47 protein-coding genes and 1 tRNA gene (2 of these 48 cut by a window edge) are annotated in these 56741 nt (G+C 71.1%); 31 read left to right on the top strand and 17 right to left on the bottom strand.

Annotation, left to right across the window (positions count from 1 at the left end; all coding sequences use genetic code 11):
• Positions 1 to 615, bottom strand: partial view of a metallophosphoesterase gene (locus tag ABFX81_RS07835; RefSeq protein WP_086845468.1) — the 5' portion only. The gene continues 312 nt to the left of window position 1, outside the view; only the first 615 of its 927 coding nucleotides appear in the window; its start codon is at positions 613 to 615; its stop codon lies off the left edge, out of view.
• 135 nt (positions 616 to 750) lie between these two features.
• On the opposite strand from ABFX81_RS07835, the gene ABFX81_RS07830 reads away from it, so the two are divergent.
• Both ABFX81_RS07830 and ABFX81_RS07825 read left to right on the top strand, forming a co-directional pair.
• Entirely contained in the window at positions 751 to 1215 is a 465-nt protein-coding gene (locus tag ABFX81_RS07830) for a GatB/YqeY domain-containing protein (RefSeq protein ID WP_086845470.1), read from the top strand.
• Between the two features lie 222 nt (positions 1216 to 1437).
• A complete protein-coding gene (locus tag ABFX81_RS07825; protein WP_086845472.1) occupies positions 1438 to 1665 on the top strand; it encodes a LuxR C-terminal-related transcriptional regulator in 228 nt (75 codons plus the stop codon).
• Positions 1666 to 2013: 348 nt separating this feature from the next.
• Here the strand turns inward: ABFX81_RS07825 and ABFX81_RS07820 are convergent, their stop codons facing one another.
• The 4 genes from ABFX81_RS07820 to ABFX81_RS07805 form a co-directional block, all read right to left on the bottom strand.
• Positions 2014 to 2409, bottom strand: a complete 396-nt coding sequence (locus ABFX81_RS07820; RefSeq protein WP_086845475.1) for a hypothetical protein — start codon at positions 2407 to 2409, stop codon at positions 2014 to 2016.
• Positions 2410 to 2454: 45 nt separating this feature from the next.
• Positions 2455 to 3072, bottom strand: coding sequence for a PASTA domain-containing protein (locus ABFX81_RS07815; RefSeq protein WP_346137819.1), 618 nt, complete (start codon positions 3070 to 3072; stop codon positions 2455 to 2457).
• 95 nt (positions 3073 to 3167) lie between these two features.
• Positions 3168 to 3581, bottom strand: coding sequence for a transposase (locus tag ABFX81_RS07810; protein ID WP_086845480.1), 414 nt, complete (start codon positions 3579 to 3581; stop codon positions 3168 to 3170).
• Between the two features lie 142 nt (positions 3582 to 3723).
• Positions 3724 to 6027 (bottom strand): transglycosylase domain-containing protein, encoded by a 2304-nt coding sequence (locus ABFX81_RS07805; protein ID WP_086845482.1) that lies wholly within the window; start codon positions 6025 to 6027, stop codon positions 3724 to 3726.
• A 408-nt stretch (positions 6028 to 6435) separates the two neighbouring features.
• On the opposite strand from ABFX81_RS07805, the gene wblA reads away from it, so the two are divergent.
• Positions 6436 to 6774, top strand: a complete 339-nt coding sequence (gene wblA / locus ABFX81_RS07800; RefSeq protein WP_346137818.1) for a transcriptional regulator WblA — start codon at positions 6436 to 6438, stop codon at positions 6772 to 6774.
• Positions 6775 to 6967: 193 nt separating this feature from the next.
• Here the strand turns inward: wblA and bagB are convergent, their stop codons facing one another.
• Together bagB and bagA are read right to left on the bottom strand one after the other, a co-directional pair.
• Positions 6968 to 8365, bottom strand: coding sequence for an ATPase BagB (bagB, locus tag ABFX81_RS07795; protein ID WP_346137817.1), 1398 nt, complete (start codon positions 8363 to 8365; stop codon positions 6968 to 6970).
• Positions 8366 to 8435: 70 nt separating this feature from the next.
• Positions 8436 to 9413: an ATPase BagA gene (bagA, locus tag ABFX81_RS07790; RefSeq protein ID WP_086848405.1), complete on the bottom strand. Its 978-nt coding sequence runs from the start codon at positions 9411 to 9413 to the stop codon at positions 8436 to 8438.
• A 130-nt stretch (positions 9414 to 9543) separates the two neighbouring features.
• Here bagA and sp36 point away from each other — a divergent pair, with 130 nt between their 5' ends.
• From sp36 to ABFX81_RS07770, 4 genes are all read left to right on the top strand, one after another.
• A complete protein-coding gene (gene sp36, locus ABFX81_RS07785; RefSeq protein ID WP_003991873.1) occupies positions 9544 to 9702 on the top strand; it encodes a Sp36 family protein in 159 nt (52 codons plus the stop codon).
• Positions 9702 to 10163 carry a RidA family protein gene (locus ABFX81_RS07780; protein WP_059414928.1) on the top strand — a complete coding sequence of 154 codons (462 nt, stop codon included), beginning with the start codon at positions 9702 to 9704 and terminating at the stop codon, positions 10161 to 10163. Before sp36 ends, ABFX81_RS07780 begins: the two co-directional genes overlap by 1 nt.
• Positions 10164 to 10244: 81 nt before the next feature.
• Entirely contained in the window at positions 10245 to 11123 is an 879-nt protein-coding gene (locus ABFX81_RS07775; RefSeq protein WP_086848403.1) for an NUDIX hydrolase, read from the top strand.
• Complete coding sequence (locus ABFX81_RS07770) at positions 11120 to 11950, top strand: MBL fold metallo-hydrolase (RefSeq protein WP_086848401.1); 831 nt, start codon at positions 11120 to 11122, stop codon at positions 11948 to 11950. The genes ABFX81_RS07775 and ABFX81_RS07770 overlap by 4 nt, the downstream gene beginning before the upstream one ends.
• A gap of 6 nt (positions 11951 to 11956) precedes the next feature.
• Here ABFX81_RS07770 and ABFX81_RS07765 read toward each other — a convergent pair whose 3' ends face one another.
• A complete protein-coding gene (locus tag ABFX81_RS07765; RefSeq protein WP_086848399.1) occupies positions 11957 to 12775 on the bottom strand; it encodes a nucleotidyltransferase domain-containing protein in 819 nt (272 codons plus the stop codon).
• Between the two features lie 120 nt (positions 12776 to 12895).
• Positions 12896 to 13570 (bottom strand): Crp/Fnr family transcriptional regulator, encoded by a 675-nt coding sequence (locus ABFX81_RS07760; protein WP_010031945.1) that lies wholly within the window; start codon positions 13568 to 13570, stop codon positions 12896 to 12898.
• 408 nt (positions 13571 to 13978) lie between these two features.
• Between ABFX81_RS07760 and nth the strand changes: the two genes are divergently transcribed.
• The 3 genes from nth to ABFX81_RS07745 all read left to right on the top strand — a co-directional run bounded on the left by nth (position 13979) and on the right by ABFX81_RS07745 (position 17040).
• Positions 13979 to 15034: an endonuclease III gene (nth, locus tag ABFX81_RS07755; protein ID WP_346137816.1), complete on the top strand. Its 1056-nt coding sequence runs from the start codon at positions 13979 to 13981 to the stop codon at positions 15032 to 15034.
• Between the two features lie 97 nt (positions 15035 to 15131).
• Positions 15132 to 15827, top strand: a complete 696-nt coding sequence (locus tag ABFX81_RS07750; RefSeq protein ID WP_086603735.1) for an NUDIX hydrolase — start codon at positions 15132 to 15134, stop codon at positions 15825 to 15827.
• Between the two features lie 13 nt (positions 15828 to 15840).
• Positions 15841 to 17040, top strand: coding sequence for a MarP family serine protease (locus ABFX81_RS07745; RefSeq protein WP_086848407.1), 1200 nt, complete (start codon positions 15841 to 15843; stop codon positions 17038 to 17040).
• 47 nt (positions 17041 to 17087) lie between these two features.
• Here the strand turns inward: ABFX81_RS07745 and ABFX81_RS07740 are convergent, their stop codons facing one another.
• From ABFX81_RS07740 to ABFX81_RS07715, 6 genes are all read right to left on the bottom strand, one after another.
• Positions 17088 to 17270 (bottom strand): hypothetical protein, encoded by a 183-nt coding sequence (locus ABFX81_RS07740; RefSeq protein ID WP_086848392.1) that lies wholly within the window; start codon positions 17268 to 17270, stop codon positions 17088 to 17090.
• A 127-nt stretch (positions 17271 to 17397) separates the two neighbouring features.
• Positions 17398 to 18336, bottom strand: a complete 939-nt coding sequence (locus ABFX81_RS07735; RefSeq protein WP_086848390.1) for an alpha/beta fold hydrolase — start codon at positions 18334 to 18336, stop codon at positions 17398 to 17400.
• Positions 18333 to 18821 carry a phage holin family protein gene (locus ABFX81_RS07730; RefSeq protein ID WP_020271817.1) on the bottom strand — a complete coding sequence of 163 codons (489 nt, stop codon included), beginning with the start codon at positions 18819 to 18821 and terminating at the stop codon, positions 18333 to 18335. Before ABFX81_RS07730 ends, ABFX81_RS07735 begins: the two co-directional genes overlap by 4 nt.
• Positions 18822 to 18940: 119 nt before the next feature.
• Positions 18941 to 20377 (bottom strand): Na+/H+ antiporter NhaA, encoded by a 1437-nt coding sequence (nhaA, locus tag ABFX81_RS07725; protein ID WP_086848388.1) that lies wholly within the window; start codon positions 20375 to 20377, stop codon positions 18941 to 18943.
• A gap of 238 nt (positions 20378 to 20615) precedes the next feature.
• Positions 20616 to 22571, bottom strand: a complete 1956-nt coding sequence (gene acs / locus ABFX81_RS07720; protein WP_086848386.1) for an acetate--CoA ligase — start codon at positions 22569 to 22571, stop codon at positions 20616 to 20618.
• Positions 22572 to 22927: 356 nt separating this feature from the next.
• Entirely contained in the window at positions 22928 to 25297 is a 2370-nt protein-coding gene (locus ABFX81_RS07715) for a SulP family inorganic anion transporter (RefSeq protein WP_086848384.1), read from the bottom strand.
• Between the two features lie 293 nt (positions 25298 to 25590).
• On the opposite strand from ABFX81_RS07715, the gene ABFX81_RS07710 reads away from it, so the two are divergent.
• A complete protein-coding gene (locus ABFX81_RS07710) occupies positions 25591 to 26853 on the top strand; it encodes a polysaccharide deacetylase family protein (RefSeq protein WP_086848382.1) in 1263 nt (420 codons plus the stop codon).
• 64 nt (positions 26854 to 26917) lie between these two features.
• Positions 26918 to 27742: a Fic family protein gene (locus ABFX81_RS07705; RefSeq protein ID WP_086848380.1), complete on the top strand. Its 825-nt coding sequence runs from the start codon at positions 26918 to 26920 to the stop codon at positions 27740 to 27742.
• Between the two features lie 336 nt (positions 27743 to 28078).
• Here ABFX81_RS07705 and ABFX81_RS07700 read toward each other — a convergent pair whose 3' ends face one another.
• Positions 28079 to 28912, bottom strand: a complete 834-nt coding sequence (locus ABFX81_RS07700; protein WP_086848378.1) for an HAD-IB family hydrolase — start codon at positions 28910 to 28912, stop codon at positions 28079 to 28081.
• A 577-nt stretch (positions 28913 to 29489) separates the two neighbouring features.
• Here ABFX81_RS07700 and ssd point away from each other — a divergent pair.
• The 7 genes from ssd to ABFX81_RS07665 all read left to right on the top strand — a co-directional run bounded on the left by ssd (position 29490) and on the right by ABFX81_RS07665 (position 34519).
• Positions 29490 to 30602 (top strand): septum site-determining protein Ssd, encoded by a 1113-nt coding sequence (gene ssd, locus ABFX81_RS07695; RefSeq protein WP_346137815.1) that lies wholly within the window; start codon positions 29490 to 29492, stop codon positions 30600 to 30602.
• Positions 30599 to 31813 carry a TadA family conjugal transfer-associated ATPase gene (locus ABFX81_RS07690; RefSeq protein WP_346137814.1) on the top strand — a complete coding sequence of 405 codons (1215 nt, stop codon included), beginning with the start codon at positions 30599 to 30601 and terminating at the stop codon, positions 31811 to 31813. Before ssd ends, ABFX81_RS07690 begins: the two co-directional genes overlap by 4 nt.
• On the top strand, positions 31810 to 32682 hold the full coding sequence (locus ABFX81_RS07685) for a type II secretion system F family protein (protein ID WP_346137813.1): 873 nt from the start codon (positions 31810 to 31812) through the stop codon (positions 32680 to 32682). Before ABFX81_RS07690 ends, ABFX81_RS07685 begins: the two co-directional genes overlap by 4 nt.
• The gene (locus ABFX81_RS07680) at positions 32679 to 33467 is read left to right on the top strand and encodes a type II secretion system F family protein (protein ID WP_086852593.1); all 789 of its coding nucleotides are present in this window, start codon (positions 32679 to 32681) and stop codon (positions 33465 to 33467) included. The genes ABFX81_RS07685 and ABFX81_RS07680 overlap by 4 nt, the downstream gene beginning before the upstream one ends.
• Before the next feature lie 74 nt (positions 33468 to 33541).
• Positions 33542 to 33751 (top strand): DUF4244 domain-containing protein, encoded by a 210-nt coding sequence (locus ABFX81_RS07675; RefSeq protein ID WP_078945397.1) that lies wholly within the window; start codon positions 33542 to 33544, stop codon positions 33749 to 33751.
• Positions 33738 to 34103 (top strand): TadE family type IV pilus minor pilin, encoded by a 366-nt coding sequence (locus ABFX81_RS07670; RefSeq protein WP_346137812.1) that lies wholly within the window; start codon positions 33738 to 33740, stop codon positions 34101 to 34103. The genes ABFX81_RS07675 and ABFX81_RS07670 overlap by 14 nt, the downstream gene beginning before the upstream one ends.
• Before the next feature lie 59 nt (positions 34104 to 34162).
• Positions 34163 to 34519, top strand: a complete 357-nt coding sequence (locus tag ABFX81_RS07665) for an Rv3654c family TadE-like protein (RefSeq protein ID WP_346137811.1) — start codon at positions 34163 to 34165, stop codon at positions 34517 to 34519.
• A gap of 215 nt (positions 34520 to 34734) precedes the next feature.
• On the opposite strand, the gene ABFX81_RS07660 is transcribed toward ABFX81_RS07665, so the two are convergent.
• A complete protein-coding gene (locus ABFX81_RS07660; protein WP_346137810.1) occupies positions 34735 to 37251 on the bottom strand; it encodes a DEAD/DEAH box helicase in 2517 nt (838 codons plus the stop codon).
• Between the two features lie 79 nt (positions 37252 to 37330).
• Here ABFX81_RS07660 and bldG point away from each other — a divergent pair, with 79 nt between their 5' ends.
• From bldG to ABFX81_RS07600, 12 genes are all read left to right on the top strand, one after another.
• The gene (gene bldG / locus ABFX81_RS07655) at positions 37331 to 37672 is read left to right on the top strand and encodes an anti-sigma factor antagonist BldG (RefSeq protein ID WP_003991900.1); all 342 of its coding nucleotides are present in this window, start codon (positions 37331 to 37333) and stop codon (positions 37670 to 37672) included.
• Positions 37673 to 37808: 136 nt separating this feature from the next.
• Positions 37809 to 38246: an ATP-binding protein gene (locus ABFX81_RS07650; protein ID WP_086846908.1), complete on the top strand. Its 438-nt coding sequence runs from the start codon at positions 37809 to 37811 to the stop codon at positions 38244 to 38246.
• A gap of 273 nt (positions 38247 to 38519) precedes the next feature.
• Positions 38520 to 40925, top strand: coding sequence for a sodium-translocating pyrophosphatase (locus ABFX81_RS07645; RefSeq protein ID WP_086846905.1), 2406 nt, complete (start codon positions 38520 to 38522; stop codon positions 40923 to 40925).
• 194 nt (positions 40926 to 41119) lie between these two features.
• Positions 41120 to 41701, top strand: coding sequence for a small secreted protein (locus tag ABFX81_RS07640; protein WP_086846903.1), 582 nt, complete (start codon positions 41120 to 41122; stop codon positions 41699 to 41701).
• 174 nt (positions 41702 to 41875) lie between these two features.
• Positions 41876 to 43414 carry a DUF7059 domain-containing protein gene (locus ABFX81_RS07635; protein ID WP_346137809.1) on the top strand — a complete coding sequence of 513 codons (1539 nt, stop codon included), beginning with the start codon at positions 41876 to 41878 and terminating at the stop codon, positions 43412 to 43414.
• 371 nt (positions 43415 to 43785) lie between these two features.
• A complete protein-coding gene (locus tag ABFX81_RS07630; protein ID WP_086846901.1) occupies positions 43786 to 43983 on the top strand; it encodes a hypothetical protein in 198 nt (65 codons plus the stop codon).
• Between the two features lie 246 nt (positions 43984 to 44229).
• Positions 44230 to 47061 carry a type I DNA topoisomerase gene (gene topA / locus ABFX81_RS07625; protein ID WP_086846899.1) on the top strand — a complete coding sequence of 944 codons (2832 nt, stop codon included), beginning with the start codon at positions 44230 to 44232 and terminating at the stop codon, positions 47059 to 47061.
• 353 nt (positions 47062 to 47414) lie between these two features.
• Positions 47415 to 50684 (top strand): dTMP kinase, encoded by a 3270-nt coding sequence (gene tmk / locus ABFX81_RS07620; protein WP_086846897.1) that lies wholly within the window; start codon positions 47415 to 47417, stop codon positions 50682 to 50684.
• Positions 50685 to 50902: 218 nt separating this feature from the next.
• The gene (locus tag ABFX81_RS07615) at positions 50903 to 52108 is read left to right on the top strand and encodes a DNA polymerase III subunit delta' (RefSeq protein WP_086851097.1); all 1206 of its coding nucleotides are present in this window, start codon (positions 50903 to 50905) and stop codon (positions 52106 to 52108) included.
• Positions 52109 to 52236: 128 nt separating this feature from the next.
• On the top strand, positions 52237 to 53871 hold the full coding sequence (locus ABFX81_RS07610) for an alpha/beta hydrolase (RefSeq protein ID WP_346137808.1): 1635 nt from the start codon (positions 52237 to 52239) through the stop codon (positions 53869 to 53871).
• 107 nt (positions 53872 to 53978) lie between these two features.
• Positions 53979 to 54052 (top strand) — tRNA-Thr (locus tag ABFX81_RS07605).
• A 701-nt stretch (positions 54053 to 54753) separates the two neighbouring features.
• On the top strand, positions 54754 to 56741 hold the 5' portion of the coding sequence (locus tag ABFX81_RS07600; protein WP_086851099.1) for a GDSL-type esterase/lipase family protein. Its footprint extends 1954 nt past the window's final position; 1988 of the gene's 3942 nt are visible here — the first part of the coding sequence; the start codon lies at positions 54754 to 54756; its stop codon lies off the right edge, out of view.

Here is a 56741-nt window from a genome sequence, read left to right as displayed (position 1 = left end):
GTCCGACGGGCCGCCGGCCACCTGCTCGTAGCGGTCCCGCTTGATGTGCGGGTCGTCCAGGCCCGTCAGCTCCAGCGAGACACCCTCGATCTTGAGCGTGCCGCGCGTGTTCGTCAGGTTCAGCCAGCCCGCCGCGTCGAAGGCGTCCCGCAGGTCCTCCCACGGGTTGTGCACCACGCCGACGGCCGGCGGGTTGCCGTTCAGGCCGTGGCGGCCCTGCACCTTTTCCAGCAGGTAGCGGGCGGGGTTGCGGAACACGGGGCCGTAGTAGTCGTTGGAGCCGAACACGTACGCGCCCGGGAACTCCATCAGAGGGCCGAGCGAGTCGAGGACCTCCGGGACACCCTCCGGGTCGGAGAGGTTGTCGCCCGTGTTGATCACGAAGTCGGGGCGCAGGCCCGCCAGGGAGCGCAGCCAGCGCTGCTTCTTGCGCTGACCGCTGACCATGTGGATGTCGGAGACCTGCAACACGCGCAGGGGGCGCATTCCCGAGGGCAGGACCGGGACCGTGACCCGGCGGAGGCGGAAGGAGCGGGCCTCGAAGCCCGCCGCGTACAACAGACCGGCGGCACCAGCCGCCGTGATTCCCAGGGGGACTCCGTATCGCGCGTGCATACGGCCATCGTGTCAGACCGCGCCGGTCGCCTGCGTCCGGCGGTGCGCGAAATGCCCCGGCGGTGCCGGGCCTTGCCTCACCGCCTCCTTAAATGAAGGGGCGCCTTTCCCGTCGCACCTGCGACAATCAACCCCATGACCACGCTCAAGTCGAAGCTGCAGGACGACCTCAACGCCGCGATCAAGGAGCGCGACGAGCTCCGCTCCTCGACGCTCCGGCTGACGCTCGCCGCGATCACCAAGGAGGAGGTCGCGGGGAAGCAGAAGCGGGAGCTCTCCGACGACGAGGTGCAGAAGGTGATCACCCGCGAGGCGAAGAAGCGTCGGGAGGCCGCCGAGGCTTTCGCCCAGGGCGGTCGTGCCGAGAGCGCTGAGCGGGAGAAGGCGGAAGGCGAGGTGCTCGCCGGCTACTTGCCCAAGCAGCTCTCCGACGACGAGCTGGACGCGATCGTCGCGCAGGCCGTCGAGGAGGCGAAGGCCGCGGGTGCCGAGGGGCCCCGGGCCATGGGTGCCGTCATGAAGATCGTGAACCCGAAGGTGGCCGGGCAGGCGGAGGGCGGCCGGGTCGCCGCCGCGGTGAAGAAGCTGCTGGCCGGCTGACCGGACGTCGAGTCGGCCAGTACGGGGCGAGGCCCTGCGGCTTCGGTGGCCGGTGAACGTCGGCTTTCAGCCATTCTGACCGGATGCCTTGATCAGCGGCGGGCTGACGGAAAAAGCTGCGGGTTGACGGAAGGGCTGCGGCTGACGGATAGGGCTGCCGGCTGACGGAAAAGGCTGCGGGCTGAGCCGATTCGGTGTGCCCGGCGGGGCGAAGGGGGGCCGATGGAAGCGGCCGATCGGGGGGACGCACGGGATCTCGACGTGCTGAGGTTGCTTTACCAGGGGCTCGACGACGCGACCGTCGCCCGACGGCTCGGGGTCAGTCATCGGACCGTGCAGCGTCGCGTGCAGAGGATCATGACGGATCTCGGAGTGAGCGGCCGTTTCGCCCTGGGGGCGAAGGCGCAGGAACTCGGGCTCATCTTCGGCATGAACCAGTCAGCGAACTGATCCAACGGAACCGCGGCGAACGCTGTCGACCCGCATGCACGAGGTCGCTGTCGGGGCGTACCGCTTTCCTCTCGAGTCTCCTCGGGAGCACCGAGAGGAAAGCGGTACGGGGGCTTCAGCGACGCACGCTCACCCGCAGTGGACGCCGTTGACGCTCCTGCCGGCCCACAGGCCCCCGATGTCCTCGCCACCGCCGAGGTCGATGCAGTGTCCGTTGGTCCGCGTCACGGTGACCGGTCCCGCGTAACGGCTGTATGCACCGGAGTCGAGCTTGGTGTTGCTACTGCCAAATGAGTGCGCATGCGTCAGTCACACTCCCTTTTGGTCTTCAGGCGCGGACGCGGTGGTTCAGGCCACACCGTGGCAATTCGAGACGACATTGGAACCGAAATCGATGCCGCCCGTGACGGTGCCGTCCCAGTCGCCGAGGAAGGCGTTGATGACGACGCTCGTCCCCTCCGCGATGTCGAGGTCGACGTCGCGGACACCGGAGTCCGCGCCGTTCCTGTTCCAGTAGAAGTAGTGACCGTCGCCGTAGATTTCGATGCCTCCGATGGCGGAGTTACCGTCGGCGAAGATGTCGTCGACCAGGAGATGTTCGCCGTACGCCTTGAACGTGGCCTTGGCGCCGCCGTTGTCGGAGTAGTCGGTGCAGTTCGTCTCGGCTTGGGCGGTTGCCGTCATACCGATGGTGAGCGCCGCAAAGATCGGAAGTACGGCCGCGGCGCGTGCGAAATTGCGCATGGGGTTACCTCTTCTTTGTATCGGGTGGATCCGTAGGTTTCTGGTTCAGTCCTTGCGGCAGGAGGCCGCGATCACGAGCCGCGGCTCCAGGTCTGCCGAGAAGGGGGTGCCGGCCGCGGGACTCTGTCGGCAGATCTTGTATGACCAGCTACGTTCCTTGGACACGGTTCCGCCGGTGGCGTCCACGTGTATGTGCTTCGGTGTGTATCCCGTCAGCAGGAGCCGGTCGGTGGCCCTGCGGAGGTCCATGCCCACGACGTCCGGCGTCGCGTCGGCTTTCCATTCGGCGCCGACCCTGGGCGGGCATGTCTCGGAACTCCGGACCGTGAAGAGGACCACCGCGCTGAGGTGCGGTTTCTCCTGCTCGAAGCAGACCTTGAATTTCTCCGCGTGGGCCGGGCTGACATACCGGTTCAGATCTGTCGCATCACGGAGCGAGAACCCTTTGCCCTCGTCCGCTTTTTCTCCCATGACGACGTCGAGGGGGCCCTCGGCCGGGCGGGCGGTGGATTCGGCTTCACCATGTGCTGCGACCCGTTCTCCGCGTTCTTCGCCGGCTGGGCCCGAGCTGCACGCGGTAATCCCGGCCAGAACCGTCAGAGCGGCTGCGGTACTCGTCAAGAAGCCGCGTATTCGCCGCTCGGAGATGTTCTGGAACCTCATGAATCCACTCCCCCCTTCATGCGCTTGGTGATCAAAGGAACACCAGTTCAATTAGGGAGTCAAGGGTTCCGTTGCTGTCCGGATTGGGCAGTTGCTCAGTGATTCCGTGCCTTCGTGGCCGTCTCACGTGGTGCCTGTCGGCGGCCCGTAGCGGGCACCTGCCCGGCCCGCAGCCTCGCGGCCTTCACGATCGCGGCGGCCCACCCGGACTCGCCCGGGCCGGCGAGCTCGTCACGCACCGCGACCCGGTACAGCCGTCGCCACACACCGGCCTCCGTCCAGGCGGTGAAGCGGCGGTGCGCCGTCGCCGGTGAGACCCCGAGCCAGGGCGGCAGCATTCGCCAGGGACAACCGCTGGTCAGTACGTACACCACTGCGGTGAGCACCATGCGCTCGTCGACGGGCGCGGTGCCCCCTCCCTGCCGGCGCGGTGTGAACGGTGGCAGCAGCGGCTTCGTCAGGGCCCACAGCTCGTCGGTGACCAGTCGTCGGGCGAGATCGCCAGTCATGCTCCCCATCGTCGAGGTCACCACATGAGACAGCGGCGTTCCCGACGCAGGTTGTCGTAATTACGCCAGGGCCGGCCTGGTGGCCCTGGCGTATGTGCCGAAGTGCGGACCGGTACGGAGAGTCCTCAAGAGATACGAGGAGTCAGTCGCCCCGCCCGCCGTTCCCGTTCCCGCCACCATTGTCCTGGCCCCGGAAGAAGCCCTCCGGAATGGAGAAGGAAGGAGTCGGGAAGGGGTCGTCGCCCCCGCCGCCGTTGTTGCCGCCGACCAGGCCGCCGATGAAGCCGTTGCCGTTGCCGTTGTCACCGTCGTCCCCGTCGCCGCGGCCCTCGTCGTCGCCGTCCCCGTCGCCGCGGTCCCGGTCGATGCCGTCGGGGATGTGGACGGTGTTGAACTGCTCGACGGGCTTGCCCTCCAGCGCGCCGTTCATCATGTCGCCCCAGATCGGGCCGGGGACCTCACCGCCGAAGACCTTGCCGTACGACCGGCCGCCGATGGTGATGTTGGTCATCTTCCGCTTGTGGGCCGGGTCGCCGACCCACACGGCACCGGCCATGTTCGGCGTGTAGCCCACGAACCAGGCCGCGTAGCGCTCGTCCGTCGTACCGGTCTTGCCGGCGCTGGGGCGGCTGTCGAGGCCTGCCTTCTTACCCGTACCGTCCTCGACGACGCCTCGCAGCAGCGCGTTGATGGTGTCGGCGGTCTTCTCCGACATCGCACGCGAACAGGTCGACTTCGGGACCTGGAGCGACTTCTTCTGGTCTCCGACGCGCTGGGTGACCGACTCGATGGCGACCGGCGTGCAGTGCATCCCGCGCGAGGCGAAGGTCGCGTACGCGTTCGCCATGGTCAGCGGGGACATCTCCTGGGTGCCGAGGGCGATGGACGGAGCCTGGTCGATCTTGCGGCCGTCGGCCCGTTCGACGCCCATCTTCTTCGCCATCGTGGTGACCGGGCAGATGCCGATGTCGCTGATCATCTGCACGTAGTAGGTGTTGACCGACTTGGCGGTCGCTTCCTTCATGTCGTACGGACCGACCTCGGACTCGTTCTCGTTCTCGAGCTTGGCGGGGTTGGTCCGGCTGTTCTTCCAGATCTTGCCGTCGCACGCCGAGACCGGGCTCGGGTACGCCATCTGGTACGGCGAGGAGTACACCTTGTTCGCCGGCATGCCGTCCTCGAGGGCCGCGGCGGCCACGATCGGCTTGAACGTCGAACCGGGCTGGTAGCCCATGCCGCCGCCCATGTCGTCGTTGACGGACAGGTTGAGGGTCGTCTCGCCCTCCTTGATGTCGACGCCGTACGGACGTGACTGGCCCATGGCGAGGATCTTGCCGGTGCCGGGCTGGACGAGGGTGGCGGCGGTGGCCACGTCGTCGCTCGTGTAGACGTGGTCCTTGATGGACGCCTGTGTCGCCTCCTGGGCCTGGGGGTCCATGGTGGTGCGGATGGTGAGGCCGCCCTGGTTCCAGACCTTCGCCCGCTTCTCCTTGGTCTTGCCGAAGACCGGGTCGTTCAGGAAGACCTCGCGCACGTAGTCGCAGAAGAAGCCCGCGCCCTTGATCGCCGTGATGCAGCCGTTCTTGGGCTTGCTGACCTTCAGGCCCAACGGCGCCTTCATCGCCTCGGCGGCCTGCGCCCGGGAGATGTCGCCGACGTCGGCCATGCGGCGGAGCACGATGTTGCGGCGCTTGGTGGCCTCAGCCTCGTCGTTGACCGGGTCGTACCGGCTGGGCGACTGGACGATGCCCGCGAGGAGGGCCGCCTCCTGGACGTTCAGATCCTCGGCGGACTTGGAGAAGTAGCGCTGGGCCGCGGCCTCGATGCCGTAGGCCTGCTGGCCGAAGAACGTGATGTTCAGGTAGTTCTCGAGGATCTTCTTCTTCCCGAGCTCCTCCTCGACCTGGATCGCGTACTTCAGTTCGCGGATCTTGCGGCCGATGGTCTGCTGGGTGGCCTGCGCGACCTTCGTCGGGTCGTTGCCGGCCTCCTCGACGAAGACGTTCTTCACGTACTGCTGCGTCAGGGTCGAGGCGCCCTGGGCGACCTCACCGCTTCGCGCGTTCTTGTTGAGGGCGCGCAGGACGCCCTTCAGGTCGACCGCGCCGTGCTGGTAGAAGCGTGAGTCCTCGATCGCGACGATCGCCTTCTGCATGTACGGCGAGATGTCCTTGAGGGGGACCACCGTGCGGTCGCGCGAGTAGACCGTGGCGATCTGTCCGCCGTCGGCGTCGAGGATCGTGGTGCGCTGGCTCAGCGGCGGGGTCTTCATGTTGGCCGGGAGTTCGTCGAAGCTCTCGACCGATCCCTTCGCCGCCAGCCCCAGCGCGCCCACCGCGGGCAGCGCGATACCGGCCAGCACGGCTCCCGCGAGAACACTGACACCGAGGAACTTGGCGGCCTGCTGCGTGGGTGACAGACCACCGCCCGAGCGCTTCTTTGGCATGAGGGCAGCCTACGTTCTCATTCGCCGGACAGGCGTACAGGCCTTGGCCTAAGCTGCTCTCAACTGTCACAGCAGTGAGGCCACGTATCAATACGTCCGGCGACCCCGAATCGTTCCGGGTGTTCCCCAACTTTTTTGATGGGGTCGTGTCCGAATCCGCCTTGTGTGTCATACGGCGTCCGTTGTGACGCAACTGAACTGTCCTGGTTTGCCGGGAAAGTTACGTATGTCGCCAGCTCACTCCCCCGGGTGATCTGCCGCTTACCCATAGTCCGTTCGGACCATTCAAGATTGGGCCCGCTGGGGGTGTTGCGCTGTGCCCACCTTCCGTAACGTCCTCAACTGGCGGCGGTGAATATGCCGCTGCCGCCGTGGGGGAGCCTCGATTCGGGAGAGGACGGCGCCGGTATGGGCTGGGTAGTCGACTGGAGTGCGCAGGCGGCCTGCCGCACTACCGATCCGGATGAACTGTTCGTTCAAGGAGCAGCGCAGAACAGGGCCAAGGCGGTGTGCACCGGATGCCCGGTGCGTACGGAGTGCCTGGCCGACGCGCTGGACAACCGCGTCGAGTTCGGCGTGTGGGGAGGCATGACGGAGCGGGAGCGCCGCGCACTGCTGCGCAGGCGGCCCACAGTGACCTCCTGGCGCCGGCTGCTGGAGACCGCGCGCTCGGAGTACGAGCGGGGGTGCGGTGTCGTACCGCTCGATGACGACGAGATTTACGAGAACTACGCGGCGGTGAGCTGAGGAGTTCCCCGGGGCTACCCGGGGCTCAGGTCGGGGCTCAGGCCCCTCACGGAGACAGGCTCGTGGGCGGCGCAGGGTCGCCCTCAGGCACTCGGGTTGTGCCCCGGCGCACTCGCGTTGCGCTCAGGCACACTCGTGCTGCGCGCTCAAGCACTCGCCCGGACGTCGCTCACGCACTCGCCTCGGACGCCGCTCAGGCACTCGCCTCAGGCCGGGTGCCTGCCTCGGGCAGCTCGGGTTCGGGCAGTTCGCGCTCGTTCGCCGCGAGCCGGTCGCCGATGTCGCGCAGTCCCGCGAGGTCGTGCACGTCGCCGGGCAGCGCACCCACTTCCGTCACGGCCACCTCCGGGTGGAGCGCGGTGAAGCGGTCACGCGTGCGCTGCTCACGGGAGAGCAGCTGCATACGGTCGGCGTGCAGCCTCAGCAGACCTGCCGTGAGCTGGTCGACGGAGCGCTCGGTGTTCTCGGCGTCCTCGGCGGGGGAGCCACCGTCAGAAGCCGGAGCAGCAGCCGGAGCTGGTGTTTCGGATGTGGGAGAGCCTGAACTGTCGTACGTGTCGGGGGAGTTACGAAGTACTGCTTTCCCGCTCTCCTGATCCACAATGCGGGGCTCTTCAAGATTTTCCGCGGCGGCGAGCGCCCGCTCGGCCGACAGCCGGTCGGCGCCGCTGCCGTGGACCCGGTTGAGCACCAGCCCGGCGAGCGGCATGTCCTCCGCGGCCAGCCGCTCCACGAAGTACGCGGCCTCGCGCAGCGCGTCCCGCTCCGGGGCCGCGACCACGAGGAACGCCGTGCCGGGCGCCTGGAGCAGCTTGTACGTCGCGTCGGCGCGGGTGCGGAACCCGCCGAAGGTCGTGTCCATCGCGGACACGAACGTCTGGACGTCCTTGAGGAGCTGGCCGCCCAGGAGCTTGCCGAGGGTGCCGGTCATCATCGACATCCCGACGTTCAGGAACTTCATCCCGGCCCGGCCGCCCAGCTTCGCCGGCGCCGTCAGCAGCCGGATCAGCCGCCCGTCCAGGAAAGACCCGAGCCGCTTGGGCGCGTCCAGGAAGTCCAGCGCCGAGCGGGACGGCGGGGTGTCGACGATGATCAGGTCCCACTCGTCCCTGGCCCGCAACTGCCCGAGCTTCTCCATCGCCATGTACTCCTGCGTGCCTGCGAAGCCCGCCGAGAGCGACTGGTAGAAGGGGTTGCCCAGGATCGCGGCGGCCCGCTCGGGATCCGCGTGCGCCTCGACGATCTCGTCGAAGGTGCGCTTCATGTCGAGCATCATCGCGTGCAGCTCGCCGCCCGCGGAGTCGTCGATGCCCTTCACCCGGCGCGGGGTGTTGTCGAGGGAGTCGATGCCCATGGACTGGGCCAGCCGGCGGGCCGGGTCGATGGTGAGGACGACGACCTTGCGGCCGCGCTCGGCCGCGCGCAGCCCCAGGGCCGCCGCGGTCGTGGTCTTGCCGACCCCGCCCGAGCCGCAGCAGACCACGATGCGGGTCTTCGGGTCCTCCAGCAGCGGATCGATGTCGAGCACGCGCGCGGGGGGCAGGTGGTGGCGGGCCGGGTCGTGGGTGTGGGCCGGGTCCGGACGACTCATGACATCCCCTGCTTCCGACTCGAGACGGGCCTTGCCTGTGTGCTGTTCCGGGGGCAGCGGCCGGCCCGGCTCATGACACGCCCTGCTCGCGCAGCTCGCGGGCCAGCTCGTACAGCCCCGCCAGGTCCATGCCCTCGGCGAACAGCGGCAGTTCGTGCAGCGGCAGGCCCAGCTCGGTGAGCACCGCACGCTGCTCGTGCTCCAGCGTGTACCGCTCGGCGTACTCCTCGGCCTGGGTGAGCAGCGGATCGACCAGCCGCTCCGCACGCCCGCCGCGCCTCGCCCCGCCGAGCCCGGCGGACGACAGCGACCGCGCAACCGTGGAACGCGGGACCGTCCGTACGAGTTCCAGGTCGGCCGCGTCCAACACCTCCGGCCGCACCATGTTCACGATGATCCGCCCCACCGGCAGCCGCGCCGACCGCAGCTCGGTGATGCCGTCCACGGTCTCCTGGACGGGCATCTCCTCCAGCAGCGTCACCAGGTGCACGGCCGTCTCCGGCGACTTCAGCACCCGCATCACGGCCTGGGCCTGATTGTGTATCGGGCCGATCTTGGCGAGCCCGGCCACCTCGTCGTTGACGTTCAGGAAGCGCGTGATGCGCCCGGTGGGCGGGGCGTCCATGACGACGTAGTCGTACGCGAACCGCCCGCTCTTGTCCTTCCGCCGCACCGCCTCGCACGCCTTGCCGGTGAGGAGTACGTCCCTCAGGCCGGGTGCGATGGTGGTGGCGAAGTCGATCGCCCCGAGCTTCTTCAGGGCCCGTCCGGCGCCCCCCAGTTTGTAGAACATCTGGAGGTAGTCCAGAAGGGCCAGTTCGGGGTCGATGGCCAGCGCGTACACCTCCCCGCCCCCGGGAGCGACCGCGATCTTCCGTTCCTCATAAGGCAGCGCCTCCGTTTCGAAGAGCTGCGCGATTCCCTGGCGGCCCTCGACCTCGACGAGAAGCGTCCGCTTCCCCTCCGTGGCCAGGGCCAGCGCTAGGGCCGCGGCCACCGTGGTCTTACCGGTACCGCCCTTGCCGCTGACGACCTGGAGCCTGCTCACGTATTCGAGCCTAACCAGTCCGTGCCCGGGCTACGCGGGAGGCTGTGGATAACCATCGCCGAGGAGGGCGGACGCCCGGGGGTGTGGTCGGCCGTGTGACCCCTCTCCGGCAGCGGCTAGAGTCGGCCGCATGACCAAGTGGGAATACGCAACCGTGCCGCTGCTCGTCCACGCCACGAAGCAGATTCTGGACACCTGGGGCGAGGACGGCTGGGAGCTCGTCCAGGTCGTGCCCGGGCCGAACAACCCCGAGCAGCTCGTGGCCTACCTGAAGCGGGAGAAGCAGTAATGAGCGCCGTCGAGGCGAAGCTGGCCGAGCTCGGCCTGACCCTGCCCGACGTCGTCCCGCCGCTCGCCGCGTACCAGCCGGCCGTGCAGTCCGGCCCGTACGTCTACACCGCCGGTCAGCTGCCGATGGTGGACGGCAAGCTTCCGGTCACCGGCAAGGTCGGTGCGGAGGTCACGCCGGAGGAGGCCAAGGAGCTGGCACGCACGTGTGCGCTGAACGCCCTGGCCGCCGTCAAGTCCGTCGCCGGTGACCTGGACCGCATCGCGCGCGTGGTGAAGGTCGTCGGCTTCGTGGCCTCGGCCTCCGACTTCACGGGCCAGCCCGCGGTGCTGAACGGCGCCAGCGAGCTGCTCGGCCAGGTCCTCGGCGACAAGGGCGTGCACGCGCGCAGCGCGGTGGGCGTGGCGGTGCTGCCGCTGGACGCACCGGTGGAAGTCGAGATCCAGGTGGAGCTCGCATAACCTCCTTTCGGTGGTCCCAGCTGCGGAATCCGCCCCCGGGGCCACTCGAACATCCGCCCGTCACGGGATAGCCTCGCGCCCATGGCGAACGGTCAGTGGTACCCCCCGGAGTGGCCGGACCGCATCCGCGCACTCGCGGCCGGCACCCTCACCCCGGTCACCCCGAAGCGCGCGGCCACCGTCATGCTCCTGAAGGACACCGGCACCGGCCCCGCCGTCCACATGCTGCGCAGACGCGCCTCCATGGCCTTCGCCGGAGGCGCGTACGCGTATCCGGGCGGTGGCGTCGACCCCCGGGACGACGACCACCAGGTCCGCTGGGCGGGCCCCACGCGCGCGTGGTGGGCGGACCGGCTCGGCGTCGACGAGACGGCGGCCCAGGCGATCGTCTGCGCGGCCGTACGGGAGACGTACGAGGAGGCGGGCGTGCTGCTCGCCGGCCCGGCGCCCGACTCGGTCGTCGGCGACACCACCGGCGCCGACTGGGAGGCCGACCGTGCCGCCCTGGTCGCCCGGGACCTGTCCTTCGCGGAGTTCCTGGACCGCCGCGGCCTGGTCCTGCGCTCCGACCTGCTCGGCGCCTGGACCCGCTGGATCACCCCGGAGTTCGAGGCCCGCCGTTACGACACCTTCTTCTTCGTGGCCGCCCTCCCCGAGGGACAGCGCACCCGCAACGCCTCCACGGAGGCCGACCGTACGGTGTGGATCGCGCCGGGCGAGGCGGCGGCCGGGTACGACAGGGGCGAGCTGCTGATGATGCCGCCGACCATCGCGACCCTGCGCCAGCTGACGGCGTACGAGAGCGCCGCCCAGGCGCTCGCGGCCGCCCCGGGGCGTGACCTCACGCCCGTCCTGGCCACCGCCCGCCTGGAGGACGGCGAGATCGTGCTCTCCTGGCCGGGCCACGACGAGTTCACCAAGCACATCCCGAACGCACCGACTGGTGGAGCCACCGCATGACGGACGCAGCAGCCCTTCCCGGCCAGCCTCGCGGCGGGGTCCTCTCGGGTCCCGCCACCGCGCGGGCCGTCAACGTCCTGGCCCCCAACCCGTCGGCGATGACCCTGGACGGCACGAACACCTGGATCCTCTCCGAGCCCGACTCGGACCTGGCGGTGGTGGTCGATCCGGGCCCGCTCGACGACGGGCACCTGCGCCATGTCGTCGCCACGGCCGAGCAGGCCGGCAAGCGGGTCGCCCTGACCCTGCTGACCCACGGTCACCCCGACCACGCGGCGGGCGCCGCCCGGTTCGCCGAACTGACCGGCACGCGCGTGCGCGCACTCGATCCGGCACTGCGGCTGGGCGACGAGGGCCTGGCCGCCGGGGACGTGATCACCACCGGCGGCCTGGAACTGAAGGTCGTCCCCACTCCCGGCCACACCGCCGACTCCCTCTGCTTCCATCTCCCCGCCGACCGGGCGGTCCTGACCGGCGACACGATCCTGGGCCGCGGTACGACGGTCGTGGCCCACCCCGACGGCCGGCTCGGCGACTACCTGGACTCCCTGCGGCGCCTCAGGTCCCTCACGGTCGACGACGGCGTCCACACGGTGCTCCCGGGCCACGGCCCGGTCCTGGAGGACGCCCAGGGCGCCGTGGAGTACTACCTCGCCCACCGCGCCCACCGCCTCGCCCAGGTGGAGACGGCCGTCGAGGACGGCTACCGGACCCCCGGGCAGGTCGTCGCCCACGTCTACGCCGACGTCGACCGCTCCCTGTGGCCGGCGGCGGAACTGTCGGTACGGGCGCAGTTGGACTACCTGGAGGAGCACGGGCTCATCTAGGGCCCTTCATGGACGCGGCGCCTTGACGCCGTGCACGCGCGCGTACTCCCCGGCGAGCCAGGGCCCGAGATCGTCGACGTACGACACGAGCACGGCGGCGTCACCCGTCGGCTCCCGGCCGAGGACGGCGGCGGTCAGCATCTGCTCGGCGCGCCGCGGGTAGTACCGGGCGAACGCCTCGGCCATCTCCCGCAGGTCGCTGGTCCAGCCGTTCCAGCGAGGCATGACGAGCGTGAAGCCCGTGCGCACGAGGCGGCGGGACATGAAGCGGACGAGCGGACGGCGGGCCTCTTCCGTGCCGCCCTCCTCGGCGATCCGCCGGCGCCAGCGCGGCAGGAGCAGGGCCAGATCACCGTTGGTCTCGCGGGCCAGCAGCGAGTCGGGGCGGTAACGCGGCAGGTACGCGGCCAGGTCCTCGCCCAGCAAAGGGGTGCACAGGCAGGCGACGAACCACCCCAGGTCGTACCGCTCCAGGTCGCTCAGCAGCCTCGCCCGGCTGAACAGCAGCGTCCCGTGCCCGTCGAGTTGCCCGAACTCCCTGTTCAGCGCCGCACCGAGGGCACGGGCCTCCGCCCGGTCCGTGTCGGTCGGCTCCTCGCGCAGGGCGAGCAGCAGGTCGAGGTCACTGCGCCCCACACGCGCGGTGCCGCGCGGGATCGACCCGTAGAGGTACGCGCTGTGCAGCCGCGCCCCGAACACGTCGGTCAGCCGCTCCCCGGTCGCGGCGACGACCGGACGGAAGGCGTCGGGCACGCGCGCGAGGGAGCCCTCCCGGGCGATGAAGCCCTGGGCGTCGAGTCCCGGGCGGCGAACGGTTCCGGCCATGCGGTCACTGTGCCGTGAAGGGGGAGGCCGGCGCGGCTGGTTTTCGTGCCGCGGACGACGTCGGGCCCCGTCCCGCGAGGAGACAGGGCCCGATGCCGTACGGCCAGGGGTGTGTGCGCGTCAGCGCGAGCGCTTGGCGAGGCGTTCCACGTCCAGGAGGATCACCGCGCGGGCCTCCAGGCGCAGCCAGCCGCGCTGGGCGAAGTCCGCCAGTGCCTTGTTGACCGTCTCGCGGGACGCGCCGACCAGCTGGGCCAGCTCCTCCTGCGTGAGGTCGTGGACGACGTGGATGCCCTCCTCGGACTGCACGCCGAACCGGCGGGACAGGTCCAGCAGGGCGCGGGCGACACGGCCCGGGACGTCCGAGAAGACGAGGTCGGACATCGCGTCGTTGGTCTTGCGCAGCCGGCGCGCGACGGCGCGCAGGAGCGCCGTGGCCACCTCGGGGCGGGCGTTCAGCCAGGGCTGGAGGTCGCCGTGGCCGAGGCCGAGCAGCTTGACCTCGGTCAGCGCCGTGGCGGTCGCGGTGCGCGGGCCCGGGTCGAACAGCGACAACTCGCCGATGAGCTCGCCGGGGCCGACCACGGCCAGCATGTTCTCGCGGCCGTCGGGGGACGTGCGGTGGAGCTTGACCTTGCCCTCCGTGACCACGTAAAGGCGGTCGCCGGGGTCACCTTCGTGGAACAGCGAGTCACCGCGCGCGAGGGTCACCTCACTCATGGAGGCGCGGAGTTCCGCGGCCTGCTCGTCGTCGAGCGCCGCGAAGAGCGGATTGCGCCGCAGAACGTCGTCCACGAGTTCTCTCCTTGTCGACCTGCTCAGGGGCTGTTGCCCCCGCGTACCAAGGCACCGTGGTGCCCATTTTGCCGGACGGTCCAAACAGTGTGATCTGTCACAAGGATGCCGCACACGTGTCCCGGGGTACGCGGCAGGGGTCCAATTGGGCGCCGATCTTCGGGGTCCGGGGCGGATGTCGGTGCCGGGCCTTAGGCTGGCCGGGTGTCCAAATCGCCGGTGAGAGCACAGGCCGAGGGGGCTACGCGGGTGGTTGTACGTCGCGATTCCGCCGTGGGCGAACAGAGCCCCGATGGCGGTAGGAAAACGGCGAAAGCGACAGGGGAGGCGGCGCCTTCCGGGAAGTCGGCGCCGGCGAAGAGGGCGCTTGCCAGGAAGGCCGGGGCCGCGAGTGAGCAGGCATCTGCGATGCAGGCCGCGGCTGTGAAGAAGGCCGCGTCTGCGAAGAAGGCCGCGTCTGCCAAGAAGGCCGCGTCTGCCAAGAAGGCCGCGTCAGTGAAGAAGGCTGCGTCAGTGAAGAAGGCTGCGTCAGTGAAGAAGGCCGCGTCTGGCAAGAAGACCGCGTCTGCGAAGAAGGCCGCGCCGGCGAATAAGGCCCCCGCCGCCAAGAAGGTCACCGTCGCCCCCAAGAAGGCCACGGCCCGCATCAAGGGCACCGCCCCGGCCAGGACCGTCGTCCACCCGCCGAGCGGCGAGTCGCGTACCGCCCTCGTCCGCCGGGCCCGCCGTATCAACCGCGAGCTCGCCGAGGTCTACCCGTACGCCCACCCCGAGCTGGACTTCACCAACCCCTTCCAGTTGGTGGTCGCCACGGTCCTGTCCGCCCAGACGACCGACCTGCGCGTCAACCAGACGACCCCCGCCCTCTTCGCCAAGTACCCCACCCCCGAGGACCTGGCCGCCGCCAACCCGGAAGAGGTGGAGGAGATCCTCCGCCCGTGCGGCTTCTTCCGGGCCAAGACCAAGTCGGTCATAGGGCTGTCCAAGGCGCTCGTGGCGGACTTCGGCGGGGAGGTCCCCGGCCGGCTGGAAGACCTGGTCAAGCTGCCCGGCGTCGGCCGCAAGACCGCGTTCGTCGTGCTCGGGAACGCCTTCGGCCGGCCCGGCATCACCGTGGACACGCACTTCCAGCGCCTGGTGCGCCGCTGGCAGTGGACCGCCGAGACGGACCCGGACAAGATCGAGGCCGCGGTCGGCGCGCTGTTCCCGAAGAGCGACTGGACGGACCTCTCGCACCACGTGATCTGGCACGGCCGCCGGATCTGCCACGCCCGCAAGCCCGCGTGCGGCGCCTGCCCGATCGCCCCGCTCTGCCCGGCGTACGGCGAGGGCGAGACCGACCCGGAGAAGGCCGGGAAGCTGCTCAAGTACGAGAAGGGCGGCTTCCCCGGCCAGCGTCTGAACCCCCCGCAGGCCTACCTGGACGCGGGCGGCAAACCGGCGCCGCCGCTGGGGGCCGGATGAGCTGCCCCACGAACCCCTCGATCAGGGGATCGCGGCCGTTCACGGAACGATCTCGGGGCCGCCGGGCGTTGGAAGCGGCAGGACGACGGGGGTGGCGATGACGCGGGCGAGCGACACACAGGGCGGGCCGGTGACGGTGAGCAAGGAGGGCCTGCCCGGCTGGCTGGACCCGGTGGTGCACGCCGTGGAGACGGTCCGGCCGCGGCAGCTGAGCCGCTTCCTGCCGCCGGAGGACGGTGCCGGGCGGCAGTCCGCCGTGCTGGTCCTCTTCGGTGAGGGCGAGCGCGGGCCGGAGCTGCTGCTCATGGAGCGCGCCCACTCCCTGCGCTCGCACGCCGGCCAGCCCTCCTTCCCCGGCGGCGCCCTCGACCCGGAGGACGGCGACCCGCGCGGCGACGGCCCGCTGCGGGCGGCCCTGCGCGAGGCGGAGGAGGAGACCGGCCTCGATCCTTCCGGTGTCCAGCTCTTCGGCGTCCTGCCCCGGCTGTACATCCCGGTCAGCGGCTTCGTCGTCACCCCGGTGCTGGGCTGGTGGCGCGAGCCCAGCCCGGTCGGGGTCGTCGATCCGAACGAGACCGCCAGGGTCTTCACCGTCCCCGTGGCGGATCTCACGGATCCCGCCAACCGCGCCACCACCGTCCACCCCAGCGGCCACCGAGGTCCGGCATTTCTGGTCGAATCGGCACTTGTCTGGGGTTTCACGGCCGGAATCATCGACCGGCTGCTGCACTACTCGGGCTGGGAGCGGCCCTGGGACCGCGAGAAGCAGGTCCCGCTCGACTGGCGCGCATGACAGGGTGGCCTCCGTGAACGTGCTGGACATCTTGTTGCTGGTCGCCGCCGTGTGGTTCGCGGTCGTCGGGTACCGCCAGGGATTCGTCGTCGGCATCCTGTCGGTGATCGGCTTCCTGGGCGGTGGTCTCGTCGCCGTCTACGCGCTGCCCGTCATCTGGGACGCGATCACGGACAACGCGGAGGTGAACACGACCGCGGCCGTCGTCGCGGTCGTCGTCGTCATCGTCTGCGCCTCCGTCGGCCAGGCCCTCACCACCCACCTCGGCAACAAGCTGCGCCGGCACATCACCTGGTCCCCGGCCCGGGCCCTGGACGCCACCGGCGGCGCGCTCGTCAACGTCGTGGCGATGCTCCTGGTCGCCTGGCTGATCGGTTCGGCCCTCGCGGGCACCACGCTGCCGACGCTCGGCAAGGAGGTCCGCAACTCCAAGGTGCTGCTCGGCGTCTCCCAGGCGCTGCCGGACCAAGCCGCCACCTGGTTCGCGGACTTCTCCTCGGTCCTCGCGCAGAACGGCTTCCCGCAGGTCTTCAGCCCGTTCGCGAACGAGCCGATCACCGACGTCCAGCCCCCGGACCCGGCGCTGGCGAACAGCCCGGTGGCCACCCGCGCCCAGCGCTCCATCGTCAAGGTCATGGGCACGGCCCCGAGCTGCGGCAAGGTCCTGGAGGGCACCGGCTTCGTCTTCGACGACCGCCGCGTGATGACCAACGCGCACGTGGTGGGCGGCGTCGACGAGCCGACCGTGCAGATAGGCGGCGAGGGCAAGAAGTACGACGCCACGGTCGTGCTCTACGACTGGCGGCGCGACATCGCCGTACTGGACGTGCCGGACCTCGAGGCGCCCGCGCTGCGGTTCACCACCGAGGACGCGGGCAGCGGCGACGGCGCGATCGTCGCGGGCTTCCCGGAGAACGGGGCGTACGACGTACGTGCCGCACGCGTACGTGGCCGCATCACGGCCAACGGCCCGGACATCTACCACCGCGGCACGGTCCGCCGCGACGTCTACTCCCTCTACGCGACCGTCCGCCAGGGCAACTCCGGCGGCCCGCTGCTCACACCCGACGGCAGGGTCTACGGCGTCGTCTTCGCCAAGTCCCTCGACGACGCCGAGACGGGTTACGCGCTGACCGTGGACGAGATCCAGGAGGACATCACCAAGGGGCGCACCGCCAACCAGCAGGTGGGCAGCGACAGCTGCGCGCTCTAGGAGTGCTGGAGCGGGGCAGCCGGCGGGTCACTCACGCGGGTGGCGCCTCAGTCGCGAGTGTGGCGCAGACGTACGGTGACCCAGCGGGCCCGGCGGCGGAGGATACGCGGGATCCCGACCCTGGGGTCCGCGGTCGCCATCTGCGGTGCGCCGCTTCGCTGGTGGGGGTTCGCACCGCCCGCCGAGCGGCGATTGCGGCTTGCGTCACTGTAGTCGTGCGTCCAGCCCATACCCCGACGTGTGCCCCCACCCCATGGTCGATAACCGCCCCCGGGGCGTCCAATTGGCCTATGCGCCAGGCAATTGGCCGTTCGTAGCACAAGCGTTCACGAGCGGATACCGGTCGCGGTCACCCGGTCACCGATCGGGTTCGGGATCCTTCAGCCAGTTGATGAGTTCCGAGGAGAACGCGACCGGGTCCTCCTCGTGCGGGAAGTGCCCGAGGCCGTCGAACAGGCGCCAGCGGTACGGGGCTTCGACGTACTCGCCGGACCCGGCCGCGCTGCGCGTGCGCATCACGGGGTCGAGCGAGCCGTGCAGATGGAGCGTCGGCACGCGCACGGGCCGCTTCATCCGGCGGTTGAACTGGATGCCGTCCGGGCGGGCCAGGGAGCGCACCATCCAGCGGTACGGCTCGACCGCGCAGTGCGCGGCGGAGGGGATGCACATGGCCCGGCGGTAGATCTCCAGCGCCTCCTCCTCCGGCGGGCGGGGCCCGGACCAGTCCTGGATCAGCTCGGCCACCAGCGCCCCGTCGTCGGCGGTGAGCTGCCGCTCCGGGATCCAGGGCCGCTGGAACCCCCAGATGTGTGAACCGGCGCGGGTCTGCTTGACGTCCCGCAGCATGGCCGAGCGCCAGCGCCGCGGATGTGGCATGGACGCGACGGCCAGCCGCCGCACCAGCTTGGGGCGCATCGCGGCGGCCGTCCACGCGAGGTACCCGCCCAGGTCGTGGCCGACCAGCGCGGCGTCGGGCTCGCCGAGGGAGCGGATGACGCCGGTGACGTCGAGCGCGAGGTTGGCGGGGTCGTAACCGCGCGGCGTGCGGTCGCTGCCTCCGACGCCCCGCAGGTCCATGGCGACGGCCCGGAAGCCCGCGTCGGCGAGCGTCACCAGCTGGTGCCGCCAGGTCCACCAGAACTGCGGGAAGCCGTGCAGGAGCAGGACCAGCGGCCCGTCGCCCAGCTCGGCGATGTGGAAGCGGGCGCCGTTGGCGGCGACGTCGCGGTGGCTCCAGGGGCCGTCCAGCCGCACGGCCGAAGCCGGTGGTGCCGAAGGTGTGGCGGGATCGGTCATGACGACGAGCGTGCCACAGCCTCGATGGCCTCGGGGACCCGGTCCTGCGCGAGCTCCGGACGCGGGTGCGGCTTGGCCTTCTGCAGGACGCCCGCGGTCTCCTTCATCGAGGCGGCGACCTTCTGCGGGCCCTTGCTCTTCTTGGCCTTCTTCGCGAAGACCACGCCGATCAGCGCGAGCACGACCGCGACCAGCACGTTCGCCGCGAAGGACAGCAGGAAGCAGATCGCGAGGTTCCAGTCGCTCCAGGTGCGGATGCCGTACGCCAGCGCGAAGTTCAGCATCGGCAGGGAGAACAGCAGTACCGCCCCCGCCATCGAGAAGGCGCCGCCGCTGGTCGCGCCGCGCTTCACGTCCTGCTTGAGCTGCGCCTTCGCCAGCGCGATCTCGTCGTGCACCAGCGCCGACATTTCCGCCGTCGCCGAGGCGAACAGCTGGCCGATGGTGCGTTCGGCGCCGACCGGGCTGCCGTCGGGTGCGCTCATCGCGGTCTCCCTCTTCTGCGTACGGTCCGATTTTCGCGTCTTTGCCCGACCGGCCGCAGTCGTCCGACTGCGTAGGGCCTGACTGCGTACGGTCCCGTCTTTTGTACCGTCCCGTCAGATCATGCCGGACGGTGGTGGTCATCGCCTGCCCCGCCCGGTACTTCGGCAAGCCCGTGGCGCGCGGCTGCCTTCTCCTGGGCGATCCGGCGGTGTTCGGCGGCCTTGCGTTCGTAGACGCCGGCCAGCCGCAGGTGGTACGCCGGGTCGTCCTCCTCGTAGATGTCCGGGATGCCGTCGCGGTCCTCGTCGCGCTCCTCCGCCTCCCACAGGCGCCGGTACTTGGCGTTCCGCAGCTTCAGCAGCACGGTCGCCAGCGTCGCGGCGATGAGCGAGCCCACCAGCACGGAGACCTTGACCGCGCCGGTCATCGTCTGGTCGCCCTCGAAGGCGAGTTCGCCGATGAGCAGCGAGACCGTGAAGCCGATGCCGGCGAGACTCGCCACCGCGAACACGTCCGCCCAGGCGAGATCGTCGCTGAGCGAGGCCCGGGTGAAACGGGCCGCCAGCCACGTCCCGACGAAGATGCCGAGCGTCTTGCCGACGACGAGTCCGAGGACCACGCCGAGGGTCTCCGGCGTGGTGAACACGTCGACGAGCGCGCCGCCGGACACGGAGACACCCGCGCTGAACAGCGCGAACAGCGGTACGGCCAGCCCTGCCGACAGGGGCCGTACGAGGTGCTCGATGTGTTCGCCGGGGGAGTGGTTCTCGCCCTCGTGGCGGTGGCAGCGCAGCATGAGGCCCATGGCGACACCGGCGATGGTGGCGTGGATGCCGCTGTTGTACATCAGCGCCCAGACGACCAGCGCGAGCGGCACGTACACGTACCAGCCGCTTACGCCCTTGCGCAGCAGCAGCCAGAAGAGGACCAGACCCGCGACGGCGCCGCCGAGCGCGGCGAAGTTCAGGTCGTCGGTGAAGAACACCGCGATGATCAGGATCGCGAAGAGGTCGTCGACGACGGCGAGCGTGAGCAGGAAGGCCCGCAGCGCGCTCGGCAGGGAGGTGCCGATGACCGCGAGCACGGCGAGCGCGAAGGCGATGTCGGTGGCGGTGGGCACGGCCCAGCCGGCCAGGGAACCGCCGCCGGTGGCGTTGGTGAGGACGTAGACGAGCGCCGGTACGGCCATCCCGCACAGCGCGGCGACGACCGGCAGCGCGGCGGCCTTGGGATCGCGCAGGTCGCCCGCGACGAGCTCGCGCTTGAGCTCGATGCCCGCGACGAAGAAGAAGACCGCGAGCAGCCCGTCGGCGGCCCAGTGCGCGACCGAGAGATCCAGGCCGAGGGCGGCGGGGCCGAAGTGGAAGTGGGAGACGCTCTCATAGCTGTCGTGCAGCGCGGGGATGTTCGCCCACAGCAGCGCGGTGACCGCGGCGGCGAGCAGCAGCACACCACCGACGGTCTCGGTGCGCAGCGCGTCCGCCACGTAGGTCCGCTCGGGGAGGGAGAGCCGGCCGAGGACCTTGCGGGGGGTGGAGGGGCGGGGCGCGGTCACGTGGGAGACCTCCGGTCGGTGGGCAGGGCTGAACACATGCCGACCAGACTTCCCGGCGCACCATGAAGCAGTTGTTTTTCTTAGCTAGGTGAACATCCTAGGTAGACATGGGGGTCGAACGCACCCGGTGATCTGGGGGCCGAACGCACCCGGTGATCGCCACCGGAGTGCCGAGGGGGCACTCGGCGTGCCGATCACCGGGTGCCCCTTCGTCCGCTGCGCCATGCCTGTGCGGTGATCAGTCCTCGCTGGGCGCGGCCGGGAGCTTGGCCTGGATCAGGTCCATGACCGTGGAGTCGGTCAGCGTGGTGACGTCACCGAGCTGGCGGTTCTCGGCGACGTCCCGCAGCAGACGCCGCATGATCTTGCCGGAGCGGGTCTTGGGCAGCTCGCCCACCGGCAGGATCCGCTTGGGCTTGGCGATCGGGCCGAGGGCGGTGCCGACGTGGGCGCGCAGCTCGTCGACCAGGGTCTCGGTCTCGGAGGCCGTGCCGCGCAGGATCACGAAGGCGACGATCGCCTGCCCGGTCGTCTCGTCCGCCGCGCCGACCACGGCCGCTTCGGCGACCGAGGGGTGGGAGACGAGCGCGGACTCGACCTCCGTGGTGGAGATGTTGTGCCCGGAGACGAGCATGACGTCGTCGACCCGGCCGAGCAGCCAGATGTCGCCGTCGTCGTCCTTCTTGGCACCGTCACCGGCGAAGTACTTGCCCTCGAAGCGCGACCAGTACGTGTCGATGAACCGCTGGTCGTCGCCCCAGATGGTGCGCAGCATCGACGGCCACGGCTCGGTCAGCACCAGGTAGCCGCCACCGCCGTTGGGCACCTCGTTGGCCTCGTCGTCGACGACCGTCGCGGAGATGCCGGGCAGCGGTGTCTGCGCGGAGCCGGGCTTCGTCGCGGTCACGCCCGGCAGCGGGGTGATCATCATCGAGCCGGTCTCGGTCTGCCACCAGGTGTCGACGACCGGGGTGCGGTCGCCGCCGATGTTCTTGCGGTACCAGATCCACGCCTCGGGGTTGATCGGCTCGCCCACCGAGCCCAGCACCCGCAGGCTGGACAGGTCGAACTTGGCGGGGATGTCGTCGCCCCACTTCATGAACGTACGGATCGCGGTCGGCGCGGTGTAGAGGATCGTCACGCCGTACTTCTGCACGATCTCCCAGAAGCGGCCCTGGTGCGGGGTGTCGGGCGTGCCCTCGTACATGACCTGGGTCGCGCCGTTCGCGAGCGGGCCGTAGACGATGTACGAGTGGCCGGTGACCCAGCCGACGTCGGCGGTGCACCAGTACACGTCCGTCTCCGGCTTGAGGTCGAAGACGGCGTGGTGGGTGTAGGCGGTCTGGGTGAGGTAGCCGCCGGAGGTGTGCAGGATGCCCTTCGGCTTACCCGTGGTGCCCGAGGTGTAGAGGATGAACAGCGGGTGCTCGGCGTTGAACGCCTGCGGGGTGTGCTCGGCGCTCTGCCGCTGCACGATGTCGTGCCACCACACGTCGCGGCCCTCGGTGAAGGCGACCTCCTGGCCCGTGCGGCGCACGACCAGGACGTGCTCCACGTTGCCCGCCTTCTCGACGGCCTCGTCCACGGCGGGCTTCAGAGCGGACGGCTTGCCGCGCCGGTAGCCGCCGTCGGAGGTGATGACCACGCGCGCGTCGGCGTCCTGGATGCGGGTGGCGAGCGCGTCGGAGGAGAAACCGCCGAAGACGACGGAGTGCGCGGCGCCGATGCGGGCGCAGGCCAGCATCGCGATCGCCGTCTCGGGGATCATCGGCATGTAGACGGCGACCCGGTCACCGGCCTGAACTCCCAGTTCCAGCAGGGCGTTGGCGGCCTTGGAGACCTCGTCCTTGAGCTCGGCGTAGGTGATGGCACGGCCGTCGCCGGGCTCGCCCTCGAAATGGATCGCGACACGGTCGCCGTGCCCGGCCTCCACATGCCGGTCGACGCAGTTGTAGGCGACGTTGAGCTCGCCGTCCTTGAACCACTTGGCGAACGGCGGGTTCGACCAGTCGAGGGTCTCGGTGGGCTCCTTGGCCCAGGTCAGCCGACGGGCCTGCTCGGCCCAGAAGCCGAGCCTGTCAGCCTTGGCCTGTTCATACGCCTCCGCGGTGACGTTGGCGTTCGCGGCCAGGTCGGCGGGGGGTGCGAACCTGCGCTCTTCCTTGAGCAGGTTGGCCAGGCTTTCGTTGCTCACGGCATCTGCCTTTCCCAGGGTGTCCGTTGTGTCCCAGGCCACAGCTCATCAGACCCGGGGGTGCGATGACAAGGGCCGACTGCCGATTGGTTTAGACCTGTCGGCCTGGGGTGTCGGCGGCCGGCGTCATCCGTACCCACGGACGCCGACCTGGGAAAGTTCAGCCTCTGTAACGCGCGTCACCCAGTGGGCGGGGCGGGACGCGCAGGCGCTGGGGGTGTGCGTCCCGCAGGCCGTCGGGACCGACGGGCCCCGTCGGGCCGTGTGGCCGGGGCCGTCCGGGCCGCACACCCGCGCACGTGCCGGGCGCACGCCACCACGGGCGCACGCTGTCACGCGCTCACGCTGTCACGCGTTCACGCCGTCAGGTCCGCTTCGCGTACGCGGTCGAAGACGACGCCGTCGTCCGTCTCGGTGAGCAGGTAGGCCTCGGCCTCGCCCACGTGGAAGTACATCCCGTGCAGCTCCAGGGTGCCCTCGTGGAGGGCCCGGGCCACCGAGTCGTGGGCGCGCAGATGTTCCAACTGCTGGACCACGTTGGTCAGGCAGAGCTGCTCGACCGCGTCCTCGGGCGCCCGCCCGGCCAGGCTGCCCCACGGCAGGCTGTCGTCGGCCATGCGCTCCATGCTCGGCAGCCCGTGCCGCAGCCACCGCCTCAGCGGGGTCTGGGCGCCACCGGGCTCGGAGCTGAGCAGCGCCTGCATGGCGCCACAGCCCGAGTGCCCGCACACCGTGATGGACCGCACCCGCAGCACGTCCACGGCGTACTCGATCGCGGCCGCCACCGAGTCGTCGCCGCTCTCCTCGCCCGGCCGTGGGACGAGGTTGCCCACGTTGCGCACGACGAACAGGTCGCCCGGACCACTGGAGGTGATCATCGATGTGACCAGTCGTGAGTCGGCGCAGGTCAGGAAGAGCTGCGACGGCCGCTGCCCCTCCCGCGCCAGCCGGGCCAGCTCACTGCGCACCAGGGGCGCGGTGTTGCGCTGGAACGCGCTGATGCCACGCACCAGTTCGTGCCCACTGGCTCCGCCGGTGCCTGTCGGGTCCGGCTCGGTGCGGTCCGTCCCGCCCCGGAAACTCCGGGCAGGGGAGGCGGACTGAGGGCGGTCGCACTGGTGGTTGCGCCAGGGCGTCCAGGGCCGGCAGCGGCAGCCGGTGACGGCCTGGGGCTCGGAGATGCGGGTGCCGGGGTGCCGGCCGGTGATCTCGACGGTGCCGCCCTGCGCGGTGTGCGTCTTCTGCCAGTCCTGCAACGTCTCGTACGCCGCGTGGTCCATGAACGACCCGTCCAGCTCGACGACGGTGTCGGCCCCGTGGGGTACGAGATGCAGGGCCCGGCTGAGCCGTGGCACCGCGAGGAACGTCAACTGCCCTCTGACGTGTACGTGATGGACTCCTTCCGTCTCTTCGTGCGTGATGCGGGTGCGGGTGAGGCGGTGCAGGGCGACGCCGACGGCCATGGCGATGCCCAGGGCCACGCCTTGGAGAACGCCGAGGGACACCACGCCCAGGGTCGTGACGGCGTAGACCCACACCTCTCGGTGGCGCGTCACCGTGCGGATGTGGTGCAGGGACACCATCTGGATGCCAACGGCCATCACCAGGGCGGCGAGCGAGGCGAGCGGGATGAGCTCCAGGATCGGGACCATCAGCAGCGCGGCGATCACTACGAGAACGCCGTGCAGCATCGTGGAGTTCCGGCTCACCGCGCCCGCGTGCACATTCGCCGAAGTCCGCACGGCCACGCCCGCGATGGGCAGTCCGCCGAGGGAACCGGAGACGATGTTCGCGGCGCCCTGGCCGAGCAGTTCGCGGTCGAGGTCGGAGCGCCGGACGCGGGCGGGCAGACCCGGGCGGCCGGCCACCAGCTTGTCCACGGCGACCGCGCCGAGCAGCGACTGCACGCTGCACACCAGCGTGGTGGTGAGCACCGCGGCGACGAGGCCGAGCACCGGCCCCTCGGGCAGTCCGGCCAGGGCGTGGTTGCTCCAGGACGGCAGGTCGACCTTGGGCAGGCGGAGCCCGACGAGGGCGGCGGCCGTGCTGGCTCCGGCGACGGCGACGAGCGCGGCCGGGACCTTGCGCAGCAGGCGCCCGGCCCGGCCGGGCAGTCTCGGCCAGAGCAGCAGCAGCGCCAGGGTCAGGGCGCTCACCGACACGGCCGCGAGGCCCATGTCCGCCAACTGGGCGGGCAGGGCGCGGAGGTTGTCCGGGACGGAACTCTGCGGTGTGCCGCCGAGCACGATGTGCAGCTGGGCGACGGCGATGGTGACGCCGATCCCGGCGAGCATGCCGTGCACGATGGCGGGGCTGACGGCGAGGGCGCCACGGGCCACGCGCAGGCAGCCCAGGCCGAGTTGGGCGAGGCCGGCGAGGACCGTGATGGCGCAGGTCGTCCGCCAGCCGTAGCGCTGGATGAGATCGGCGGTGACGACGGTGAGTCCGGCGGCCGGTCCGCTCACCTGGAGCGGGGAGCCGCCGAGCCGTCCGGCGACGAGTCCGCCCACGGCGGCGGCGACGAGGCCGGCTTGGAGCGGTGCGCCGGTGGCTAGGGCGATGCCCAAGGACAGCGGCAGGGCGATCAGGAAGACCGCGATCGAGGCCGACACGTCGGCACCCGCGATCCGGAAGCGGCGGGGGCCGCCCGGTGGCGGGCTGTGGGGTGGATGGGTGCGTTCGGTCCGGTTCGGATCGGCGGCACGGGTGGGGACGCAGGCTGACATGTTTTCCCGTCTCCTCCGGGGCTGCGCGGTCGCGTAACAGGGCTCTCCGCTCGGGGCGGAGGCCGGTCGCGGCCGTGGTCACGGTGTAAATCGGCGGGATGGTTCAACGCTCGGTAAACGGATCGTAATGCAGAGTAAAGGCCGAGCATAGACTTTACGGGCAAATGGGGGAATAAATCACCCCGAAGAGTGAAGTGGCCATGTGATCGGCTTGTCGTACTAATTCCTTCTCGGTCTCGTGCGAATTTGGCGGCGCTGTCCGCACCCGAGAGAAGGAAGAAGGTGGGCGGAACATGGCAGCCACCCACAGGATCGCCGCGGGCTCCGTGATCGCCGCGCTCTGCGCCGCGTCGCTCGCCGGTTGCGGGACCGGCACCTCGCGGCAGGAGACCCCCGCCCCGCGGAAGGCGAAGCCGGCCAAGGCGCCGAAGAGCGCGGTCCGGCTGATCGGAGACGGCTCCACCGCCTACACCGGTGCGCAGCCCCACCTGCCCAGACCCGAGCGGCTGCGGCCCGGACAGAAACCCCCGCAGATCGTCGTCTTCTCCTGGGACGGCGCGGGTGAGGACAGCCAGAAGCTGTTCTCGCACTTCCGCAAGGTCGCCAGGGCGAACAACGCGACCATGACCTACTTCCTGAGCGGCGTGTACCTGCTGCCGGATGACAAACGCGACCGGTACCGGCCGCCGCAGCACTCCCCGGGCCGCTCCGACATCGGCTTCAACGACCGCCGCGGCATCGCCGCCACCGTGAAGCAGCTGCGCCTGGCGTGGCTGGAGGGCAACGAGATCGGCACCCACTTCAACGGCCACTTCTGCGGCAGCGGCGGCGGGGTCGGCGAGTGGTCCGTGCGGGACTGGAAGGACGAGATCGCCCAGGCCAAGCAGTTCGTGAGGACCTGGAAGACCAACACCGGCATGAAAAACGCGTCCCCGCTGCCCTTCGACTACGACAAGGAGCTCATCGGCGCCCGCACACCCTGCCTGGAGGGCCAGCGGAACTTCCTGAAGGCGGCCCGCGACCTGGGCTTCCGTTACGACAGCAGCGGCGTCAACGACCAGGTCTGGCCGAAGAAGAAGCAGGGCCTGTGGGACGTGTCCATGCAGCTCGTGCCCTTCCCGGGCCACTCCTACGAGCAGCTGACCATGGACTACAACTTCATGGTCAACCAGTCGGGCACCACCACCCAGGGCAACCCCGCCATGCACCGCTTCTGGGGCGAACAGATGCGCGTCGGCCTGCTCAGGGGCTTCTACCGGGCCTACAACGGCAACCGCGCGCCCCTGATCATCGGCAACCACTTCGAGTCCTGGAACGGCGGCACCTACATGCGGGCCGTAGAGAAGGTCATCGAGACGGTGTGCACCAAGGAGGAGGTGCGCTGCGTCTCGTTCCGGCAGCTCGTGGACTGGCTGGACGCCCAGGATCCGACGACGCTGGAGAAGCTGCGCACGCTGAAGGTCGGCGAGGTGCCGAAGCAGGGCTGGGCGTCGTTCCTCGCGGGCCGGCCCGCCCCGGCCCCGAAGGGCGTGCCGGGGGCTCCGGCGGCGAGGTAGCGGCCCGAGTGAAGATGGCCACTCCGCCGTGGGGCGGGCCCTCGGGGTGCGTAGGGTCGTACTCATGAGTACAGCAGGCGCGACCGCCGACCCTCTCGCGGCCCTGGGGGCGCTGCCCGGGGTGGCCGATTCCGTGGAGTCCGTACGCAAGTCCGTGGACCGGGTCTACGGGCACCGGATCATGCGGCGGCGCAGTAACGCGATCACCTCGGAGGCGGCCCTGCGCGGCGCCCGTGGCTCGGCGGCGCTGGCCGGCGCGGACTGGGCCCTGGAGGAGGTCCGTCGGCGTACGGACTTCAGCGGCGACGACGAGGCGCGCACCGTGGGCGCCGCCCTGCGGCTCACCGCGGAGGCGGGTCAGCTGCTGTCCATCTGGCGGCAGTCGCCCCTGCGGGTGCTGGCCCGGCTGCACCTGGTGGCGGCGGCCGACAAGGCCGACCAGGTGGGACGGCCGCGGCAGGAGGGCGAGCCGGTCGACGAGCCGCTCGTCGGGCTGCCGCTGCCGCGTGCGGCCGAGGCGCACGGCCGGCTGGAAGGGCTGGCCGAACTGATCATCGCGGGCGGCAGCGCGCCGGCGCTGGTGACGGCCGCCGTCGTGCACGGCGAACTCCTCGCGCTGCGTCCTTTCACGTCCCACAACGGCCTGATCGCGCGCACGGCCGAACGCATCGTCCTGATCGGCAGCGGCCTGGACCCGAAGTCGGTGTGCCCGGCCGAGGTGGGCCATGCCGAGCTGGGCCGTGAGGCCTACCTGGAAGCCCTCGACGGGTACGTCTCCGGCGCCCCGGAGGGCATGGCCGCCTGGATCGCCCACTGCGGCAGGGCGGTCGAGCTGGGGGCCCGCGAGTCGACGGCGGTGTGCGAGGCGTTGCAGCGCGGAGCGGCGTGACAGCAGGACCGGGTCGGCACATTAATGCGGCGGTACGAGAACTCGTACCGCCGCTGGCATGAGCATCGGGGTACCAAGCGTCCTCGAAATATGCCCATCAGGTCGGGAACTTCGCCCGTCCCTGGTGCGGCTGGCCCGTAATCGACGGGTCGACGTCGCGTGGGTGCCCGGTGTTCATGCTCGGTCCGTGGGCCAAATGCGTAATTAGGTGATCCTCTCGGATGTCCTTGGTCTCGCGGGCCGTTGAGTCCTTTGTACTCCTGCACCGGAGTAAGCGGAAGTCCAGACTGCACTTCTTTACTTTTGGGTTCAAATAGGACTTCGGGTCAGCTCGGGTCAAACGGCCGTCGCCCGGCGCCGGTTCGCGTACCAGACGAGGCCGGCCGTCGCCGCAGCGGCGCCTATCGCGGCGACCGCGACGAGCGCCGGACGCGGCGGGACGGAGAATGCGGGGATCCGCTGCTTGAGCCGGACCGGACGGTGGAAGTCCAGGATCTGCCAGCCGCGCGCGAGGGCCTCGCGGCGCAGCGCGCGGTCCGGGTTCACGGCGTGGGGATGGCCGACGGCCTCCAGCATCGGCACGTCGGTCGCCGAGTCGCTGTAGGCGTAGCAGCGGCTGAGGTCGTAGCCCTCGGACGCGGCCAGCTCCCTGATGGCCTCGGCCTTGGTCGGACCGTACGCGTAGTACTCCACCTCGCCGGTGAAGCAGCCGTCCTCGCCCACGACCATGCGGGTCGCCACCACGCGGTCCGCGCCGAGCAGCTCGCCGATCGGCTCGACCACCTCCGCGCCCGACGTGGACACGATCACCACATCGCGGCCGGCGGTGTGGTGCTCCTCGATGAGGGAGGCGGCCTCGTCGTAGATGATCGGGTCGATCAGGTCGTGCAGCGTCTCGGCGACGATCTCCTTGACCTGCTGCACGTTCCAGCCGCGGCACAGCGCGGACAGGTAGGCGCGCATGCGCTCCATCTGGTCGTGGTCGGCGCCGCCGGCCAGGAAGACGAACTGGGCATACGCGGTTCGCAAGACGGCCCTGCGGTTGATCAGACCGCCTTGGTAGAACGACTTGCTGAACGTGAGCGTGCTCGACTTCGCAATGACCGTCTTGTCCAGGTCAAAGAAGGCCGCTGTGCGGGGCAACGAGTGGTTTTCCACGCCCTTGAGCATAGGGGCAGCCCATTCGGCGTAAGGTGGGGCGCATGGGTTTGCCTGAGAGGGCTCTCGGGTACACCATGGAAGTCACGGATCGTTCGCGACCGTGCTAACCCGGCCCGACTCCTCCCCCCCCCCGAGTCGGCCGTGGGGACGACCCCCGCTCTCCCCCCCGGCGGGGGTCGTCGCATGTCCGGATGGGTTTTCTCCTTCTTCGCGCGGCCGGTTTGCCGCTCTGTTGCCGCTTCGGGCGGTTGATTGGCATGTCCATGACTCATTACGTTCTGTAGTCATCGAGCTGCTCTGTGGAAGTCGCACTGAGGGCCTGCGAGCGTCACCGGTATGGGTGACGGCGATATTCACAACCGTCGAGGCGTCCACAGTTATCCACCAAGATCCACACGATTTCCGGCATCGCTGCACCGTGATTCCAGCGCACCCCGCTCGGGGCGGGTTCATGGCCCGGCTCCGATTGCCGGGGGCGTTTGGCCGGTTCGTGTCGGCCGTGCAAAGGGAGGCCGCCTTGCCGGTTCTTCCCACGTTTGGGAATCGCGGGGCCGCAGGGGCCGTGCGAGTCACGCAGCGAAGGGGGATGGAGACCGTGGCCGGAGCCGTCACACACGATCCGCCGCCGGCCGCCGGAGGGCGGCAGGGCGGACCGCTGATCGTCACCGAGGACAGCGAACTCCTCGACGACCTGCTGCGCCTGTGCGCGGCGGCGGGCGCCACACCCGAGGTGCACCACGGGGTGCCCGACCGCAGAGGCGGCTGGGAGGCCGCGCCGCTCGTCCTCGTGGGCGACGACGCCGCACGGCGGGTACGCGGGGCCGCGCGCAGAAGGGGGGTCGTTCTCGTCGGCCGGGACCAGGACGACTCCGGGGTGTGGCGGCGGGCCGTCGAGATCGGCGCCGAGCACGTCCTGATGCTGCCCGACGGCGAGCAGTGGCTCGTCGACCGCATCGCCGACGTGGCCGAGGGCGTCGGCCGGCCCGCCCTCACCGTGGGCGTCATCGGCGGCCGCGGCGGGGCCGGAGCGTCCACGCTCGCCTGCGCGCTCGCCGTCACCTCCGCGCGCGAGGGGCTGCGCACACTCCTCGTGGACGCCGATCCGCTGGGCGGCGGACTCGACGTACTCCTCGGCGGTGAGACGGCCGACGGACTGCGCTGGCCCGCGTTCGCCTCCTCACGCGGGCGGGTCGGCGGGGGCGCTCTGGAGGAGTCGCTGCCCGAGCTGCACTCGCTGCGGGTGCTCAGCTGGGACCGCGGCGACCGGATCGCCGTTCCGCCCCAGGCGGTGCGCTCGGTGCTCGCCGCGGCCCGGCGCCGGGGCGGCACGGTCGTGGTCGACCTGCCGCGCCGCATCGACGACGGCGTCGCCGAGGTCCTCACCCAACTCGACGTCGGCGTGCTGGTGGTACCCGCCGAGCTGCGCGCCGTCGCGGCCGCCGGACGGGTGGCGTCCGCCGTCGGCATGGTCCTGCGCGATCTGCGGGTGGCGGTCCGCGGGCCGTACCCGCCGGGGCTCGACGACCGGGAAGTGGCCCGGCTGCTCGGACTGCCCCTGGTCGGCGAGGTACCGGTCGAGCCGCAACTGCTGCGCCCGGACGGGGGCACGGCACCCCCGGGTGCCGCCCCGCGCGGACCGCTCGCCCGGTTCTGCCAGGAGTTCTGGGAGCGGGCGCTCGTCGAGGCGGGTGCGGCGTGAGCACCCTGGCCGGACTCGAGGGCGCGGAACTGCTCGACGGGGTGCGGCGGTGGCTGGCCGAGAGCGGGGCCGAGCCGACCCCCGCGCGCGTGGCGCAGGCCCTGCGGGAACAGGGCCGGGTGCTCGGGGACGCCGAAGTCCTGGGGGCTGCCGCGCAGTTGCGGTCCGAGCTGGTCGGCAGCGGGCCACTGGAGCCCCTGCTCGCCGACCCGTCGGTGACCGACGTGCTGGTGTCGGCCCCGGACCGGGTCTGGGTCGACCGGGGCGGCGGGCTGGAACTCACGTCCGTGCGCTTCACGGACGCGGCCGCCGTACGACGGCTCGCCCAGCGCCTCGCCGCCGTGGCCGGGCGCCGGCTGGACGACGCCCGGCCCTGGGCCGACGCGCGGCTGCCCGACGGAACCCGGTTGCACGCGGTGTTGCCGCCGGTCGCCGTGGGCTGCGCCTGCCTGTCGCTGCGCGTCGTACGGCCGCGTGCGTTCACACTCGGCGAGCTGGTCGCGGCGGGCACGGTGCCGCCGGACGGGGACCGTGTGCTGCGCGCGCTGCTCGACGCGCGGCTGTCCTTCCTGGTCAGCGGTGGCACGGGCAGCGGCAAGACGACGCTGCTGAGTGCCCTTCTGGGTCTGGTGGGGCCGGACGAGCGGATCGTCCTCGCCGAGGACTCGGCGGAGCTGCGGCCGGACCATCCGCACGTCGTGCGGCTGGAGACCAGACCCGCAAACCAGGAGGGCGCGGGGCTCGTCACCCTCGAGGACCTGGTGCGCCAGGCACTGCGGATGCGGCCCGACCGGCTGGTCGTGGGTGAGGTGCGCGGACCCGAAGTGGTGCATCTGCTCGCCGCGTTGAACACCGGCCACGAGGGCGGCTGCGGAACCGTGCACGCCAATGCCGCCGCCGACGTACCGGCCCGGCTGGAGGCCCTGGGTACGGCCGCCGGGCTCGACCGGGCCGCGTTGCACAGCCAGGTGGCGGCCGCCCTTTCCGTGGTCCTGCACCTCGTGCGCGACCGGGCCGGGCGGCGGCGGATCGCCGAGGTGCATGTGCTGGAGCGGGACCCGTCGGGGCTGGTGCGGACGGTACCGGCGCTGCGGTGGGGAGCGGAGGCCTTCGTGCGTGAGCGGGGGTGGGAGCGGCTGCGGGGGCTGCTTCGGGGCCAGGGAAGCGAGGGCGGGCCGGGTGAGCTCGCGGTGAAGGGTGCGGAGTCATGACGGGGGCGGCTGAGATGTCCATGGGGGCGGCCGTGGCGTGCATGGGGGCGTCCGTCCTGCTGCTCGGGGAGCGCCACTCGGCGGCACGGCGGGCGCGGTTGCTGCTCGCGGGCGGCGGGACCGTCGGGACCGGGCCGCCCGGGTGGTGGCGGATGACCGGTGCGGTACGGCGGGTCCGTGGGCGGCTGCGGGCCGAGTGGTGGGCGCCGGTGGCCGGGCTGGTGCTCGCCGTGCTCGGGACGTCGGTGCTGCCGGTCGTCCTGGGAGCGGCCGGGGTGCCGCTGCTGCGGCGGGTCCGGTTGGCCGGCCAGGCGCGGCGGGACCGGGAGCGCCGGGCCGACGCGGTGATCGCGCTGTGCGGGGCGCTCGCCGGGGAGGTGCGGGCCGGACGCCAGCCGGGAGAGGCGCTGCTGCGGGCCGCTCGGGACCGCGGCGGACTCGCGGACGCACAGGCGACCGTGCTGGCGGCGGCACGGTTCGGCGGCGACGTGCCGGACGCGCTCGCCGCCGCCGCCGGGCAACCGGGTGCCGAGGGGCTGCGGGGACTCGCGGCGTGCTGGCGGGTGGCCGTGGACCAGGGCGCGGGGCTCGCGGCCGGACTCGACCGGCTCGCCGCCGCCCTGCGCGCCGAACGGGACCAACGGTCCGACCTGCGTGCCCAGTTGGCGGGTGCCCGGGCCACGGCGGTGCTGCTCGCCGGGCTGCCTGCCCTGGGCCTCCTCATCGGCACCGCTCTCGGCGCCGACCCCCTTCATGTCCTGCTCCACACCACGGCGGGCCTGGGCTGTCTGGTGACCGGCGGTGTGCTGGAGGGCCTGGGGCTGTGGTGGGTGCTGCGGATCGTGCGGGGCGCGGAGGTGGCGGGATGAGCGCAGAAGTTGTCCACAGGCTGGGGGTGACGGTGGGGATTGCGCTGGCCCTCTGGTGGTCGGTGCTCCGGCTCAAGCAGGCCCGGCACCGCCGGAGGACGCGGCGCAGGCTGGCCGAGCTGTCGCCCCGCGAAGCGACCGCTTCCGCCCGGCGCCTCTCCCTGAGCCGTACCGCGCGGAGATGGCCGGCCCCTGTGGGCGTGGCGTGTGCCGCGTGGGCGCTGATCGGCGGCCCGGTCGGTGTCGCCGTCGGACTGGCCGGCGCCGTGGGGATGTGGCGGTGGCGGCTGCGGCAGGAGGCGGTCGGCAAGGACCCACGGGCACCCGACCTCGCCGAGGCGGCGCGGCAACTGCCCCTGGCCGCCGACCTGCTGGCGGCCTGCATCGCGGCGGGCGCCGGCCCGGTGATCGCCGCGCAGGCCGTGGGAGAGGCCTTGGGCGGCCCAGTGGGCGACGCTCTCGCCCAGGGTGCGGCGGAGGTGCGGCTGGGTGGCGAACCGGGCGCCGCCTGGCGGAGGTTGGCCGCCCTCCCGGGTGCCGGAAGCCTGGCCCGGCTGCTCGAACGGGCCGATGTGTCAGGACTGCCCGCCGCCACACCGGTCGCACGACTCGCCGCCGAGGCCCGCGCCGACTGGGGCCGGGCCGCGACGGCCCGGGCACGCCGAGCGGGCGTCATGGTCAGCGCGCCGGTCGGGCTGTGTTTCCTGCCCGCGTTCATCGCGGTCGGCGTGCTGCCCGTGGTGATCGGGCTCGCGGGCGGGGTGCTCGGAAGGGGTGGTGGCTAGGGCGGAGACCCGAATCGACGGAACAAGTCAGCGGCGACCAGAAGAAGTTCGAACTCTTTCCTACGGGGGTTGAGATGTATCAGGCGGTACGGGCACGGCTGGGTGCCCTGGTGTGCGGGGCGCGTGCGGCGCGGAGGGACGCGGGGATGGTCACCTCCGAGTACGCGATGGGAATCGTCGCGGCGGTGGCCTTCGCGGTGGTGCTCTACAAGGTCATCACGAGCGGTGCGGTCAGTGCGGAGCTCCAGAACATCGTGAAGGACGCCCTCAATGCGCGGATGTGAGCGGGGCGCGGACCGGGGGTTCGTCACGGCGGAGTCAGCCGTGGTGCTGCCCGTGCTGGTGATGTTCGCGATGGCACTGGTGTGGGGGCTGCTGGTGGTGGCCGCGCAGATCCAGTGCGTGGACGCGGCACGGACGGGCGCCCGCGCGGCGGCCCGCCAGGACCCGCCCGACGCGGTCGTGCGACTGGCCCGCGAGGCGGCACCGCCCGGCGCGAAGGTGAGCGTCAACCGGGGCGCGCAACACGTCCGGGTGGTCGTCGTGGCCGAGCCGCCGGTGCTGCGTGGCCTGTCGTTCGCCGTACGGGAGGAGGCCGTGGCGTCGGTGGAGGAGACGGTGGGGGTGGGCAGGTGAGACGGCAGCCGGGGGTTCGGGGCCGGGGCCCGGGGCGGCGGGACAGGAGGTGCCGGCAGGTGAGTGGTGCCGTTTTGGACCAGGGGTCCGCCACCGTCTGGAGCGTCGGGGCGATCGCCGTCCTGTGCGTGGTGTTCGGCATCGTCCTGGCGCTGGGGCAGGCCGTCGTGATCCGGCACCGTGCGGCGGGCGGTGCCGATCTAGCGGCGCTCGCGGCGGCGGACCACTGGGCCGAGGGCGGCACGGCGGCCTGCGCCCGGGCCGACCGGGTGGCCCGGGAACAGGGCGTCCGGCTCGTGCGGTGCGAGGTCGTCGGGGAGATCTCCGACGTGACGGCGGCGTCGGGCCGGGGGCCGTTCACGGCGGAGGTCAGGGCGCGGGCGGGGCCTCCAGCGGCCTCGCTGGGTCTTCCGTAGCCCGGGGGAAGCAGAGCGCCGGAGGGTGCGGCTCCCTTGGGCCTCTCGTCGGCGGGGATCGGCATGGGCCCGGGCGGGTGGTTGGCGTCTCTCCTGGGCCTCGCGGTGGCTCCTCTGGGTCTCCCGTCGGCGAGGTCATGGCGCGGGCGGGTGCTGGGGTGCCCCTCCTGGACCTCCCGGCGCTCCCATGGGTGGGTCTCCAGTCGGCGGGGCCTTCAGGACCCGGGTGGGTGCTCTGACGGCTCTCCTGAGCCTCCCGGCGGCTGCTCCTGCGTCTCCTTCTCCTCGGGAGCGCCTTCCAGCAGCACCGTGAGCAGCCGTACCGCCCCCCTCTTGTGCAGCGGGTCGTTGCCGTTGCCGCACTTGGGGGACTGGATGCAGGACGGGCAGCCGGCGTCGCACTCGCAGGAGGCGATGGCCTGGTGGGTGGCGGTCAGCCAGGTGCGGGCGGTGTGGAAGGCGCGCTCCGCGAAGCCCGCGCCGCCGGGATGGCCGTCGTAGACGAAGACCGTGGGCAGGAGCGTGTCGGGATGGAGCGGGATCGACACGCCGCCGATGTCCCAGCGGTCGCAGGTCGCGAAGAGGGGCAGCAGGCCGATCGACGCGTGCTCGGCGGCGTGCAGGGAGCCGCCGAGGATCTCCGGGTTGATCCGGGCGCGGTCGAGCTGGTCCTCGGTGACGGTCCACCACACGGCCCGGGTGCGCAGCGTACGAGGAGGGAGGTCGAGTTTCGTCTCGCCCAGCACCTCACCGGTCATCAGCCGTCTGCGGAGGAAGGAGACGACCTGGTTGGTGACCTCGACGGAGCCGTAGCACAGGCGGCCGTCGCCCCAGGGGACCTCGACGTCCGTCTCAAGCACGGAGATCGACGTCGTGTCGCGGGCGACCGTGGAGTACGGCGGGGCGGCCTCCTCGACGAGGGCGACGGAGTCCTCCAGGTCCAGCGACCGCACCAGGTACGTGCGGCCCTGGTGGAGGTGGACCGCTCCCTCGTGGACGGTCGAGTGCGCGGCGCCCGCGTCGACCGTGCCGAGAAGCCGGCCCGTGCCGGTCTCGACGACCTGGATCGGGCGCCCGCCCTCACCGCGGATGTCGGTCAGGTCGGCGGCCCGCTCGCGTCGGGTCCAGTGCCAGGCCCTGGTGCGGCGGCGCAGCAGCTTGGCGGCCTCGAGCTGGGGGAGGAGGTCCTCGCAGGCCGGGCCGAACAAGTCGAGGTCCTCGTCCGTCAAGGGCAGTTCCTCGGCGGCCGCGCACAGGTGCGGGGCCAGCACGTAGGGGTTGTCCGGGTCGAGGACCGTCGACTCGACGGGCTGGTCGAACAGGGCCTCCGGGTGGTGGACGAGGAAGGTGTCCAGCGGGTCGTCACGCGCGACCAGGACGGCCAGCGCCCCCTGCCCCGACCGTCCGGCCCGGCCCGCCTGCTGCCACAGGGAGGCGCGTGTGCCCGGGTAGCCGGCGATGACGACCGCGTCCAGGCCGGAGATGTCGATGCCGAGTTCGAGGGCGTTCGTCGCGGCGAGGCCGAGCAGTTCACCCGAATGGAGGGCGCGTTCGAGTGCGCGGCGCTCCTCCGGGAGATAACCGCCCCGGTACGCCGCGACACGCCGGGCCAGCGACCGGTCGACCTCCGCCAGTCGCTCCTGGGAGATGACGGAGATCAGCTCGGCGCCGCGCCGGGACCGTACGAAGGCGACCGAGCGCACGCCCTGCACGGTGAGGTCGGTGAGCAGGTCGGCGGCCTCGGCGGTGGCCGTGCGGCGGACGGGTGCGCCCTTCTCGCCGTGCAGCTCGGTCAGCGGCGGTTCCCAGAGGGCGAACACCAGTTCGCCACGCGGGGAGGCGTCGTCGGCGACCTCCACCACCGGCAGGCCGGTGAGGCGGCGGGCGGCCACCGCGGGCTCGGCGGCGGTGGCGGAGGCCAGCAGGAACACCGGCGAGGCGCCGTAGCGGGCGCACAGGCGGCGCAGCCGGCGCAGCACCTGGGCGACGTGCGAGCCGAAGACGCCCCGGTAGGTGTGGCACTCGTCGACGACGACGTACTTCAGCGACTTCAGGAAGGAGGACCAGCGGGTGTGGGACGGCAGGATGCCGCGGTGGAGCATGTCCGGGTTGGTCAGGACGTAGTTGGCGTACTGGCGGATCCACTCGCGCTCCTCGAACGGAGTGTCGCCGTCGTACACGGCGGTGCGTACCGAATGGCCCAACGGATGTGAAAGTTCCTTCACGGAGCGGCACTGATCCGCCGCAAGAGCCTTGGTGGGGGCCAGGTAGAGGGCCGTCGCGCCGCGGCCGTTGGGGGCTTCGGCGCCGTCCAGGAGGGTGGACAGAACCGGCGCGAGGTAGGCCAGGGACTTGCCGGAGGCCGTGCCGGTGGCCACGACGACCGATTCGCCGTCCAGCGCGTGCTCCGCCGCACGCGCCTGATGGGCCCAGGGATGCTCGATGCCCGCGGCCCGCACGGCTGCCAGGACCTCTGTGCGGATCCGGTCCGGCCAGACGGCATGCCGACCCTCGCGCGGGGGCAAGTGCTCCGTATGAGTAATGCGCGAAGCCCTGCTCGGACCGGACGCGAGGCGGTCCAGGACCACGCCCGGCGCGGGTCGGGAGGCGGGGTCCGTCGGGGGTCGATCGGATCGGTGATTCTTGGCCATCGGCACCGAGTGTGTCACTGGCGTGACGGACAATGGAGCCAAGGCGTCGTGCACGCCTGCCCGTAAGTGATTGAATGCCATCGCGGCTGGCGAACCGTCCAGGGGACGAAGCCGAGGTGCCCCAAGGGCGACCGCTCGATAGCAAGGTGCTGGAGGATCCGTGGACCTGTCCCTGTCGACCGAGACCATGGGCGATCGCACGATCGTCAGGGTCGGTGGCGAAATCGACGTATATACCGCGCCCAAGCTGCGCGAGCAGTTGGTCGAGCTGGTGAACGACGGCAGTTTCCACCTTGTCGTCGACATGGAGGGCGTGGACTTCCTCGACTCCACCGGGCTCGGCGTGCTGGTCGGCGGCCTGAAGCGTGTGCGAGCCCATGAGGGCTCCCTGCGCCTGGTCTGCAACCAGGAGCGCATTCTGAAGATCTTCCGCATCACCGGCCTCACCAAGGTGTTCCCCATTCACACCTCGGTCGAGGAAGCGGTGGCGGCGACCGACTGATCACCGGACCCGGGCCTCGTGCCCGGGCCGGCCGACGTCGCGGCAAGAGTTCGGCAGAAATGAAGACCGAGGGGGCCCGGGCTTTTCGGCGGCCCGGAGCCTCTCGACAGCACGCCCGTAGTTGCGAGGGGGATGCATGGCCACCGTTGAGCTCCGCTTCAGCGCGCTGCCCGAGCACGTCAGGACCGCCCGGCTGGTGGCGGCCGCGGTGGCGCGCAGGGCCGGAGTGGACGAGGCCGTCCTCGACGAGGTCAGGCTCGCCGTCGGCGAGGCCTGCACGCGGGCCGTCGGCCTGCACCAGACCGGCGGGATCTCGGCACCGGTGAAGGTGCTGCTGATCGAGGAGGAGAAGCAGTTCTCCATCGAGGTCGGCGACGAGGCCCCGCACGCGATCCCCGGAGAGCGCGGGCCCGGAGCAGGACCCGGCGACCCCGACGGTGAGGCCGACGAGGACGAGATGGGCCTCGCGGTCATCAGCGGGCTCGTCGATGACGTCGAGGTCAGCGCGGGGGAGCACGGCGGGTCGATCAAGATGACCTGGCCGACCACACCACCGCCGACGATCCTGGCCTGACAAGCCACCGCGCACACCGTTCTCGACGAAGGGCCCCACCCGTGGGGCCCTTCGTCATGTGCGGGTGTCAGTGGTCGCCTTTACAGTAGTTGCTGTGCCGTTCGTCGCGTGAATTCGTTCACGATCATTCGCATGCTCCACGGCAGTCCGAGAATGCTTTCAGGGCATTACCTCAGAAGGCCAATTCCGCTTATCGCGCTCTGTTTTGATCAGGTTCCGGTACCTACAATCCCGTCCACATCTTGAGCTCAGCCCAAGCGTCAAGGAGGACGAATGGCGGGGCTTTTCAACTCACCACAGTCGGGCCATCCCACAGACCTCGCAGCCGCCGTACTGACCGATGGCAACCGCGTTCTCGTCGTGGTCATCGCGGTCGTCGCGCTGGCGGCACTCGTGGTCGCGGGCGTCCTGGTACGCCAGGTACTCGCGGCCGGCGAGGGCACCGACAGCATGAAGAAGATCGCGGCGGCGGTCCAGGAAGGCGCGAACGCCTATCTGGCACGCCAGCTGCGCACGCTCGGCGTATTCGCCGTGATCGTGTTCTTCCTGCTCATGCTGCTGCCCGCGGACGACTGGAATCAGCGTGCCGGTCGTTCGGTGTTCTTCCTGATCGGAGCGGCGTTCTCGGCGGCCACCGGCTATATCGGCATGTGGCTCGCCGTGCGCAGCAATGTGCGTGTCGCGGCGGCGGCGCGTGAAGCGACACCGGCGGAAGGCGAGCCGGAAAAGGATCTCACCACCGTCTCGCACAAAGCGATGAAGATCGCATTTCGCACGGGTGGCGTCGTCGGCATGTTCACGGTGGGCCTCGGCCTGCTGGGCGCCTCCTGCGTGGTGCTGGTGTACGCGGCCGACGCGCCGAAGGTGCTCGAGGGCTTCGGCCTCGGGGCCGCGCTGATCGCGATGTTCATGCGTGTCGGCGGCGGCATCTTCACCAAGGCCGCCGACGTCGGCGCCGACCTGGTCGGCAAGGTCGAACAGGGCATTCCGGAGGACGACCCGCGCAATGCCGCGACCATCGCCGACAACGTGGGCGACAACGTCGGCGACTGCGCGGGCATGGCGGCCGACCTCTTCGAGTCGTACGCCGTGACCCTGGTCGCCGCGCTGATCCTGGGCTCGGCGGCCTTCGGCGACGCCGGGCTCGGCTTCCCGCTGCTCGTGCCGGCGATCGGTGTGATCACCGCCATGATCGGCATCTTCGCGGTGGCGCCGAGGCGGGCCGACCGCAGCGGTATGAGCGCCATCAACCGCGGGTTCTTCATCTCCGCGGTGATCTCGCTCGTGCTGGTGGCCGTGGCCGTCTTCGTCTACCTGCCCGGGAAGTACTCGGACCTCGACGGTGTGACGGACGCGGCGATCACGGGCAAGGACGGCGACCCCCGGATCCTCGCGCTCGTCGCGGTGGCCATCGGCATCGTCCTCGCCGCCCTGATCCAGCAACTGACCGGCTACTTCACCGAGACCACCCGGCGTCCCGTCCGGGACATCGGCAAGACCTCGCTCACCGGCCCGGCCACCGTCGTCCTCGCCGGTATCTCCGTGGGTCTCGAATCCGCCGTCTACACCGCCCTGTTGATCGGCCTCGGCGTGTACGGGGCGTTCCTGCTCGGCGGTACGTCGATCATGCTGGCGCTGTTCGCGGTGGCCCTGGCGGGCACCGGCCTGCTCACCACGGTCGGCGTGATCGTCGCGATGGACACCTTCGGGCCGGTCTCCGACAACGCGCAGGGCATCGCGGAGATGTCCGGCGACGTCCAGGGCGCGGGCGCGCAGGTGCTCACGAACCTGGACGCGGTCGGCAACACCACCAAGGCGATCACCAAGGGCATCGCGATCGCCACGGCGGTGCTCGCGGCGGCGGCGCTGTTCGGGTCGTACCGGGACGCGATCTTCACCGGAGCGCGTGACGTGGGCGAGCAGTTGTCCGGGGCGGGGGCACCGCTGAGCCTGATGATGGACATCTCGCAGCCCAACAACCTCGTGGGTCTCATCGCGGGCGCGGCGGTCGTCTTCCTCTTCTCGGGGCTGGCGATCAACGCCGTGTCGCGGTCGGCCGGTGCCGTGGTCTTCGAAGTGCGGCGGCAGTTCCGCGAGAGGCCCGGGATCATGGACTACAGCGAGAAACCGGAGTACGGCAAGGTCGTCGACATCTGCACCAAGGACGCCTTGCGCGAGCTCGCCACGCCCGGTCTGCTCGCCGTGATGGCGCCCATCTTCATCGGGTTCACGCTCGGGGTCGGTCCGCTCGGCGCGTTCCTGGCCGGCGCGATCGGCGCGGGCACGCTGATGGCGGTGTTCCTGGCCAACTCCGGTGGTGCCTGGGACAACGCCAAGAAGCTCGTCGAGGACGGCCACCACGGAGGCAAGGGCAGCGAGGCCCACGCGGCGACCGTGATCGGTGACACCGTCGGTGACCCCTTCAAGGACACCGCCGGTCCCGCGATCAACCCGCTGCTCAAGGTCATGAACCTGGTGTCGCTGCTCATCGCGCCCGCAGTGATCAAGTTCTCCTACGGCCCGGACAAGAGCCTCGGCGTACGGATTCTGATCGCGGTCCTCGCGTTCGTCGTCATCGCCGGTGCGGTGTACGTGTCAAAGCGGCGCGGAATCGCCATGGGTGACGAAGACAACGCCGAACCGGAGCCCAAGTCGGCGGACCCGGCGGTGGTTTCGTAGGGAGGTTGTCCAAGCCCCAGCTCAAGGTGCGGGCGGGCGGCGCGCGTTGACGCGTCGCCCGCCCGCTCTGTGCGTGTTCACGACCATGCAGTGAGGCTTCTCTCGCTTGGTGCAAAAGGTTACAAAAAGGTCTTAATAGACGTTCGGCGTGCGGTTGCCGTGCATCTGGCGTGTATGTTCCGGGGCCGAGAGCCATGGAAGGGACCAAACCGGTGAACAAGAAGCTCGCGGCCGCACTGTCCGGCGGTGCGGTACTGGTACTGGCGCTGTCGGGTTGCGGCGGCGACGACAACGAGAAGCTGGACTCCTGGGCCAAGCAGGTCTGCGACGCCGTACAGCCGCAGGCCAAGAAGATCGAGTCGGCCAACGCCTCGATCCAGAAGGAGACCTCGGACAACAGCAAGCCGGAGGACGTCCAGAAGACCGACGCTAAGGCCTTCCAGGACATGTCCGACGCCTACAAGGCCATCGGGACCGCGGTGACCAAGGCCGGGGCGCCGGACGTCGAGAACGGCGAGAAGAAGCAGCAGGACGCCGTCAAGGAGCTCAACACGATCTCCACCTCGTACGCCTCCCTGAAGAAGCAGGTCGACGCGCTCGACACCAAGGACCAGGGCAAGTTCGCGGACGGCCTCAAGGACATCGCCACCGAACTCGACAAGCTGGGCAAGAGCGGGAACGACGCGCTGCGGACCCTGGAGGAGGGCGAGGTCGGCCAGGCCATGGCCCGGCAGGACAGCTGCAAGGCGGCCACGGCGCCGGCGACCCAGAGCTGAGCAAGGAGCATTGGCGCGGCCGGCGGGACTGCTGAGCCGGGAGTGACTGACAGGCCGGTCCGCTGCTGAGCCGGGAGTGACGGCCGGGCCGCCCCGCCGAGCCGCGCGCGATACCCGGCACCGGCACGTGCGATACGGGCACCGGCACGTGCGATACGGGCGCCGGCGGACACAATGGGGGGCGTGAGTAACGCCAGCCAGTCACCCCTGTCCCCGCTGCCCTCCTCCGACCGTCCCGATGTCGCCGCCCGGCTCCGGGACGCCCTGCTCGGAGCCTCCTTCACCGCCGACGGACTGCTCGAACTGCTCGGCGCCCCCGCGTACGCGGCCCTGGCCCGGAGCGAGACCGTGCCCGCGCTCCGGGCGACCCGCGGGGACACGCCGCTGGAGTTGCTCGTCCGGCTGTTCCTCCTTCAGCAGCCCGTGCCGCACGCGCGCGTGGCGGACGTCCTGCCCGTCGAAGCGTGCCTGGAGAGCGGCTGGCTGACGCGCGTCGGCGGCGAGGAGTTCGCCGCCGCCGTGGACGTACGGCCGTACGGCGGGCCCGGTGGCGAGGACTGGTTCATCGTGTCGGACCTGGGCTGCGCGGTCGGTGGCGCCGGCGGGATCGGCCGGCGTGACGAGGGAGTCGTCCTGGGAGTCGGCGGCGCCTCCACGACACTCGCCGGCATCACCGTCCGTACGCCCGTCGCCGCCGCGCTCGACCTCGGCACCGGCTCCGGCATCCAGGCGCTGCACGCCGTGCAGCACGCCACGCGCGTGACCGCCACCGACCTCAACCCGCGCGCGCTGCACATCACCGCTCTCACGCTGGCGCTGTCCGGCACCCCGGCGGCCGATCTGCGCGAAGGCTCCCTCTTCGAGCCGGTGCGGGACGAGGAGAAGTACGACCTGATCGTCTCGAACCCGCCGTTCGTGATCTCTCCCGGCGCCCGGCTCACCTACCGCGACGGTGGGATGGGCGGGGACGATCTGTGTCGCACGCTCGTTCAGGAGGCGGGGGAGCGGCTGAACGAGGGCGGGTTCGCGCAGTTCCTCGCCAACTGGCAGCACGTGGAAGGGGAGGACTGGCAGGAGCGGCTCAGGTCATGGGTGCCCCGGGGCTGTGACGCGTGGGTCGTGCAGCGCGAGGTGCAGGACGTCAACCAGTACGCCGAGCTGTGGCTGCGGGACGCGGGCGACCACCGCGAGGACGTGGCGGAGTACCAGGCGCGGTACGACGCCTGGCTGGACGAGTTCGAGGCGCGCAAGGTGAAGGCGGTCGGCTTCGGCTGGATCACCCTGCGCAGGACGGGCGCCGCCGTGCCCTCCATCACGGCGGAGGAGTGGCCGCATCCGGTCGAGCAGCCGCTCGGAGACACCATCCGGGCCCACTTCGACCGGCTCGACTACCTGCGCGACCACGACGACGCCGCGCTGCTCGAAGCACACTTCCGGCTCGGCGCCGAGGTCGTGCAGGAACAGGTCGGGCTGCCCGGCGCGGAGGACCCCGAGCATGTCGTGCTGCGCCAGAACCGCGGCATGCGCCGGGCCACCCGGGTGGACACGGTCGCCGCCGGCTTCGCGGGCGTGTGCGACGGCACGATGAGCGCCGGCCGCATCCTCGACGCCATCGCCCAGCTGATCGGCGAGGACCCGGTGCTGCTGCGCGACCGCACTCCGGCGCAGATCCGGCTGCTCGTCGAGCAGGGGTTCCTGGAGCCGGTCCGCTGAGGGACTCGGCAGGGGCGCCTGCCGAGGGGCCGTCGTGCACCACATGCAGGGGTGCCCGTGCACCGCATACGAGGGGCGCGCCCCTGCACCACATCCATGAGGGCGCCCCTGCACCACATCGGCCCCATGTGCCACTCACCGCGCCCCAGGCCCCGTGCTCACCCCTCACAGGCCCTCGTCGAGGAGACCCGTCAATAAAATTCGAGTCGATTTGAACACCTCGTCCAAAACGGTCCGTGAGGGCCCGGACGTCCCCGATCCGCGGCTGTGTCGCCCCGGCGTTCACCTCCGGTTCGCCTGCCCGCCGCCCACGCGTGTCAGCCTCCGGTGGCTGGACAGACGCGGACGGGAGAAAAGGGGCACGGCGAGCGATGGAGAGCGAACCGGCGATCTTCGCGGGAGCGGTGTTCTCCCTGTTCGGGGGCGGACTGCTGGCGTGGACCCTGACATGCGTACGCCGGCACCAGCCCGTCGCCCAGGGTGTGAGCCCGGTCGCTTCGGCGACCCTCGCGAGCGTCGTCGCACTGCTCGCCCTGGCGGCCGGAACCTGGTGCTTCACCCGCCTCTGAAGCCCGTGCCGGCGAGGCGCCCCTGGGTAACCGGGAGGTTGCACTCCGCATGGACCCGGGCCTGCTCCGGTCACTCCGGGCGGCAGGAACGGTGGTAGTCGGGTTACCGTTCGAGTGGCCGTTGCGGGCTTTTCCCGTTTGACACGGGGGCGGGATGTACCGTCACACTCCGCAGCGTCACCACGACCCGACCCCGGGAGACGAACCCTGGGGAGGCCCCAGCGTCGACCGGAGAGAAGAGCGAAGTTGTCCCCGACCAGCGAGACCGCACAGGGCGGCCGCCGACTCGTCATCGTCGAGTCGCCTGCCAAGGCGAAGACGATCAAGGGCTACCTGGGCCCCGGCTACGTAGTCGAGGCGAGCGTCGGGCACATCCGCGACCTTCCCAACGGCGCCGCCGAGGTGCCCGAGAAGTACACCGGCGAGGTCCGCCGCCTCGGTGTGGACGTCGAACATGACTTCCAGCCGATCTATGTGGTCAACGCCGATAAGAAGGCGCAGGTCAAGAAGCTCAAGGACCTGCTGAAGGACTCCGACGAGCTCTTCCTCGCCACCGATGAGGACCGCGAGGGCGAGGCCATCGCCTGGCACCTCCAGGAGGTGCTCAAGCCCAAGGTCCCGGTCAAGCGGATGGTCTTCCACGAGATCACCAAGGCCGCGATCCAGGCCGCCGTGGCCAACCCGCGCGAGCTGAACCAGAAGCTCGTCGACGCCCAGGAGACCCGCCGCATCCTCGACCGCCTCTACGGCTACGAGGTCTCGCCGGTCCTGTGGAAGAAGGTCATGCCGCGGCTGTCCGCGGGCCGTGTCCAGTCGGTCGCCACACGGCTCGTCGTGGAGCGGGAACGCGAGCGCATCGCCTTTCGTTCGGCTGAGTACTGGGATCTGACGGGCACCTTCGCCACCGGCCGCGCGGGGGACCAGTCGGATCCGTCGTCGCTGGTCGCGCGCCTCCAGACCGTCGACGGCAGGCGGGTCGCGCAGGGCCGCGACTTCGACTCCCTGGGACAACTGAAGAGCGCGAACACCCTCCACCTCGACGAGGCGAACGCCCGGGCCCTGGCCGCCGCCCTGGAGCAGACGCAGTTCGCCGTCCGCTCTGTCGAGTCCAAGCCGTACCGCCGCTCGCCGTACGCCCCGTTCCGTACGACGACGTTGCAGCAGGAGGCGAGCCGCAAGCTCGGCTTCGGCGCGAAGGCGACCATGCAGATCGCCCAGAAGCTGTACGAGAACGGCTACATCACCTATATGCGTACGGACTCCACGACCCTGAGCGACACGGCGGTCGCCGCCGCCCGCGCCCAGGTCACGCAGCTGTACGGCGCCGACTACCTGCCGCCGCAGCCGAGGACGTACGCCGGGAAGGTCAAGAACGCGCAGGAGGCCCACGAGGCGATCCGCCCCTCGGGTGATCGTTTCCGCACTCCCGCCGAGACCGGACTGACCGGCGACCAGTTCAAGCTCTACGAGCTGATCTGGAAGCGGACCGTCGCCTCCCAGATGAAGGACGCGACCGGCAACAGCGTCACGGTGAAGATCGGCGGCACGGCGGCCGACGGCCGGGACGTCGAGTTCAGCGCGTCCGGCAAGACGATCACCTTCCACGGCTTCCTCAAGGCGTACGTCGAAGGCGCCGACGACCCGAACGCCGAGCTCGACGACCGCGAGCGCCGGCTGCCCCAGGTCTCCGAGGGCGACGCCCTGAGCGCCGAGGAGATCAGGGTCGACGGGCACGCCACCAAGCCCCCGGCCCGCTACACCGAGGCCTCCCTGGTCAAGGAGCTGGAAGAGCGCGAGATCGGCCGCCCGTCGACGTACGCGTCGATCATCGGCACGATCCTGGACCGCGGCTACGTGTTCAAGAAGGGCACGGCCCTGGTGCCGTCCTTCCTGTCCTTCGCCGTGGTCAACCTCCTGGAGAAGCACTTCGGGCGGCTCGTCGACTACGACTTCACCGCCAAGATGGAGGACGACCTCGACCGCATCGCCCGCGGTGAGGCCAAGTCCGTGCCGTGGCTGAAGCGGTTCTACTTCGGTGAGGGCACAGGCGGGGGCGGTGCCGCCGACGCCGGCAACGGCGACGGGGACCACCTCGGCGGCCTCAAGGAGCTGGTGACCGACCTGGGCGCGATCGACGCGCGCGAGGTGTCGTCGTTCCCCGTGGGCAACGACATCGTGCTGCGGGTCGGCCGCTACGGCCCCTACATCGAGCGCGGCGAGAAGGACACCGAGCAGCACCAGCGCGCCGACATCCCGGACGACCTGGCGCCGGACGAGCTGACCGTCGACCTCGCGGAGGAACTGCTCGCCAAGCCGAGCGGCGACTACGAACTGGGCACGGACCCGGCCACCGGCCACACGATCGTCGCCAAGGACGGTCGCTACGGCCCGTACGTGACGGAGATCCTCCCCGAGGGCACCCCGAAGACGGGCAAGAACGCGGTCAAGCCGCGCACGGCGTCCCTGTTCAAGTCGATGTCCCTGGACACGGTGACCCTCGACGACGCCCTGAAGCTCATGTCGCTGCCGCGTGTCGTCGGCACCGACGCCGAAGGCCAGGAGATCACCGCGCAGAACGGCCGCTACGGCCCGTACCTGAAGAAGGGCACGGACTCGCGCTCGCTCCAGGCCGAGGAGCAGCTCTTCACGATCACGCTGGAGGAGGCGCTGGCGATCTACGCCCAGCCGAAGCAGCGTGGCCGGGCGGCCGCCAAGCCGCCGCTGAAGGAGCTGGGCACCGACCCGGTGAGCGAGAAGCCGGTCGTCGTCAAGGACGGCCGCTTCGGGCCGTACGTCACCGACGGGGAGACCAACGCGACCCTGCGCTCCGGCGACAGCGTCGAGACGATCACCCCGGAGCGCGGTTTCGAGCTGCTCGCCGAGAAGCGTGCGAAGGCCCCGGCGAAGAAGACCGCGAAGAAGGCGGCCAAGAAGGCTCCGGCGAAGAAGACGACGGCGGCCAAGAAGACCGCGGCGAAGAAGACCACGACCGCGAAGAAGACGACGGCCAAGAAGACCACGACCGCGAAGAAGACGGCCGCCAAGACGGCGACCGCCTCGGAGCCGGCGGAGGACTGAGGCCCGTTCAGGGCAGGTTCGGGATTGGCGCGGGTCCCGTTCGGGATCGGCGCGGGTCCCGTTCGGGATCGGCGCGGGCCTAGTTCGGAATTCGCGCAGGCCCCGTTCCGGGTTCGCGCAGGCCCCGTTCCGGGTTCGCGCGGGGCCTGTCCGGATTGGCGCGGGTCCTGTCTCGGATTCGCGCGGGTCCCATCCGGGATTCGCGCGAGGCTCGTCCGGTATCCGGACTTCCAAGGTCCGGATCTTCGCCCAGGGTTCGGAAAGCGAACGCCCCGGCAACACTTCGGTGTCGGGGCGTGCGCATGCCAGGCCGGGCATCCCAGGGTGTCGGTGGCTCCCGATAGGCTGAATGCATGACGCGAGCTGAGCATCCAACGGCCTCTCAGCCGGCCCCCGACGACGCCCTGGTCGCGGACTCCCGCGAGCGTGCCGTCCGCGCCCTGCTGCGCCGTCCGCAGTTGAAGCGGTTGTGGAGCGCACAGCTCGTGGGCGGCGTGGGCGACACCCTCGCCCTTCTCGTGCTGGTCGTCCTGGCCCTCCAAGCGGCCGTCGCCGACGGCTCGTTCGGCGGCGGCTACCGAGGCGTGGCGTTCGCAGTGGCGACCGTTTTCGGGGTGCGCATCCTGGCGACGCTCCTGTTCGGCGCCGTGCTCCTCGGTCCCCTCACCGCGCTCACCTCCCAGGACGGCCCGCTGGACCGCCGCTGGACCATGGTGGGCGCGGACGGACTGCGCGCGGCGCTGCTCATCGTCGCCCCGCTGTGGATCGACTGGACGCCCGATGACGCGCTGGCCATTCTCCTCGTCACGGCCTTCGTGACCGGAGTCGCCGAGCGGTTCTGGACGGTGTGCCGCGAGAGCGCGGCCCCCGCGCTGCTGCCGCCCCCGCCGCCGGAAGGCGCGACGGTCCGGCCGCTGCCCGACCACATGGACGCCCTGCGCCGCCTGTCGCTGCGCACCGGCTTCGTCTCGATCCCGCTCGCGGCCGTCGCCCTCGTCGTCGCGGCCCTGTTCAACAACCTGCTGGGCGCCGGCATCGACTGGTTCGCCCAGCACCAGGCGGCCCTCGGCTCCTACGTCGCGGCAGGGCTGTTCGCCGCCTCCCTGTCCGTGCTGACCTTCCTGGAACTGCCCGCCACGCGCACCCCCCGCGCGCGGTCGCCGCTCGAAGGGCTGCGCCGTCCGAAGACCGGCACCGGCGCCGACAAGGGCCGCACCGGTGTGATGCCGCTGCTGGTGCTGGCCTGCGCGGCCGTCGCCGCCGCGGTGTCAGCCGCCGTCGCCGTGGCCGTGCTGCACGCCAAGGACCTGGGCGGCGGCCCGGTGCTCTACGGGCTGTTCGTGGGCGCGCTGACCGGCGGTGTCGTCGTCGGCATCCGTACGGCGCCCTCGCTGATGCCCGCCCTGTCACGCCGCCGGCTGCTCGCGCTGGCCATCGCCTTCACCGGTGTCGCGCTGCTGGCCGCCGGGCTCGTCCCGGACGTCACCAGCGTGCTGCTGATCCTCGCGCTGGCCGGCGTCGGCGCGGGCATGTCCGCCAACATCGGGCACACCCTGCTCGACCAGGAGACCGAGGAGTACCGGCGGTCCCGCACGACGGAGCACCTGCACGCGGTCGTCCGCGTCTGCGTGGCGCTCGGTGCGGTGATCGCCCCGCTGGTGGCCGCGGGGATCGGGCCGCACCGGCTGGAGAGCGGCAAGTTCGTCTTCGCGCACGGCGGCGCGGCCTTCACGTTGATGCTGGCCGGCGCGCTGCTGCTGCCGGTGGCCGCGCTGGTGCTGGCCAAGGTCGACGACCGTTCCGGAGTGCCGCTGCGCCAGGACCTGCGCGACGCGCTGCTCCGCGGCGACGACCCGGAGCAGGCGCCCGCCGCCTCCGGTTTCTTCATCGCCCTGGAGGGCGGCGACGGGGCCGGGAAGTCCACGCAGGCCGAGGCGCTCGCCGAGTGGATCCGCGGCAAGGGCCACGAGGTCGTGCTGACGCGCGAGCCGGGGGCGACGCCGGTGGGCAAGCGGCTGCGGTCCATCCTGCTGGACGTGTCGAGCGAGGGCCTGTCGCACCGCGCGGAGGCGCTGCTGTACGCGGCCGACCGGGCCGAGCACATCGACACCGTCGTACGGCCCGCCCTGGAGCGCGGCGCGGTCGTCATCTCCGACCGGTACATCGACTCCTCCGTCGCCTACCAGGGTGCGGGCCGCGACCTGTCGCCGACCGAGATCGCCCGGATCAACCGCTGGGCGACGAACGGGCTGGTGCCGCATCTGACCGTCCTGCTGGACGTCGCGCCGGAGACCGCGCGCGAGCGGTTCACCGAGGCGCCGGACCGGCTGGAGTCGGAGCCGGCCGAGTTCCACGCGCGTGTGCGGGCCGGTTTCCTGACCCTGGCCGCGGCCGACGCCGGGCGGTACCTGGTGGTGGACGCCGGCCAGGAGCCCGAGGCCGTCACGACCGTCATCCGGCACCGGCTCGACCAGGTGCTGCCGCTGTCCGAGGCCGAGATCAAGGCCCAGGAGGAGGCGCGCAAGAAGGCCGAGGAGGAGGCCCGCCGGAAGGCCGAGGAGGAGGCCGCCCGCAAGGCGGAGGAGGAGCGCCTGGAGCGTGAGCGCCAGGAGCAGCTCGCCCGGCTGCGTGCCGAGGAGGAGGAGCGCAAGCGGCGCGAGCTGGAAGAGGCGCAGCGGCGCGAGGCCGAACGGCAGGCGGAGGAGGCCCGTCGGCGGGCCGAGGAAGCGCGGAAGAAGGCCGAGGAGGAGCGGGCTCGGCTCCTCGCGGAGGAGAAGGCCCGCGCCGAGGAGGAGGCCCGGCGCAAGGCCGAGGAGGAGCGGCGCCGCAAGCATGCCGAGGAAGAGGCCCGGCTGCGCGCCGAGGCCGAGGCGCTCCGCCTGGAGAAGCAGCGCAAGGCCGAGGAGGCCCTGCTGCGGGCCGAGGAGGCCCGGCGTCTGGCGGAGGCGGCGGCCGCTGCCGCGGAGGCCGGTCCGAAGAGCTCCGCCCCGCGGGGCGCCTCCGGTCCGACGGCCGCTCAGGACGCGGCGACGGTGCCGACGCCCGTGGTGAAACCGGGCGGCGCGGCGGACGACACGACCGTGCTGCGCCCGGTGCGGGACGAGCGGGACGAGGAGCAGGGCCGGGGCCGGACCTCCGGCGGGTCCGACGCCGAGGTGACGGCCGAGCTGCCCAAGCCGCCGGTTCCGCCGGGTGCGGGGGAGGAGACGGAGGTGCTGCCACCGGTTCGCCCGAGGCCCGGATCCGGATCCGGGGACGAGACCGATGTGCTGCCCCAGGTGCTCTCCGGGGCGGACGACGAGACGGCCGTGCTGCCTCCGGTCCGGCCGGGGGACGCCGAGGAGACGGCCGTGCTGCCGCCCGTGCGGGAGGACGAACCGGCGGACCGGGTTCCGCCCGGGTACTTCCGCAAGGACGCCCCGGCCGCCCGGCCCGACGGCACGGACCGTACGCGGGAGATGCCCCAGGTCGACGCCGAGGGCCGGCCCCGCCGGCGGTCCGACTGGGCCGAGGAGACGCCGCTGGACGACCTGCCGTCACTGGCGGACGAGCTGCTCGGACCGCACGAGGACGAGCCGGACGACGGGCGGGGACGCCGGGGGAAGGGCGGCCGGGGCCGCTGAGGCCTCCGGCGGTGCGACGAAGGGCCCGGGCCGACGCGGGAGTCGGGCCCGGGCCGGACTTGCGAAACGCCTGCGCCGGACCTGCGAAAGGCTCTCCCCGGACCGGCGAGACGCCTGTGCCGGACCGGCCGGACCGGGCGGCGGCGGCAGCCGTTGTCAGTGGTCACCCCCACAATGGATCTCACACCGTGGAACGTGACGAAAGGGCGGCGTGACCCATGACCGTGTGGGACGACCTCGTCGGGCAGGAGAGGGTGAGCGCCCAGCTGGACGCCGCCGCCCGGGACGCCGACGCCCTGGTCACCGCGGCCGGGACCGACGTTCCCCCGCCCGAGGCGTCGAAGATGACGCACGCGTGGCTGTTCACGGGCCCGCCCGGGGCCGGCCGGAACCAGGCGGCGCGGGCGTTCGCGGCGGCCTTGCAGTGCGTCAGCCCCGACCGCGCTCTCGGCGGCTCGCCGGGCTGCGGCTTCTGCGACGGATGTCACACGGCTCTGATCGGCACGCACGCCGACGTCACCACCGTCGCCGCGGTCGGCTCCCAGATCCTCGCCGACGACATGCGCGACACCGTCCGCAAGTCGTTCACGTCACCGGCGAACGGCCGCTGGCAGGTCATCCTCGTCGAGGACGCCGAGCGGCTGAACGAGAAGTCGGCCAACGCCGTCCTCAAGGCGGTGGAGGAGCCCGCCCCGCGCACGGTCTGGCTGCTGTGCGCGCCCTCCATCGAGGACGTCCTGCCGACGATCCGCTCTCGCTGCCGCCACCTGAACCTGAGCACGCCGTCGGTCGACGCCGTAGCCGACATGCTCGTACGCCGTGAGGGCATCGAGCCGGACGTCGCCGCCGCGGTGGCCCGCGCGACCCAGGGCCATGTCGACCGGGCCCGCCGCCTGGCCACGGACTCGGCCGCGCGCGAGCGCCGTGCCGCCGTGCTGAGGCTGCCGCTGCGGGTGGAGGAGATCGGCAGTGCGCTCAAGGCGGCCCAGGAGCTCGTCGACGCGGCCGCCGAGGACGCCAAGCAGCTCGCCGAGGAGACGGACTCCAAGGAGACCGAGGAGCTGAAGGCCGCCCTCGGCGCGTCCCAGGGCGGCCGCATGCCGCGCGGTACGGCGGGCGTGATGAAGGACCTGGAGGACAAGCAGAAGCGCCGCAGAACGCGCACGCAGCGCGACAGCCTCGACCTCGCCCTGACCGACCTCACGTCCTTCTACCGCGACGTCCTCGCCCTCCAGCTCGGCTCCCGCGTGGCCATCGCCAACGCGGACGCCGAGGACGCCCTGGAGCGCCTCGCCCGCGGCAGCGCCCCGGAGTCCACGCTCCGCCGCCTCGATGCGATCGCCGCCTGCCGTGACGCCCTCGACCGCAACGTGGCGCCGCTGCTCGCGGTGGAGGCGATGACGATGGCGCTCAGAGCGGGCTGAGCCGGCACCGGCGGAGCGGCCCCGCGCGGCTTGCGCACGAGGCGGAAGTGGAGTTGACGCCGTAACTCGTACGAGGCACGACACGCACGCTGGGCATCCATTCCGTCGCCCAGAGTTACGCTCGCTGGATGGACACAAGGCGCCTTCCCCGCTCCGCCTCCCGCTCCGTCTCCCGTTCCGGCGGCCTGCACCGCCGGACCCGCGGCGCAGGCAGGACCGCGGCCGGCCTCCTCGCCACGGCCGCGCTGCTCGTCTCCGCCTGCTCCTCCGGGAGCTCGACGACGTCCGCCACGGCTGCGGCGGAGGAAGCGGCACTGGTCGCGCTGCCGCGGTCCACCCCCGCCGCGCTCACGCCGTACTACGACCAGAAGCCGGCCTGGCGCCGCTGCGACATCCACGGCTTCGAGTGCGCCACGATCAAGGCACCGCTCGACTACGCCAAGCCGTCCGCCGGAGACGTCCGGCTCGCCGTCGCCCGCAAGAAGGCCACGGGCCCGGGCAAGCGGCTGGGCTCGCTGCTCGTGAACCCCGGCGGGCCCGGCGGCTCGGCGATCGGCTACGTCCAGGCGTACGCCGGCATCGGCTACCCGGCCGAGGTCCGTGCCCGCTACGACATGGTGGCGGTCGACCCGCGCGGCGTGGCCGGCAGTGAGCCCGTGGAGTGTCTGGACGGGCCGGAGATGGACACCTACACGCAGACGGACACCACGCCCGACGACGCCAAGGAGACCGACGGGCTGGTCGAGGCGTACCGGACGTTCGCCGAGGGCTGCGGCGCGGACTCGCCCCGGCTGCTGCGCCACGTGTCCACCGTGGAGGCGGCCCGGGACATGGACATCGTGCGGGCGGCGCTCGGCGACAAGAAGCTGAACTACGTCGGCGCCTCCTACGGCACCTTCCTCGGCGCGACGTACGCCGGGCTCTTCCCGGACCGGACGGGCCGGCTGGTGCTGGACGGCGCGATGGACCCGTCGCTGCCCGCCCGCCGGCTGAACCTCGAACAGACGGCGGGCTTCGAGACGGCGTTCCGGTCGTTCGCGCGGGACTGCGTACGGCGTTCGGACTGCCCGCTGGGCAAGGCGGGCACCTCGCCCGAGCAGGTCGGCAAGAACCTCAAGGCGTTCTTCGAGAAGCTGGACGCGCGGCCGGCCACCACCGGCGACGCCGACGGCCGCCGCCTCACCGAGTCGCTCGCCACCACCGGCGTGATCGCGGCCATGTACGACGAGGGCGCCTGGCAGCAGCTGCGCGAGGCGCTGACGTCCGCGATGAAGGAGAACGACGGCTCCGGGCTCCTCGTCCTCTCCGACGGCTACTACGAGCGGGACGCCGACGGCGGCTACAGCAACCTGATGTTCGCCAACGCGGCCGTGAACTGCCTCGATCTGCCGCCCGCCTTCGACACCCCCGACGAAGCGCGCAGGGCGCTCCCCGAGTTCGAGAAGGCGTCCCCGGTCTTCGGTGAGGGCCTGGCATGGGCGGCCCTGAACTGCGCGTACTGGCCGGTCCACGCCACGGGCGAGCCGCACCGCATCGAGGCGAAGGGCGCCGCCCCCCTCGTCGTGGTCGGCACCACCCGTGACCCGGCGACCCCGTACCGCTGGGCGCAGGCCCTGGCAGGCCAGCTCTCCTCGGCCCGCCTCCTCACCTACGAGGGCGACGGCCACACGGCCTACGGCCGCGGCAGCTCCTGCATCGACCGGACGATCAACGCGTACCTCCTCCGCGGCACCCCTCCCACGGACGGAAAGCGCTGCTCATGACCCCGTCCCCAGCCCCGGAGGGCCCGCCTCCGGGGCTGGTTCGGAGCACCCTCGGAAACTGTGTAGACTTACCGTCGTTGCTGATCGCACCATAGTGCGGACAGCGCGCCGCCTTAGCTCAGATGGCCAGAGCAACGCACTCGTAATGCGTAGGTCTCGGGTTCGAATCCCGAAGGCGGCTCCGGTAAAGGCCAGGTCACATAGCATGTGACCTGGCCTTTTGTGTTGCTCGGGGCGGGACGCGTCAGGCGGCGGCCTCACTTCTTGTGCTCCTCGTCGGCCTGCTGCCGCCTGGCGAACCGCTCGTCCGTCCGCACCTGGCCTTCGGCTTGCGGGCGGAGTCGATCTCGACGTAGGCCGCCGGGCTGAACGTGATGATCTGTGACCGCATGCCCACAGCTTTCAGTGCCCGTTCTGCGCGACACGCGTGCCCGGTGCGGAATTTCGCGGCTGCCTACAATCGGACCCTCCTCTTCCGTAGGCGACTTTCGGTCGACCTGCACCACGGCTTCACAGGAACCACACAGGTAACCGCGAGTTGCGAGCGTCAACGGGCAACCGCTTTCCGGCCAGCAGCGCGTGAGCCCCGGGTTACCCCTTGTTACACACCGCTGGCCTGTGTCTATGGTGACTGTCGCGCTCGGCGGGATGTGACCACCCGCTCAAGTGCAGCTTCAGTCAGCGACCGGGGGAACCAGGTCGCCACGGGGGAGGGGGAGTTCGGCATGCCGCGAGGCCGGCAGTCGCCTTCAGTATCGACCCGTCCCTGGCCCTGACGGGAAGTCACCCCGCATACGGGAAACGCTTCTTCGGCAGTTACTGGTCCGTCAGGACCGTTCTCATCCATGCCTGAAAAGTCCCGTTGAAGGAGAGTCGTTGAGAATGCGCAGACCGGCCCGTGCCGGGATCGCGGGCCTTGCGGCCGCCGCGGTCCTGACCGGGCTCATACAAGCCGCGCCGGCGTTCGCCGGCACGAGTCCTCCCGATCCCGATCCGAAAGCGTCCGGCAATCCGTCGTCCGATCCGCCGGCACGTGTGCCGGATCCCGGCAAGAAGCTCGGGAAGGACTGGAAGACCTCGGCGGATCGGGCCGTGACCACCGCGGCGGACACCGGCGGCTTCAAGGTCCTCGTGGCGGACAGCAAGGACGCCTACGCGTGGCGGACCGTCGCCACGCTGGCGGAGCCCGGCATGCCGGCGGACTCGTGGATCGGTAACTCCTGCGTGATGGACCGTGATCACGCTGCGGTCGTGTACGCCCCGCGGACGTTCGTGAACAAGCCTGATCTGATGCAGGGTGGGGCGTTCGCCGCTGTCGTCGACCTGAAGTCCGGCAGGGTGACGAAGCTGCCCTTCACCAGTTCCCTGGCTTACTTCGACCCGTCGTGCAACCCCGAGACCCGGACGGCCGCGTTCACCGCGTTCCGCGAGCACAAGACCCGGCTCGTCACGGTCGACACCAGTGGCAAGACAGCAGCCGATACGACTGTCACTGGGCAGGTGACCTCAGCCGTCCCGGTGAAGGACGGGCTCGTCGCCGCGCACGGCCGTCACCTGGTGCACGTCGATCCGGCGGACGGGAAGCTCCAGAGGCTGGCTGCCGCGGACGGTGTGCCGTTCGACATCCGCCCCACCCGCAAGGGAATCGCGTTCCTCGACCGTAAAGACGACACGGCGCACGCCAAGCTGTGGAAGAGCGGGAGCACGCCGTCGCTGCTCGCGACAGGGAAGCTCGGAGACCTGGCCCTCGAACAGGGCACCGGCGGCCGGGCATTCCTCACCGGGGACGCCACGAACGCGAAGCTCGCGGGCACTGCGGTGGCCCGCCTGAACGTTCCGGCGGACACGGATGTGTCCACCCATGGCCGACTGGCCGTCGACCCCGTGCTCATGCCCGGCGTGCGTGCGGGCCTGGACCGGATCGGGAACGCGGGCAAGGGTTTCACCAAGGCCGAACCCTCACCCCGGGCGCGCATGTCCCAGGACCCCACGGACGGGGATCCCGCGGCGCCGACCATCACCAGTGTCGCGACGGCAACCGGGGAGAAGATCACCCAGGCGGTCGCCGACACCACCAGCGGCGCGGGGAAGGGGTCCTTCTCACCAGCCCTGCCCGCGGCCGGCAAGAGCGGGCGGACACCCGAGAAGAGCGGGCGGGCCGCGCAGGCGGCGGACCCGCACAATCCGGTCGACACGGACCGCTGGTGCTCCATCCCCCGCAACGACATCAAGCAACTCGCGCTGCAGCCGACTCCGAACCAGGTCGAGTGGGCCGTCAACATGGCGATCCGCGGCGAGCTGCGCTCCAAGTGGATCAAGCAGGGCGGCTGGCGCACGGGCCTGGGCACCGTCGACCCGCAGGGCCTGTTCCCGGCCCCGACGCTGAAGGGGAAGGCCGGCGCGCGTATCCCCGCCCAGGTGCTGCTGGGCGTACTCGCCCAGGAATCCAACCTGTGGCAGGCCGAAGGCGGCGCCATCCCGGGCCAGATGGGCAACCCGCAGGCGGCGATCGCCGGGTTCTACGGGCACAAGGGGGAGACCTCCGAGGCGTACTGGAGGATCAACTGGCACCAGTCGGACTGCGGCTACGGTGTCGGCCAGGTCACCGACGGCATGCGCCTCGCCGGCCTCGAGAAGCCCGGCGAGACGTCCCTGTCTCCGGCGAAGCAGAAGGCCGTGGCCCTGGACTACGCCGTCAACATCGCCGCGTCGATGTACATCCTCGCGGACAAGTGGAACCAGGTGCACACCGCGGGGCAGACCATCACCGTCAACAACGACGACCCGTCGAAGCCGGAGAACTGGTTCGCCGCGCTGTGGAACTACAACCTCGGCTTCAACGAGAACAAGGGTGACGGCAAGCCGTGGGG

This window comes from Streptomyces coeruleofuscus, assembly GCF_039532725.1.
GTDB lineage: Bacteria > Actinomycetota > Actinomycetes > Streptomycetales > Streptomycetaceae > Streptomyces > Streptomyces coeruleofuscus.
This window is presented reverse-complemented; position numbering and strand designations above follow the sequence as displayed.

Excerpts from the sequence above, each read along its gene's own strand:
- ABFX81_RS07830 (WP_086845470.1), top strand. The coding sequence starts at position 751 with ATGACCACGCTCAAGTCGAAGCTGCAGGACGACCTCAACGCCGCGATC.
- ABFX81_RS07825 (WP_086845472.1), top strand. The coding sequence starts at position 1,438 with ATGGAAGCGGCCGATCGGGGGGACGCACGGGATCTCGACGTGCTGAGG.
- ABFX81_RS07820 (WP_086845475.1), bottom strand. The coding sequence starts at position 2,409 with ATGCGCAATTTCGCACGCGCCGCGGCCGTACTTCCGATCTTTGCGGCG.
- ABFX81_RS07815 (WP_346137819.1), bottom strand. The coding sequence starts at position 3,072 with ATGAGGTTCCAGAACATCTCCGAGCGGCGAATACGCGGCTTCTTGACG.
- ABFX81_RS07810 (WP_086845480.1), bottom strand. The coding sequence starts at position 3,581 with ATGACTGGCGATCTCGCCCGACGACTGGTCACCGACGAGCTGTGGGCC.
- ABFX81_RS07805 (WP_086845482.1), bottom strand. The coding sequence starts at position 6,027 with ATGCCAAAGAAGCGCTCGGGCGGTGGTCTGTCACCCACGCAGCAGGCC.
- wblA (WP_346137818.1), top strand. The coding sequence starts at position 6,436 with ATGGGCTGGGTAGTCGACTGGAGTGCGCAGGCGGCCTGCCGCACTACC.
- bagB (WP_346137817.1), bottom strand. The coding sequence starts at position 8,365 with ATGAGTCGTCCGGACCCGGCCCACACCCACGACCCGGCCCGCCACCAC.
- sp36 (WP_003991873.1), top strand. The coding sequence starts at position 9,544 with ATGACCAAGTGGGAATACGCAACCGTGCCGCTGCTCGTCCACGCCACG.
- ABFX81_RS07780 (WP_059414928.1), top strand. The coding sequence starts at position 9,702 with ATGAGCGCCGTCGAGGCGAAGCTGGCCGAGCTCGGCCTGACCCTGCCC.
- ABFX81_RS07775 (WP_086848403.1), top strand. The coding sequence starts at position 10,245 with ATGGCGAACGGTCAGTGGTACCCCCCGGAGTGGCCGGACCGCATCCGC.
- ABFX81_RS07770 (WP_086848401.1), top strand. The coding sequence starts at position 11,120 with ATGACGGACGCAGCAGCCCTTCCCGGCCAGCCTCGCGGCGGGGTCCTC.
- ABFX81_RS07765 (WP_086848399.1), bottom strand. The coding sequence starts at position 12,775 with ATGGCCGGAACCGTTCGCCGCCCGGGACTCGACGCCCAGGGCTTCATC.
- nth (WP_346137816.1), top strand. The coding sequence starts at position 13,979 with ATGCAGGCCGCGGCTGTGAAGAAGGCCGCGTCTGCGAAGAAGGCCGCG.
- ABFX81_RS07750 (WP_086603735.1), top strand. The coding sequence starts at position 15,132 with ATGACGCGGGCGAGCGACACACAGGGCGGGCCGGTGACGGTGAGCAAG.
- ABFX81_RS07740 (WP_086848392.1), bottom strand. The coding sequence starts at position 17,270 with ATGGGCTGGACGCACGACTACAGTGACGCAAGCCGCAATCGCCGCTCG.
- ABFX81_RS07735 (WP_086848390.1), bottom strand. The coding sequence starts at position 18,336 with ATGACCGATCCCGCCACACCTTCGGCACCACCGGCTTCGGCCGTGCGG.
- ABFX81_RS07730 (WP_020271817.1), bottom strand. The coding sequence starts at position 18,821 with ATGAGCGCACCCGACGGCAGCCCGGTCGGCGCCGAACGCACCATCGGC.
- ABFX81_RS07715 (WP_086848384.1), bottom strand. The coding sequence starts at position 25,297 with ATGTCAGCCTGCGTCCCCACCCGTGCCGCCGATCCGAACCGGACCGAA.
- ABFX81_RS07710 (WP_086848382.1), top strand. The coding sequence starts at position 25,591 with ATGGCAGCCACCCACAGGATCGCCGCGGGCTCCGTGATCGCCGCGCTC.
- ABFX81_RS07705 (WP_086848380.1), top strand. The coding sequence starts at position 26,918 with ATGAGTACAGCAGGCGCGACCGCCGACCCTCTCGCGGCCCTGGGGGCG.
- ABFX81_RS07700 (WP_086848378.1), bottom strand. The coding sequence starts at position 28,912 with ATGCTCAAGGGCGTGGAAAACCACTCGTTGCCCCGCACAGCGGCCTTC.
- ssd (WP_346137815.1), top strand. The coding sequence starts at position 29,490 with ATGGAGACCGTGGCCGGAGCCGTCACACACGATCCGCCGCCGGCCGCC.
- ABFX81_RS07685 (WP_346137813.1), top strand. The coding sequence starts at position 31,810 with ATGACGGGGGCGGCTGAGATGTCCATGGGGGCGGCCGTGGCGTGCATG.
- ABFX81_RS07680 (WP_086852593.1), top strand. The coding sequence starts at position 32,679 with ATGAGCGCAGAAGTTGTCCACAGGCTGGGGGTGACGGTGGGGATTGCG.
- ABFX81_RS07675 (WP_078945397.1), top strand. The coding sequence starts at position 33,542 with ATGTATCAGGCGGTACGGGCACGGCTGGGTGCCCTGGTGTGCGGGGCG.
- ABFX81_RS07670 (WP_346137812.1), top strand. The coding sequence starts at position 33,738 with ATGCGCGGATGTGAGCGGGGCGCGGACCGGGGGTTCGTCACGGCGGAG.
- ABFX81_RS07660 (WP_346137810.1), bottom strand. The coding sequence starts at position 37,251 with ATGGCATTCAATCACTTACGGGCAGGCGTGCACGACGCCTTGGCTCCA.
- ABFX81_RS07650 (WP_086846908.1), top strand. The coding sequence starts at position 37,809 with ATGGCCACCGTTGAGCTCCGCTTCAGCGCGCTGCCCGAGCACGTCAGG.
- ABFX81_RS07645 (WP_086846905.1), top strand. The coding sequence starts at position 38,520 with ATGGCGGGGCTTTTCAACTCACCACAGTCGGGCCATCCCACAGACCTC.
- ABFX81_RS07640 (WP_086846903.1), top strand. The coding sequence starts at position 41,120 with ATGGAAGGGACCAAACCGGTGAACAAGAAGCTCGCGGCCGCACTGTCC.
- ABFX81_RS07635 (WP_346137809.1), top strand. The coding sequence starts at position 41,876 with ATGGGGGGCGTGAGTAACGCCAGCCAGTCACCCCTGTCCCCGCTGCCC.
- ABFX81_RS07630 (WP_086846901.1), top strand. The coding sequence starts at position 43,786 with ATGGAGAGCGAACCGGCGATCTTCGCGGGAGCGGTGTTCTCCCTGTTC.
- tmk (WP_086846897.1), top strand. The coding sequence starts at position 47,415 with ATGACGCGAGCTGAGCATCCAACGGCCTCTCAGCCGGCCCCCGACGAC.
- ABFX81_RS07615 (WP_086851097.1), top strand. The coding sequence starts at position 50,903 with ATGACCGTGTGGGACGACCTCGTCGGGCAGGAGAGGGTGAGCGCCCAG.
- ABFX81_RS07610 (WP_346137808.1), top strand. The coding sequence starts at position 52,237 with ATGGACACAAGGCGCCTTCCCCGCTCCGCCTCCCGCTCCGTCTCCCGT.